This window comes from Mesorhizobium sp. WSM4832, assembly GCF_055811115.1.
Map to the genome: position 1 here is coordinate 1 of NZ_JBVVQH010000031.1, position 57,671 is coordinate 57,671.

At 59.4% G+C, this 57,671-nt stretch carries 35 protein-coding genes and 18 pseudogenes (1 of these 53 running past the window's edge); 24 read left to right on the forward strand and 29 right to left on the reverse strand.

The features are described 5' to 3' along the window. The 7 genes and pseudogenes from AC0L2L_RS31075 to AC0L2L_RS31105 all read left to right on the forward strand — a co-directional run. The coding region (locus AC0L2L_RS31075; protein WP_473583662.1) for a transcriptional regulator domain-containing protein at positions 1 to 321 on the forward strand (321 nt) is incomplete at its 5' end. Between the two features lie 193 nt (positions 322 to 514). Continuing rightward, positions 515 to 2,332, forward strand: a complete 1,818-nt coding sequence (locus AC0L2L_RS31080; RefSeq protein ID WP_473583663.1) for an FAD-dependent oxidoreductase — start codon at positions 515 to 517, stop codon at positions 2,330 to 2,332. Further along, on the forward strand, positions 2,269 to 2,925 hold the full coding sequence (locus AC0L2L_RS31085; protein WP_473583664.1) for a glycine cleavage T C-terminal barrel domain-containing protein: 657 nt from the start codon (positions 2,269 to 2,271) through the stop codon (positions 2,923 to 2,925). Before AC0L2L_RS31080 ends, AC0L2L_RS31085 begins: the two co-directional genes overlap by 64 nt. Before the next feature lie 290 nt (positions 2,926 to 3,215). Then, positions 3,216 to 3,735, forward strand: a pseudogene (locus AC0L2L_RS31090) (CocE/NonD family hydrolase). Beyond that, positions 3,714 to 4,514 (forward strand): CocE/NonD family hydrolase C-terminal non-catalytic domain-containing protein, encoded by an 801-nt coding sequence (locus AC0L2L_RS31095; protein ID WP_473583665.1) that lies wholly within the window; start codon positions 3,714 to 3,716, stop codon positions 4,512 to 4,514. The pseudogene AC0L2L_RS31090 and the gene AC0L2L_RS31095 overlap by 22 nt, the downstream one beginning before the upstream one ends. Further along, on the forward strand, positions 4,483 to 5,145 hold the full coding sequence (locus AC0L2L_RS31100; RefSeq protein WP_473583702.1) for a CocE/NonD family hydrolase C-terminal non-catalytic domain-containing protein: 663 nt from the start codon (positions 4,483 to 4,485) through the stop codon (positions 5,143 to 5,145). The genes AC0L2L_RS31095 and AC0L2L_RS31100 overlap by 32 nt, the downstream gene beginning before the upstream one ends. 226 nt (positions 5,146 to 5,371) lie before the next feature. Continuing rightward, positions 5,372 to 6,370: a M24 family metallopeptidase gene (locus AC0L2L_RS31105; protein ID WP_473583666.1), complete on the forward strand. Its 999-nt coding sequence runs from the start codon at positions 5,372 to 5,374 to the stop codon at positions 6,368 to 6,370. Positions 6,371 to 6,605: 235 nt separating this feature from the next. Here the strand turns inward: AC0L2L_RS31105 and AC0L2L_RS31110 are convergent. Then, positions 6,606 to 7,584: pseudogene (locus tag AC0L2L_RS31110) on the reverse strand (IS110 family RNA-guided transposase). Positions 7,585 to 7,626: 42 nt separating this feature from the next. Here AC0L2L_RS31110 and AC0L2L_RS31115 point away from each other — a divergent pair. Next, positions 7,627 to 7,899: a hypothetical protein gene (locus AC0L2L_RS31115; protein ID WP_473583667.1), complete on the forward strand. Its 273-nt coding sequence runs from the start codon at positions 7,627 to 7,629 to the stop codon at positions 7,897 to 7,899. A 170-nt stretch (positions 7,900 to 8,069) separates the two neighbouring features. Here AC0L2L_RS31115 and AC0L2L_RS31120 read toward each other — a convergent pair whose 3' ends face one another. From AC0L2L_RS31120 to AC0L2L_RS31135, 4 genes and pseudogenes are all read right to left on the reverse strand, one after another. Then, entirely contained in the window at positions 8,070 to 10,334 is a 2,265-nt protein-coding gene (locus AC0L2L_RS31120) for a xanthine dehydrogenase family protein molybdopterin-binding subunit (RefSeq protein ID WP_473583668.1), read from the reverse strand. Between the two features lies 1 nt (position 10,335). Continuing rightward, positions 10,336 to 10,670, reverse strand: a pseudogene (locus AC0L2L_RS31125) ((2Fe-2S)-binding protein); the annotation flags it as partial. Then, positions 10,669 to 10,968, reverse strand: a pseudogene (locus AC0L2L_RS31130) (FAD binding domain-containing protein); the annotation flags it as partial. The pseudogenes AC0L2L_RS31125 and AC0L2L_RS31130, both read right to left, overlap by 2 nt. A gap of 185 nt (positions 10,969 to 11,153) precedes the next feature. Next, positions 11,154 to 11,927 carry an HpcH/HpaI aldolase family protein gene (locus tag AC0L2L_RS31135; protein WP_473583669.1) on the reverse strand — a complete coding sequence of 258 codons (774 nt, stop codon included), beginning with the start codon at positions 11,925 to 11,927 and terminating at the stop codon, positions 11,154 to 11,156. 479 nt (positions 11,928 to 12,406) lie between these two features. Between AC0L2L_RS31135 and AC0L2L_RS31140 the strand changes: the two genes are divergently transcribed. The 7 genes from AC0L2L_RS31140 to AC0L2L_RS31170 all read left to right on the forward strand — a co-directional run bounded on the left by AC0L2L_RS31140 (position 12,407) and on the right by AC0L2L_RS31170 (position 21,634). Further along, the gene (locus AC0L2L_RS31140) at positions 12,407 to 13,549 is read left to right on the forward strand and encodes an amidohydrolase family protein (protein WP_473583670.1); all 1,143 of its coding nucleotides are present in this window, start codon (positions 12,407 to 12,409) and stop codon (positions 13,547 to 13,549) included. A gap of 12 nt (positions 13,550 to 13,561) precedes the next feature. After that, on the forward strand, positions 13,562 to 14,020 hold the full coding sequence (locus AC0L2L_RS31145; protein ID WP_473583671.1) for a Rieske (2Fe-2S) protein: 459 nt from the start codon (positions 13,562 to 13,564) through the stop codon (positions 14,018 to 14,020). Between the two features lie 274 nt (positions 14,021 to 14,294). After that, complete coding sequence (locus tag AC0L2L_RS31150; protein ID WP_473583672.1) at positions 14,295 to 15,881, forward strand: ABC transporter substrate-binding protein; 1,587 nt, start codon at positions 14,295 to 14,297, stop codon at positions 15,879 to 15,881. 8 nt (positions 15,882 to 15,889) lie between these two features. After that, a complete protein-coding gene (locus tag AC0L2L_RS31155; protein WP_473583673.1) occupies positions 15,890 to 16,840 on the forward strand; it encodes an ABC transporter permease in 951 nt (316 codons plus the stop codon). Between the two features lie 10 nt (positions 16,841 to 16,850). Further along, on the forward strand, positions 16,851 to 17,675 hold the full coding sequence (locus AC0L2L_RS31160) for an ABC transporter permease (protein ID WP_473583674.1): 825 nt from the start codon (positions 16,851 to 16,853) through the stop codon (positions 17,673 to 17,675). After that, positions 17,668 to 19,305, forward strand: coding sequence for an ABC transporter ATP-binding protein (locus AC0L2L_RS31165; RefSeq protein WP_473583675.1), 1,638 nt, complete (start codon positions 17,668 to 17,670; stop codon positions 19,303 to 19,305). The genes AC0L2L_RS31160 and AC0L2L_RS31165 overlap by 8 nt, the downstream gene beginning before the upstream one ends. A gap of 895 nt (positions 19,306 to 20,200) precedes the next feature. Further along, positions 20,201 to 21,634 (forward strand): M20 family metallopeptidase, encoded by a 1,434-nt coding sequence (locus AC0L2L_RS31170; protein ID WP_473583703.1) that lies wholly within the window; start codon positions 20,201 to 20,203, stop codon positions 21,632 to 21,634. A 1,327-nt stretch (positions 21,635 to 22,961) separates the two neighbouring features. Here AC0L2L_RS31170 and AC0L2L_RS31175 read toward each other — a convergent pair. The 5 genes and pseudogenes from AC0L2L_RS31175 to tnpB (AC0L2L_RS31195) form a co-directional block, all read right to left on the reverse strand. Further along, complete coding sequence (locus tag AC0L2L_RS31175; RefSeq protein WP_473583676.1) at positions 22,962 to 23,996, reverse strand: IS110 family RNA-guided transposase; 1,035 nt, start codon at positions 23,994 to 23,996, stop codon at positions 22,962 to 22,964. A 94-nt stretch (positions 23,997 to 24,090) separates the two neighbouring features. Further along, complete coding sequence (locus AC0L2L_RS31180; RefSeq protein WP_473583704.1) at positions 24,091 to 24,339, reverse strand: transposase domain-containing protein; 249 nt, start codon at positions 24,337 to 24,339, stop codon at positions 24,091 to 24,093. Beyond that, positions 24,282 to 24,722, reverse strand: a pseudogene (locus AC0L2L_RS31185) (IS66 family transposase); the annotation flags it as partial. The gene AC0L2L_RS31180 and the pseudogene AC0L2L_RS31185, both read right to left, overlap by 58 nt. Next, positions 24,640 to 25,607, reverse strand: a pseudogene (locus AC0L2L_RS31190) (IS66 family transposase). The pseudogenes AC0L2L_RS31185 and AC0L2L_RS31190, both read right to left, overlap by 83 nt. A 72-nt stretch (positions 25,608 to 25,679) precedes the next feature. Beyond that, a pseudogene (gene tnpB, locus AC0L2L_RS31195) lies at positions 25,680 to 25,907 on the reverse strand (IS66 family insertion sequence element accessory protein TnpB); the annotation flags it as partial. Positions 25,908 to 26,087: 180 nt separating this feature from the next. Here tnpB (AC0L2L_RS31195) and AC0L2L_RS31200 point away from each other — a divergent pair. Genes AC0L2L_RS31200 through AC0L2L_RS31210 form a run of 3 tightly spaced genes read left to right on the forward strand, consistent with a single transcriptional unit; the run spans position 26,088 to position 29,259 of the window. Next, positions 26,088 to 27,326, forward strand: coding sequence for a site-specific integrase (locus AC0L2L_RS31200; RefSeq protein ID WP_473583677.1), 1,239 nt, complete (start codon positions 26,088 to 26,090; stop codon positions 27,324 to 27,326). Continuing rightward, positions 27,323 to 28,255, forward strand: coding sequence for a tyrosine-type recombinase/integrase (locus AC0L2L_RS31205; protein WP_473583678.1), 933 nt, complete (start codon positions 27,323 to 27,325; stop codon positions 28,253 to 28,255). The genes AC0L2L_RS31200 and AC0L2L_RS31205 overlap by 4 nt, the downstream gene beginning before the upstream one ends. Beyond that, on the forward strand, positions 28,252 to 29,259 hold the full coding sequence (locus tag AC0L2L_RS31210; RefSeq protein ID WP_473583679.1) for a tyrosine-type recombinase/integrase: 1,008 nt from the start codon (positions 28,252 to 28,254) through the stop codon (positions 29,257 to 29,259). Before AC0L2L_RS31205 ends, AC0L2L_RS31210 begins: the two co-directional genes overlap by 4 nt. Positions 29,260 to 29,335: 76 nt before the next feature. On the opposite strand, the gene tnpB (AC0L2L_RS31215) is transcribed toward AC0L2L_RS31210, so the two are convergent. The 6 genes and pseudogenes from tnpB (AC0L2L_RS31215) to AC0L2L_RS31240 all read right to left on the reverse strand — a co-directional run bounded on the left by tnpB (AC0L2L_RS31215) (position 29,336) and on the right by AC0L2L_RS31240 (position 35,017). Continuing rightward, the gene (tnpB, locus tag AC0L2L_RS31215; RefSeq protein WP_473583680.1) at positions 29,336 to 29,455 is read right to left on the reverse strand and encodes an IS66 family insertion sequence element accessory protein TnpB; all 120 of its coding nucleotides are present in this window, start codon (positions 29,453 to 29,455) and stop codon (positions 29,336 to 29,338) included. Between the two features lie 857 nt (positions 29,456 to 30,312). After that, a pseudogene (locus AC0L2L_RS31220) lies at positions 30,313 to 30,500 on the reverse strand (IS256 family transposase); the annotation flags it as partial. Positions 30,501 to 30,736: 236 nt separating this feature from the next. Beyond that, positions 30,737 to 32,158 (reverse strand): aldehyde dehydrogenase family protein, encoded by a 1,422-nt coding sequence (locus tag AC0L2L_RS31225; protein WP_473583681.1) that lies wholly within the window; start codon positions 32,156 to 32,158, stop codon positions 30,737 to 30,739. 114 nt (positions 32,159 to 32,272) lie between these two features. Further along, positions 32,273 to 33,237 (reverse strand): annotated as a pseudogene (locus AC0L2L_RS31230) (aldo/keto reductase). A 184-nt stretch (positions 33,238 to 33,421) separates the two neighbouring features. After that, entirely contained in the window at positions 33,422 to 33,778 is a 357-nt protein-coding gene (locus AC0L2L_RS31235; RefSeq protein WP_473583682.1) for a non-heme iron oxygenase ferredoxin subunit, read from the reverse strand. Between the two features lie 21 nt (positions 33,779 to 33,799). Then, positions 33,800 to 35,017 carry an NAD(P)/FAD-dependent oxidoreductase gene (locus tag AC0L2L_RS31240; RefSeq protein WP_473583683.1) on the reverse strand — a complete coding sequence of 406 codons (1,218 nt, stop codon included), beginning with the start codon at positions 35,015 to 35,017 and terminating at the stop codon, positions 33,800 to 33,802. A gap of 378 nt (positions 35,018 to 35,395) precedes the next feature. Here AC0L2L_RS31240 and AC0L2L_RS31245 point away from each other — a divergent pair, with 378 nt between their 5' ends. Then, complete coding sequence (locus AC0L2L_RS31245; protein ID WP_473583684.1) at positions 35,396 to 36,811, forward strand: aminotransferase-like domain-containing protein; 1,416 nt, start codon at positions 35,396 to 35,398, stop codon at positions 36,809 to 36,811. A gap of 18 nt (positions 36,812 to 36,829) precedes the next feature. Beyond that, positions 36,830 to 37,197, forward strand: a pseudogene (locus AC0L2L_RS31250) (3-methyl-2-oxobutanoate hydroxymethyltransferase); the annotation flags it as partial. 279 nt (positions 37,198 to 37,476) lie between these two features. Here the strand turns inward: AC0L2L_RS31250 and AC0L2L_RS31255 are convergent. Next, positions 37,477 to 38,203, reverse strand: a pseudogene (locus AC0L2L_RS31255) (Mu transposase domain-containing protein); the annotation flags it as partial. Positions 38,204 to 38,476: 273 nt separating this feature from the next. Continuing rightward, positions 38,477 to 38,719 (reverse strand): annotated as a pseudogene (locus tag AC0L2L_RS31260) (IS5/IS1182 family transposase); the annotation flags it as partial. Positions 38,720 to 39,866: 1,147 nt separating this feature from the next. Between AC0L2L_RS31260 and AC0L2L_RS31265 the strand changes: the two are divergent. Next, the gene (locus AC0L2L_RS31265) at positions 39,867 to 41,435 is read left to right on the forward strand and encodes a carbamoyltransferase C-terminal domain-containing protein (RefSeq protein WP_473583685.1); all 1,569 of its coding nucleotides are present in this window, start codon (positions 39,867 to 39,869) and stop codon (positions 41,433 to 41,435) included. A 57-nt stretch (positions 41,436 to 41,492) separates the two neighbouring features. Here AC0L2L_RS31265 and AC0L2L_RS31270 read toward each other — a convergent pair whose 3' ends face one another. From AC0L2L_RS31270 to AC0L2L_RS31280, 3 genes and pseudogenes are all read right to left on the reverse strand, one after another. Then, entirely contained in the window at positions 41,493 to 42,797 is a 1,305-nt protein-coding gene (locus AC0L2L_RS31270; RefSeq protein ID WP_473583686.1) for an amidohydrolase family protein, read from the reverse strand. 271 nt (positions 42,798 to 43,068) lie between these two features. Beyond that, positions 43,069 to 43,222, reverse strand: a pseudogene (locus AC0L2L_RS31275) (IS630 family transposase); the annotation flags it as partial. 246 nt (positions 43,223 to 43,468) lie between these two features. Continuing rightward, a pseudogene (locus AC0L2L_RS31280) lies at positions 43,469 to 44,460 on the reverse strand (IS110 family RNA-guided transposase). Positions 44,461 to 44,659: 199 nt separating this feature from the next. Between AC0L2L_RS31280 and AC0L2L_RS31285 the strand changes: the two are divergent. Then, positions 44,660 to 44,812, forward strand: a pseudogene (locus AC0L2L_RS31285) (IS110 family transposase); the annotation flags it as partial. Positions 44,813 to 45,877: 1,065 nt separating this feature from the next. On the opposite strand, the gene AC0L2L_RS31290 reads toward AC0L2L_RS31285, so the two are convergent. Next, entirely contained in the window at positions 45,878 to 46,705 is an 828-nt protein-coding gene (locus AC0L2L_RS31290; RefSeq protein WP_473583687.1) for a hypothetical protein, read from the reverse strand. A 426-nt stretch (positions 46,706 to 47,131) separates the two neighbouring features. Further along, positions 47,132 to 47,335: pseudogene (locus AC0L2L_RS31295) on the reverse strand (transposase); the annotation flags it as partial. 252 nt (positions 47,336 to 47,587) lie between these two features. Here AC0L2L_RS31295 and AC0L2L_RS31300 point away from each other — a divergent pair. Next, positions 47,588 to 48,802: an IS110 family RNA-guided transposase gene (locus AC0L2L_RS31300; protein WP_473583705.1), complete on the forward strand. Its 1,215-nt coding sequence runs from the start codon at positions 47,588 to 47,590 to the stop codon at positions 48,800 to 48,802. 320 nt (positions 48,803 to 49,122) lie between these two features. On the opposite strand, the pseudogene AC0L2L_RS31305 reads toward AC0L2L_RS31300, so the two are convergent. The 6 genes and pseudogenes from AC0L2L_RS31305 to AC0L2L_RS31330 form a co-directional block, all read right to left on the reverse strand. Continuing rightward, positions 49,123 to 50,135: pseudogene (locus AC0L2L_RS31305) on the reverse strand (IS256 family transposase); the annotation flags it as partial. 468 nt (positions 50,136 to 50,603) lie between these two features. After that, a pseudogene (purU, locus tag AC0L2L_RS31310) lies at positions 50,604 to 51,492 on the reverse strand (formyltetrahydrofolate deformylase). A 714-nt stretch (positions 51,493 to 52,206) separates the two neighbouring features. Then, positions 52,207 to 52,740: a sarcosine oxidase subunit gamma family protein gene (locus AC0L2L_RS31315; protein ID WP_473583688.1), complete on the reverse strand. Its 534-nt coding sequence runs from the start codon at positions 52,738 to 52,740 to the stop codon at positions 52,207 to 52,209. After that, on the reverse strand, positions 52,733 to 55,702 hold the full coding sequence (locus tag AC0L2L_RS31320; RefSeq protein WP_473583689.1) for a sarcosine oxidase subunit alpha family protein: 2,970 nt from the start codon (positions 55,700 to 55,702) through the stop codon (positions 52,733 to 52,735). The genes AC0L2L_RS31315 and AC0L2L_RS31320 overlap by 8 nt, the downstream gene beginning before the upstream one ends. A 6-nt stretch (positions 55,703 to 55,708) precedes the next feature. Next, positions 55,709 to 55,972, reverse strand: coding sequence for a sarcosine oxidase subunit delta (locus tag AC0L2L_RS31325; protein WP_473583690.1), 264 nt, complete (start codon positions 55,970 to 55,972; stop codon positions 55,709 to 55,711). Positions 55,973 to 55,990: 18 nt separating this feature from the next. Then, on the reverse strand, positions 55,991 to 57,241 hold the full coding sequence (locus AC0L2L_RS31330) for a sarcosine oxidase subunit beta family protein (protein ID WP_473583691.1): 1,251 nt from the start codon (positions 57,239 to 57,241) through the stop codon (positions 55,991 to 55,993). A 97-nt stretch (positions 57,242 to 57,338) separates the two neighbouring features. Here AC0L2L_RS31330 and AC0L2L_RS31335 point away from each other — a divergent pair, with 97 nt between their 5' ends. After that, positions 57,339 to 57,671: the 5' portion of a GlxA family transcriptional regulator gene (locus tag AC0L2L_RS31335; RefSeq protein ID WP_473583692.1), read on the forward strand. Its footprint extends 648 nt past the window's final position; 333 of the gene's 981 nt are visible here — the first part of the coding sequence; its start codon is at positions 57,339 to 57,341; the stop codon falls past the right edge of the window.

A 57,671-nucleotide genomic window follows, 5' to 3' on the forward strand; every position in this document is an offset into this window, starting at 1 on the left:
GCCGACTGGCCCGACTGGCAGAATGAGAAGTCTTATCGCTATACGCGACAACTGACGCGACGCGGCTGGGCCTGGGAGTTTCTGCGGCGCAATCCGGCATTCCAGCGTGACTTGAGGCACGCGCTTGAGCACGCAGAATTTGCAGAAAGGCGCCTCAACGTAGAAGTGGTGAGATCGTCGCTCGATCTCACGCAGTGGGGGCTCCTGTTTCGCAACCTCGTTGAGGCGCGATGCGGCTGTTTTCTGGTGCTCCCGCCAATGCCCTCATGTCCTGCCGGTCTTTGCGGAAAAGGCATTGTTGCCCGGAACGCTTTCGTTTGATCTCGCTGCATTGCCATGTCGGGCGGCAATCGTAATCACAGCGGACGGTCGCCAGCACGTAATGCTGCGAAATGCTCACCGGGACCCGGCTCGAGCCGGTCGATTCAGACGGCTGCCACTCGCATAGAAAACCCACTCGGCCGCTCCCTGAAGCAAAACGCGATCGCCTTCTCCAGCCAAAAAGCGGAGAACCATGACAGCTGAAAAACAATTTCCAACGCACGCCCGCGCGGTCGTCATCGGCGGCGGCGTTGTCGGATGTTCCATCCTTTTCCACCTCGCAAAATTCGGCTGGAAAGACAGTGTGCTCCTTGAGCGAGACGAGCTTACTAGCGGGTCAAGTTGGCACGCGGCCGGTCAGATCCATACCATCAGCTCAGATCCGAACATCAGCCGCCTGCAAGGCTACACAATCAATCTTTACAAAGATATCGAGGAGACTTCCGGCCACTCGGTCGGACTTCATAACACGGGCGGGTTCTATCTCGCATCGAACAAGACCTGGTACGAATACCTGAAACGCGAGCGGTCGAAGGCCCGGTACATGGGGCTCGACCAGGAATTCATCAGCGTTAAAGAAGCGGCCGAGCGGCACCCGCTCATCGATCCGAGCCACTATCTCGCGGCGCTGTGGGACCCGCTCGACGGTGATGTCGATCCCTCGGGGGTCTGCTATGCTTACACGAAGTCTGCTCGCGTGCACGGCGCGCTGTATTACACCCACACCCCTGCTATTGAAACTCGCCAACGGAAGGACGGTACCTGGGATGTGGTCACTCCCAAGGGAACCATCAATGTAGAGCACGTGGTGAATGCCGCCGGGCTCTGGGCGCGAGAGGCTGGGAAGATGGCTGGCGTAACCATGCCGGTTCAGCCTATGGAGCACCACTACCTGATTACGGAGGATATCCCCCAAATCGTGGAAAGAATGGCTTCCGGCAAGCGCCTTCCGGCGGGCATCGACTATGAGGCTAACATCTACTTCCGCCAAGAGCGTAACGGCATGCTGCTGGGCACGTACGAGCCGAAGTCCACGCCTTGGAAGGTGTCAGGTACCCCGATGGACTTCGGCCACGAACTGCTTCTATCCGATCTCGCGCGGATCGCGGACCGGCTCGAACTCGCGTTCGAACGCATTCCGGCCCTTGGCCAGGTGGGCATCAAGACCGTTGTAAACGGGCCTTTTACGTTCGGCCCCGACGGGAACCCGATGATCGGTCCTGTCCCCGGCCTGCAAAACTACTGGGCAGCTGTCGGTGTTATGGCCGGCTTCTGCCAAGGTGGTGGTGTCGGCCGATCGATTGCGGAATGGATGATCGAAGGCGAACCATCCATTGACGTCTGGACGATGGATATCTCCCGGTTCGGTAACTTCGCTACGGCGGACTGGGGCACGGTCAAGTCCTCCGAGAACTATGAACGTCGATTCGTGATGACGTTTCCCAATGAGACACTGCCGAAGGGCCGGAGGCAGAAGACGACAGCCCTTTACGATCGCCTGGTTGCGAAAGGCGCTGTCATGGGGGTCAGTTTCGGGCTGGAGCACGCTCTTTGGTTCGCCGACGGGCCAGAGGACGCGCACGAAGAGCCGACTTTCAAGCGCAACCGGAGCCATGACTACGTTGCTCGGGAAATCGAGAGCGTTCGCACGAACGTGGGCGCCATCGAGATCGCCAACTATTCGAAGCACGAATTTGCCGGACCGGGAGCGAGAGCGTTCCTCGATTACGTCCTCGCCGGAAAGCTTCCCAAGCCTGGTCGGATCGCGTTGACCCCAATGTTGAGACCTCACCGTTGCCTGCCTCTCGGAAGACCGCTTCATGCTGTTCGGATCTGGTGCGGCACAGGAAATGCACCGGCGATGGTTCGAGCGGCATCTGCCGACCGAGGGGGTAACTTATACCAACCGTTCCGAGAAAACTCCTCTCGCGGATTACGCGAGAGGACGTGTCTCACAACGCGTTCAAGTTCCGCGATATCCGGGAATGCGTCGTGGGTGACGTTCCGGTAATCCTCTCGCGCCTGTCGTTCTCGGGTGAACTAGGCTTTGAAATCTATTGCCGTCCGCAGTTCCTCATCCGCTTGTTTGAGGCGGTTGAACACGCAGGTGGCGATCTCGGGTTGCGTTTTTACGGAAGCCGCGCCCTCATGTCGATGCGCCTCGAGAAGAACTGGGGCGTTTGGACAATGGACTTCCGCCCGGATTTCGACGCAAGTGAGAGCGGATTGGCCGCTTTCATCGACTGGAACAAGGACTTTGTCGGCAAGGAAGCCGCCGCGAAGGCGCGCGACGCAGGGCCGGCCCGGAAGCTTGTCGGTCTGACGATCAATGTCGACGACCGTGATGTCGTTGGAGACGAGGCCCTGCTCAAGGATGGGGCGGCGGTTGGTTACATCGCCTCTGGAGGCTATGGGCATCGCGTCAAGAAGTCTCTGGCGGTGGGCTACGTTCCTGTCGAGTTCGCTAGCGACGGCACTGTGCTAGATGTCGAGATCGAACGCAAAAATGTATCCGGCGGTGGTGATAACCCAACCTCTTTACGATGCCAACGGTGCTTTGATGCGATCGTAGTTCGGCGACCCCGAGTACATTCGTGTTGGTAGAAGCTTCGATAAAAATTCTCAACGAAACCGAATTCTTGGTATCGAACCTGGTCTACAGGGGACTACATGGCCCGATGCTCCTGCCGCCCGATTATCCGTACCTGCCCCGGCTGAAGAAGGCATAATCCTGTAGGCCGGCTGCGTAGCGCCGCCGGGCCTATTTCGCCGCACATCCATAGACTCCGGAGATACTGATGTCCCTCGACGCGTCGACCATGCGCAAAGTGCGCGAGAGCGAATTGTGCTGGATTCCGTTGTCAGAGGGCACACGGTTGGCCGCACGCATCTTCATGCCCGAGGACGCCGAGTGTAATCCGGTGCCGGCAATCCTCCAATATATCCCCTATCGGCGGCGTGACGCTACGCGCGCGCGATAATCTCACCCACCCTTACTTTGCTGCGCATGGTTATGCCAGCATTCGGCTGGATATCCGCGGGACCGGCGATTCTGATGGCGTGGTCCTCGATGAGTATCTGAAGCAGGAGCAGGACGATGCCGTCGAGGTGATCGCCTGGATCGCGAAGCAACCCTGGTGCAACGGCGCAGTCGGCATGATGGGGATCTCATGGGGTGGTTTCAACTCGCTGCAGGTGGCGGCGCGCCGCCCGCCGGCGCTGAAGGCGATCATAACCGTCTGCTCTACCGATGATCGCTATGCCGACGACATGCACTACATGGGCGGCTGCGTCATCACGGACATCTTGGCTTGGGGGACTAGTTACTTCGGCTGGATGTCGCGCGCGCCGGACCCGCTGGTGGTGGGTGAGGATCGCGGGCCGACATGTGGATGGAGCGGCTCGATGCCATGACCCCGGTGTTCGCCACTTGGCTCGAGCATCAGCGGCGTGACGAGTACTGGAGACATGGCTCGGTCTGTGAGGACTTCTCCGCTATCGAGGCCGCAGTCTTCGCCGTTGGCGGGTGGGCTGACGGCTATTCCAACGCCATCTTCCGTTTGCTGGCGTTTGAAGGGGCCGCGGCTCGGTCTCGTCGGTCCATGGGGCCACAAATATCCTCACACCGGAGTTCCCGGCCCGCGATTGGGTTTTTGCAGGAAGCGCTGCGCTGGTGGGATCATTGGCTGAAGGGCACCAAAACCGGCATCATGGACGAGCCGATGCTCCGAGCCTATGTGCAGGACAGCGTTCCCCCGGAATCGCACTACGATGTGCGTCCGGGCCACTGGATCGGAGAGCCGTCGTGGCCCAGCGAGAATATTCAAAGCAAGACGTTATGGCTAGCGCCGCATGCCCTCGGTGAAACACCAGACGATCAGACGACGCAGGTGGTGAATTCACCCGAGAACACGGGGATGCACGGGGGCGAATGGTGCCCGTACGGCATGGGCGGGTTGTCACCCGAGTTGCCCCTGGACCAGCGCGAGGAAGATGGCAAGTCGCTCGTGTTCGACACAGGACCACTGACAAAGCCTGTGGAGATTCTAGGTGCACCAATTGCCGTGCTGGAGATATCGGCCGACCAGCCGAACGGCCTCGTCGCTGTGCGGCCTGAACGATGTCGCGCCGGATGGAACCTCCACCCGCGTGACATATGGTGTGCTCAATCTAACGCACCGGGAGAGTCATGAGACGCCAAAGCCGCTTGAGCCGGGGACACGGTATCGAGTCAGGGTCCAGCTCAATGAAATTGGCCACATGTTTCCGCCGGGGCACCGGATCCGGCTGGCCTTGTCTACGGCATATTGGCCGATTGTCTGGCCCTCCCCGCGGTCTGTCACGCTGACCGTCTTCACGGGCGCCAGCAACCTTGTGTTGCCAACCCGGAGCGGGCGCGCCGAGGATGTTGAGATTAGGTTTGCAGAACCCGCGACGGCGCCGCAGACGAAGCATACATTGGTGCGGCAGGGAAAGGTCGAGCGTACTGTCGGGCATGACATCGTTACAGGTGAGACAGTTCACACGGTGATCCGCGACGACGGGAATTGGATGATCGACGCCATCGGCGTGGAGATGGCGTCTAGGAAGGAGGTCCGTTACCGAATCCGGCCGAACGAACCGACAAGCGCCCGCATGGAAGTTTGCGAAACTACGACCTTGCCCATCCTGGATGGCGGACTCGAGTGGAGGTCGAAACTGCGCTTTCCTCGACTCCGGATCATTTTCTCTTCGAGGCCGACCTGCGCGCCTATGACGATGACAGGCGCATATTCTCCCGGTCCTGGAACCGGCAGATTGCGCGCGATCTTGTCTAGTAGGTAACGGCCTCTGGCGCCGCAGCCGGACTTTCGGTAGAGGCGGTCGTTCCTCACAACCGATGGTGTGAACCGCGTCTCGGCAGACGACTTTTCCAAAGTCTGCTCCGCGCTTTGCGTAGACGGCAAAGCCAGATGCGTTGCCTCAACTGTGTGGCGCCGGCGACGGAGTTATTCCCAAACTCATCTTCGCAAGCTGGCGATGGATTCGAAATTTAGAGGAGACAATTTATATGAACGGCAGAAATATTGTGCAGGCGTTTGTGACATCGGAGTTTCGAGCTCGCCTAGACAAAGTGCGTGCTGCGATGTCTAATGCTGAGATGGACGCGCTGATGGTCATCTCGCAGGCCAATCAGTGCTATCTCCTAGGTTATGACTCCTTTTCAGGTTTCGAGTCGCAGACTGTACTCGTGACGTTGAATGACGATCCGTATTTTATTCTGCGCAAGATGGATGCCGACGCTGCGACCGAAGCCGGATGTTGGCTTCCTCAGGACCGTGTTGTTGGATATGCTGAAAGTTACGTGAGCGGCACCGGTAAGCAAAGTGCGTGGGAATTCATCGCGCAGTTCGTCAAGACGAAGGTGAGTGCATCCGCACGCATCGGCGTGGAAGTGTCACAACTGAGCGCGTTGGACTACCCCAAGCTTGTCACCGCGTTGGAAGGCCAGGGGCCGCTGGATGCCAGCGGGCTGGTAACGTCGTGCAGACTGGTCAAGTCTGAGCGCGAACTCCTTTATCTGACTGAGGCCGCGCTGATAGCGGACCAGGCGCTTCTTGCTGGCATCGCCAGAATTTCCGTCGGCGCACGGCATTGCGAAGCAGCCGCTGCGATTATGTCGGCGGTTTGCACCGGGACCGACGGCATTCCCGGCGGCCCGCTGCCTTATCCACCGGTCATTCGTGGTGGCAAGCTCGAGATTGCGCCACACCAGACTTTTGTTGATGCCATCTTCGCCGCAGGTAACCAATACTATCTCGAGTGTGCCGCCAGCCGGCACCGGTACGTGGCTGCAGTGGCGAGAACTGTTCACGTCGGCCAGGCCACACCATGCCGGAAGAACCAACATGAGCGTGCCATGGCTGGTTTCCATGCCGCCGTAGACGCGATGCGACCCGGCGCGACCTGCGCCGATGTCGCGCGCGCGTTTCAAGCGGCTACCCGACCGTACGGCCGCAACCGAGATGCGCGCATAGGCTACTCTGTTGGCATTGACTGGGTCGTCTAATCGCGATCGTTGAGTCAAGCACCTTTATAGTTTCTGAGACGCGTATGCCGGGTGCAGGGTCGTCTTCGCGGTCGACATCGGTCGCCGCATGATGGAGCTTCGCGGGAGGAGCCTTCAAATGTGGACGACGCACTCTGCTGAGCCAGCGGTGCGCCCCATCAAGCGGAATGGCTCTGCCCACGTCCCGGCAGGGACGTCTCAGCGCGCTCGGGGACCGAACGCTATGCCTAGGCTATCACGCTGTGGCGCCGGCGGTCCGATCGAAGAACTCACCGGCCTTCAGCATCGCGTGCATCGTCACGGCCAGTTTGCGGGCTAACAACAGCAGCTCGTTTGAAGCCGATCCGCTCGCGGAGTTTGAGGCCCCATGTCCGCAGGGCGCTGTCGGCCGAGCTGCGGGTCAGGATCACCGTGGCGGCTTCGTAGAGAAGCCCTCGCAAATGACGATCGCCGCGCCGGGATATGTGGCCATCATAATCGACCTCTCCTGATTGGTAGCGGCGGGTCGTCAGACCAAGCCAGGCGCCAACAGAGCGGGACTTCTTGAAGTTGTTGGGATCTTCAATGGCGGTGACGAAAGAGGTCGCGGTGATCGTGCCGACGCCAGGGATCGACATGAGGAGCTGACACGCTTGGTTTTGGCGCGCAGCAGCGACAAGCTGGCGTCCGAGCTCGGTGGCACGGATGCGCATGCTGCGCCAGGCTTCCAGCATCGGCAGCACGATAGGGGCGAGCCCGTCCTGATCGACAAGAAGACTCCGGACATTCTTTTCGAATGTGCTTCCCTTGCCCGCGGGAACGAGCAATCCAAATGTCTTCATGAGCCCCCGGATCTGGTTTGAAAGCTCGGTGGTGATCCTGACCAGCCGGGTGCGTGCCGCCACCAGGGTGCGGGTCAGCATGCTGTCGAACCCTTTCACCCGCACCTCACGAAAGAACCCTACTTCTGCAAGATGGGCCAAACCGTCGGCATCGTTCGCGTCAGTCTTATTCGCGGCCATGTCCAGCGCTGCTTTGGCATGGCGAGCATCGATGCAGATCGCTGGCACCCTTTCCGAGCGTAGCGCGTGATAGAACCAGACGGAAAGGGGCCCAGTCTCGAACACCACGCGTTTGGCGGCTGGCGCCCGCTTACGGATAAGCTCGGCAATGATCTTTGGATCAGAGGCGCACTTCCCGCGCCAGACGCGCTTGCCTTCACGTCGGATCGACACCGCTGTCTCTCTCCATCAGATGCTTGGGCCCGGCGTCAGGTCGTGAGCCCGTATTTCCATCTTATCGGGGAACAGCCACCTTCCAAGGATATGATTGGTTCTCTGGGCGACTCGCTCCCGCGATTACCCCATGTGGACGGTCCAAGCTTGGGGACCAATAACGATACAGAGATCCTGGCTAATATGACCTTTGTCATTAACATCCTGTACGAGCCCGGCGAAAATTACGCGTTTAACGAGACGGTTCGGATCACCGAAGTTGGCGCGGAATTGATGAGCAAAGTTCCGCGCATCCTTTTCGAGCGTCCCGCATAAAACGTGGAGCACCGACAAATTTGCCCCCTCCGGTTTTATTGCAACGGCGGAACGGGGGCGCAGACAGCCTGATGGGAGGTCAACATGGATATCGAACTGTTCGGCCAGGGAGTCGATGTTCTTGCCTCCGGCGATCGCGCGGAGCGATCCCCAGAGCGTTACTTCGACGATCAGCCTTCCCGTTCCGCCTCGAACGCCGCCAGGATGAGCGGCGGCGACATCGGAATATGCGTCATGCGCACGCCGACCGCGTTCGACACCGCGTTGGCGATCGCCGCCAGCGGCGGCACGATCGAGGTTTCGCCCACGCCGCGCACGCCATAGGGGTGGTTGGGGTTAGGGATTTCCAGGATCTGCGTGTCGATCATCGGCAGGTCGGAGCATACCGGGATGCGGTAGTCGAGGAAGCCGGCGTTCTGCAGCCGCCCGTCCTTGCCGCAGATATACTCCTCGTTGAGCGCCCAGCCGATGCCTTGCGCAGCACCCCCCTGGTACTGGCCCTCGACATAGGTCGGGTGCACCGCCTTGCCGGCGTCCTGCACCACCGTGTAGCGGATCACCCTGGTCGAGCCGGTCTCGGGGTCGACCTCGACATCGCAGATATGGGTGGCGAAGGAGACGCCGGCGCCGTCGGCGACGAGCTCGCTATGGCCGGCGATCGGCCCGCCGGTCTTGCCGGAGGCAGCCGCGATGTCCTTCAGCGACAGCGGCGACAGGTTCCCGTATTTCTCGCCCCTGGCGATCGCATGGCCCTTTTCCCAGACCACGTCGTCGACCGGGATATCCCAGGTCTGCGCCGCGCGCTCACGCAGGATCAGAATAGCGTTGCGCGCGGCCGAGATCGTCGCCATCGAGGAGGAGAAGGTGCCGCGGCTGCCGTCGGTCATGTCGTTGTAACCGAGGGAAGACGTGTCGGCGACGATCGCCTTGACCTGGGAATAGTCGATGCCGAGCTCCTCCGCCGCCACCAGCGACAGCGAGGCGCGGGAGCCGCCCACATCCACCGTGCCGACGGCCAGAGACACCGAGCCGTCCATGCCGATGTTGAGGTCGGTGCAGGTCTGGCCGCCGAAATTGAACCAGAAGCCGCAAGCCATGCCGCGCCCCTGGTTCGCTTTCAGCGGCGCCTTCATGTGCGGATGGTGCTTCACCGCCTCCAGCGTCGGCCCGATGCCGATCGGGCCGTAGACCGGGCCGTAGGAGGCGCGCGTGCCTTCCTGCGCGGCGTTCTTGATGCGGAAGTCCACCGCGTCCATGCCGAGCTCCTTGGCGAGCTCGTCGACTACGCTTTCCACCGCGAAGGCCGCCATAGGCGCCGACGGCGCGCGATAGGCCGCCGTCTTCGGCCGGTTGACCAGCACTTCGTAGCCGACGGTCTTGACGTTTTCGAGCTTGTAGCAGGCGAACGCCGTCATCGCGCCGATCTCGGCCCAGGAGCCGGCATAGGGGCCGCAGCTATAGCGCAGCGTCGCTTCCGCGGCGGTGATCGTGCCGTCCTTGCGGGCGCCGATCTTGACGTCGATCGAGGTGGCGCTGGTCGGGCCCGAAGCGCGGAAAACCTCGTCGCGGGTCATGACGAGCTTCACCGGACGCCCGGCTTTTCGCGATAGCGCCAGCGCCACCGGCTCGGCCCAGACATGGGTCTTGCCGCCAAAACCGCCGCCGATCTCGGAGGAGGTGACGCGCAGCTTCGAGGCTTCCATGCCGAGCAGCTGGGCGCAATGCTGGCGGTAGACGAAATGGCCTTGCGTGCAGACCCACAGGTCCGCCGTGCCGTCCGCGTTGACGCTCGCCACGCAGGCATGCGGCTCGATATAGCCCTGATGCGTCTGCTCGGTCTTGAACGAGCGCTCGACGATCATGTCGGCCTGGGCGAAGCCCGAATGGACATCGCCATGGCCGAACTGCGTGCGCTTGGTGATGTTGGAGGGCTTTGCCGGCTTTTCCTCCAACCCCTCGGTATAGATCGTGTCGTCGATCAGCGGCGCGTGGTGCTGCGCCGCCTCGTCGACATCGGTGACATGCGGCAGCACCTCATAATCGACCTCGATCAGCTTCAGCGCCTGCCTGGCGGTGCGAGCGTCGATCGCGGCGACCGCGGCCACCGCATGGCCGTCATAGAGCGCCTTCTTGCGCGCCATCGAATTGTCGAGGATGTCGTACATCGCTGTATCGCCATCTGTGAGGTCGGGCAGGTCCTTCGCCGTGATCACCGCCTTCACGCCGGCGAGCTTTTCCGCCTTCGAGGTGTCGATCTTCTTGATCACCGCATGGGCGTGCGGGCTGCGCAGCACGCGGCCGACCAGCTGGCCGGCCATGTTGAAGTCGGCGCCGTAGCGGGCGCGGCCCGTCACCTTGTCGACACCGTCGGGGCGGATGGGGCGCGTGCCGACGGAAGAGAACTTGCGTCCCGAAAAGCGCGGATCGAAATTCATCTCAGGCTCCCTTCATCACTTCTGCCGCGTCCTGGACGGCGCGTACGATCTTGTCATAACCGGTGCAGCGGCAAAGGTCCCGGCGAGACCAAAGCGGATTTCCTCCGCGGTCGGCGAGGGGTTCTTGGCCAAAAGGTCTTTGGCCGCGATCAGGAAACCGGGCGTGCAAATGCCGCATTGCGGGGCGGCATGCTCCAAGAACTTCTGCTGCAGCGGATGCAGCTGGTCGCCATGTGCCATGCCCTCGATGGTCTCGACCTTGCGCCCTTCCGCCTCCGCGCCCAGCACCAGGCAGGAGCAGACCAGCCTTCCGTCGACGATGACGCTGCAGGCGCCGCTTGGAGCCGATCAGCTTGGCCGCTTCGACGACGCCGGGCCATGCCTTCTTCAGCGCGGCGTTCTCGCCCAGCACGGCGCAAGGCACCGCGGCGCCGATACGGAAACCGTCAGCGGTTTCTGTGATGTCGCTCAGGCCCCCGATCGACTTGATGTCGATGATCAGATCGGGCTCGACAAAGCCGCCCTTCATCCTCACCAGAAGGTCGCTGCCTCCGGCCAGAATAGCCGCCGTACCCGCCGATCCGGCCAATTGGCCAACGGCATCTTCATTTGAAAGCGGACGTATGTAGCGCATCGTCTCCCCTTGGCTATTCGCAAATCTCAGCGACTTAGACATGCGTCGTTTTGACCGTGGACCCGAATAGGCAAACTGGACAGAGCAACGTCCGCCCAATTTAGCTGTATAAAATGAGAAATGTTTCGGGCCAGCAACCACCAGGGTGTCCCAACCTTTCGCAATTTTAGATGGACATAAGCGGCCTATCTAGCGAGAAACGCGTCGTGGAAATCTTTCGCCACAGCGCGGCCGCCGTCCAAGACAAAACCAGGATCCGATCCGTAGGTGAACAAACTGAGGCCCAGCTCTCGGTACTTCAATAGATAATCTATGGACGCCACATCGATACCGGATGCTATGCCGTACTTGTCCGCAGCAGTGGCGACTGCCCGACAGGCATCGAGCAACTCAGGCGTGAGCCTTCCCGGCTCCATGCCCAAAGAAAGGGCAAGGTCTGCCGGGCCGATAAAGAGCGCGTCAACCCCAGGTGTTGAGGCTATGTCGTCCAGATTGTTAAGAGCCTCTCGTGATTCAATCTGTAGTACCACGGCCAAGCTAGAGTTCGCCTCCTTGCGATACTCCGCGTCATTTTGGTAATAGTTCGATGCTCTCCACGCTCCAGATCCCCGCTTTCCCGCAGGCGGATATTTTGCGGACGACACAGCTTCGATGGCTTCAGCACCCGAGTTTACTATTGGCACCATGATGCCGTTCGCACCATGATCTAGCGCGGCCTTGATGAGCTCAATCCTGTTCCAGGCGACTCTGTAGAGTACAGGCATGCCGTACCGTTCAGTTGCTGGAAGAATACCTAAAAGTGCATTGGGTGGAATGGGTGCATGCTCGCCATCGACCACAAGAAAATCTAGATTTGTCTGCGCCAAATTCTCCGCGACCATCACATGTGGTATCTGCATCCAGGCCCCAATTTGCGGGTTTCCCGACCTGATCGTTTCAGCGAACGAATGTTTTGCCATTTCACGAACCTTTGTGCACCCAAGTGAGTTGTTCTCGCGGGGACGATGGCAGGTTTCTCGGTTTGTCAACATATACAGTTTGTCCAGAAGTTGGCTATCACACCAATGCGATGTTCGCTGTTAATACAGGTCGCCCGGCGGAGGGCCGCATAGCCCAATACTGTAGCGCCAGAGCGTCGGTCTCGGTTCATGAAGGCCACGGCACGAGGCGTGTCGGCGCGGCAAGCCCCATTGAAGCGGAAGTAGAGCCAGACAGCACGCCGCTACGATTCGATCGGATAGCGGTGGTTCTTGTAGGTCGGTGCACTCAGCATAAGCGCCCTGCTACCTCAATTTCCTTACCGCTCAATCAATGTGACAGCACCGTGTGATGGCCAACTTAGGGGCAAACTGTATATTTCAATGAGCTGACAAAGCTGCCATCGTCCTCACAAGCACACTCACTTGCGTGCGCTTCATGCTTCCGAATGAGAACACGAATGGAGGAAAAGATGAATTCCGGGCTAGTCAAGAGCAGTCGGAAAAAACTCACAATTGTGGACACCGATGTCCACCACTGCTACCGGGCAAAATCGGAACTGTTTCCTTATCTCAGCAAGTTCAATGCTGAGCGTTTTGCGGAGTGGGGCTTCGGTGGCATTGAAATGGACCCCCATGCCTCTAGCGGAGGATATCACGGAACGCGGGTAGATTTTGAAACGGAAGAGAATGGAGAAATATTAGGTAGTAATGGTGACGCACAGAGTTGCGGTAAGCTGTTGCTAGACGCACATGGTATCGATTTGGGGGTTCTTACTGGCGGTCCTGCGCAAACGGCGAGCGCGCTCGCCGACGTGGACTATGGGAGTGCTCTGTGCCGCGCGTTTAACGACTACTCAATGGAGCATTGGATCGCCAAGGATCCGAGGTTTAGACTTAATCTCGCAATCAACTCGCAGGACCCCTTAGGGGCAGCGGCTGAAATCGATAGGCTCGGCTCACATCCTTCTGTTTGTGGAGTCATGCTCAGTTGTGGCGCACCTAGGCCCTTTGGCCAGCGCTTTTATCATCCGATATACGAAGCATGCGCCCGGTACGGGTTAGCGGTGACGATGCATTTCGGTTCAGAAGGAGCGGGCATCAATCCGCCGCCCTCGCCGGCCGGATGGCCTAGCTACTACATTGAAATGCGTCTGCTGCGTCCGCCATCTTATGCCGTGCACCTAGCAAGCTTTATTTTTGAAGGTGTGTTCGAAAAGTTCCCGACCTTGAAAGTCGGCATGGTGGAAAGCGGATTTGCCTGGGTGGCGCCCCTGATGTGGAAGATGGATCTCGACTGGAAGGGGCTTCGTCGGCTAACCCCATGGGTAAAAAGGCTGCCAAGTGAGTACTTGGTGGACCATGTTCGTTTTGGGACCCAACCATTGGATGAGCCCGCCGATCCGGAAGCGATGAAGCACATCATCAACTGGATTCATGGTTCACGAACACTAATGTTTGCGAGCGACTTCCCGCATTGGGATTCGGATGATCCGATGATGACGTTGTCCGACCAGCCAGAGGATCTGCGCCGACGCATCTTCGCAGAGAATGCCATCGATACATACAAACTGTCGCTACCAGCAATCTCTCAAGCCGCGTAGGGAGAGGTACCGGTGCCTAAGAAATATGAAGTTTGTTACGCAGACGAAATTCCGGTTGGCGGACGACGGATTGTCAATATAGCAGGCCGGAGTGTCGGGATCTTCAACGTCAACAACGAATACTATGCCGTTCGCAACAGTTGCCCGCATAGAGGCGCGCCCCTGTGTAGAGGAATTATTGACGGAATGGTCAACGGCGTAACGCCAGGGCAGTTCGAGTACGAGCAAGAAGGCGAGATAATTCGATGTCCGTGGCATGGCTGGGAGTTTGCGATCAAAACGGGCCAGTCCGTGTTCAATCCACATAAGATTTACGTGCGCGGCTATCCCGTGAGTGTGGAGGTTAAGGCATCAACCTGCGCCGAGGCCGGCGCGGGTAGCATGGAGGAGGATCCATCGGTCGACACCTACCGTGTGTCGGTCGAGGAAACCAACGGTAACCGTCGACCTACTCTCTACATACACCTCTAAGTTAGAATATCAGGCCTGGACGAGCGCAGGTGGGAACGGCCCGACCTCCGGCGGAGGAGCGAAGCGATTTCGCTATTCTGCATCTTATTCGAGGTGGAAAATGCACGGTCACGATCGAAAGGAGCCAATCCAGATGGACGGGATCGCTTCGGACGTTCGATGGTTGGTGATTGGCCGCCTTCAATGATCGTACGACAGCGGCAAACAGCTACTTCGTGCGGGTAACAGAGAATAAACCAACAACGCATGTAGGCATGTAGAAAGGGGAACTACGATGATTGACGAATTGGGTTTTCTCAGTGAGCGCGTCGCGAGAGGTAGGCTGTCCCGACGCGAGTTTCTAGGTCGGGCGGCGGCGCTCGGCGTCAGTGCAGCGTTTGCCAACAACCTACTTGCCACGGCCGCAAGGGCGGAGGGGCCTGTGAAGGGGGGCTTGCTCAAAGCCGGGGTGGCAGGTGGATCAGCCACAGACAGTCTCGATCCAGCGGCAATATTGGGAGCAGTTACTCTAATCTTCAGCCGTCAGTGGGGTGAACAGCTCGTTGAGCGGGACCCAGATGGAGAATTACGACCGCAACTTGCCGAGGAATGGGGCGCCTCGAAAGACGCCAAGGTCTGGACCTTCAAAATTCGCAAGGGCGTGCAGTTCCACAACGGTAAGGAAATGACGCCCGCCGACGTGGCGGCTACCATGGAACGCCACTCCGACGCTAATTCGAAGTCGGCCGTGCTCCCCCTCATGCAGGGCATCGACAAGATTGCCGTCGATGGCCAGAACGTGGTCTTCACGCTCAAGGAAGCGATAGCCGACTTTCCGTTCATAATGAACTCACACCTCCTGGTGATTCAGCCGAATGGCGGCAAGGACAATCCGACTGCAGGCATCGGTACCGGTCCGTACAAGATCACGGTCAACGAACCGGGTGTTCGACATGGTGGCGAAAGATTCGCCAGTTACTGGCGCGACGATCGCGGCTTTGCTGACCAGGTCGAGATCATCATCATGAACGACGCGACGGCCCGCACCTCTGCGTTGCGGAGCGGGCAGGTCCACATCATCGACCAAGTTGATCCGAAGGTGGCTGAACTCCTCAAGCGCGTGCCTGGCATTACGATTCGTAACGTTGGCAGCCGAGGCTTCTATACTTTCTATTGCCATTGCGACACGGCCCCTTTCGACAACAACGACCTGCGGCTTGCACTAAAATACGCCATCGATCGCGAGGAGATGGTTCAGAAAATCCTGGGGGGCTACGGCTCTCTCGGCAATGACACGCCGATCAACAAGGCCTATCCCCTGTTCACCGAAATTGGGCAGCGCTCGTACGATCCGGATAAGGCAGCCTTCCATTACAAAAAGTCCGGGCATTCGGGGTCGGTACTCCTTCACACGGCCGACGTCGGCTTTGCGGGCGCGGTGGACGCTGCTCAGCTCTACCAGCAGAGCGCGGCGAAAGCGGGAATCACTATGGATGTTAAGCGGCACCCGAGCGACGGCTACTGGTCCGACGTTTGGGACAAGGAACCGTTCGCGGCATCCTATTCTGGCGGCCGCGCGACGCAGGACATTACGTATTCCCTCCTGTATCAATCTAAAGCGCCATGGAATGAAACCCGCTTTTCCAACGAGAAGTTCGACCAGATGCTGCTACAGGCACGCGGCGAACTCGATGCCGACAAGCGCAAGAAACTCTATGCCGACATGGGTCAAATCGTCCACGACGAAGGCGGCTCGATTATCCCGGTGTTCAACGACTACATCGATGCTACGGGGCCGCAGGTTGGCGGCTGGGTTGCGGATGGCAGCTTTGAACTTATGGGTGGCGGCTACGCACTCTCCAAGTGCTGGCTGCAGGCCTAAGACGGACCATGATTTCAGCCCTCATTGCCCAGCGCATAGCGCTGGGCATCCTGCTGCTAATGACCGTTTCAGTGCTGATCTTCGCCGGCACGCAGATCCTGCCGGGCGACGTCGCGCAGTCTATCCTCGGCCAGTCGGCCACCCCGGTCGCGCTCGAGAATCTCCGCAAGGAAATGGGCCTCAACGATCCGGCCCATATCAGGTACTTTCACTGGCTCTTTGGCATCCTCCAGGGCGATCTGGGCAACGCGCTCACCAGCAAGCTCGATATCGCCACCTCGATCAAGGCGCGGCTTTGGAATACCTTGTTTCTGGCCTTCTGGGCAGCGATTATCTCGGTCCCGCTTGCCATTATCCTCGGTCTCGCCGCCGTGCGCTACCGCAACGGGCTGATTGACAAGCTGATTTCCGGTTTGGCTCTGGCGTCCACTTCGCTGCCGGAATTCTTCATCGGCTATCTGATGGTCTATTTCTTTGCCGTGAAGTTCCAGATCTTCCCAGGCACTTCGATGGTCTATGAGGGCATGCCGTTCCTCGCCAAGATGCAGGCGATTGCGCTGCCCTGCACGACGCTCACGCTGGGCGTGCTGGCCCATATGATGCGCATGACGCGGGCGGCGATCCTCAACGTCATGCAATCGGCTTATATCGAGACGGCCGAACTGAAAGGGCTCACCGCATTCGAGATCATCCGCAAACATGCGTTTCCAAATGCGGTCGCGCCGATCATCAACGTCGTAGTCCTGAACCTCGCCTACCTCGTGGTCGGCGTCGTCGTCGTCGAGGTGATCTTCGTCTATCCGGGCATGGGGCAGTATCTGGTCGACCATGTCGCCAAGCGCGACGTGCCCGTCGTCCAGGCCGTCGGCCTGATCTTCGCCGCTGTCTATATCTTCCTTAACGTCGTGGCCGACGTGGCGTCCATTCTCGCCAATCCCCGCCTCCGACATCCGAAGTGAGGGCGGCACCATGTTGAGACATATACCCATCGGCGCTCTGATCGGCCTTGTGATCACCACCCTTTTCTTCCTGGTCGCCATCTTCGCCCAGGAAATTGCACCCTACAGCCTCGGAGAGATCGTTGGCGGCGTCTGGGAGCCGATGTCGGCCAAATTTCTATTCGGCACCGACAATCTTGGCCGGGACCTGCTCTCGCGCATGATCTATGGCGCCCAGACAACGATCCTGATCGCTGTGCTGGCGACACTGCTTTCTTTCTCGATGGGCGCAATCTTCGGCTTTACGGCGGCGGTGGTCGGCGGCTGGCTCGATATGTTAATGTCGCGGTTCGTCGACCTGTTGATGGCGATCCCGACGCTGATCTTCGGTCTTGTGGTGCTCTCGGTCCTACCTTCGACGCTGGTCACGTTGATCCTCGTCATGGGCACTCTCGATGCGACCCGCGTCTACCGCCTGTCACGCGCGGTCGCATTGGACTTGAACGTCATGGATTTCGTCGAGGCCGCCAAACTGCGCGGCGAAGGCAAGTGGTGGGTGATCTTCGCCGAAATCCTGCCGAATGCGCTTTCGCCTCTGGTCTCGGAACTCGGACTGCGCTTCATCTATGCGGTGCTTTTCCTGTCGGCCCTCTCCTTCCTCGGCCTCGGCGTGCAGCCGCCGGCAGCGGACTGGGGTGGCATGGTCAAGGAGAACAAAGATGGCATCGTCTTCGGCATCCCGGCGGCACTGATCCCGGCTGCAGCGATCGCCGCGCTCGCCATCTCCGTCAACCTGGTCGCCGACTGGATCCTGAACCGCACGACCGATCACAAGGGGGGGCGCGGCAATGGCTGATGTTCTGCTCAACATCCGCAATCTTCGCATTGAGGCGATCATCTATCCGCCCGGCGAAAAGCCAATGACGATCACCATCGTCGATGATGTGTCGCTGACGCTCGAGAAGGGCAAGGTGCTGGGCCTGATCGGCGAATCCGGCGCCGGCAAATCCACCATCGGCCTCTCGCCGATGGGGTATGGCCGCGGCGGCGTGCGCATCACCGGCGGCGAGGTCATCCTCAACGACCGCGATATCCTCAAGCAGGGTAAGAACGGCATCCGCCGGCTGCGCGGCAAGGAGGTCTGCTATGTCGCGCAATCTGCGGCGGCGGCCTTCAATCCCGCCCAGCGGCTGATGGACCAGGTGGTGGAAAGCTCGCTCAAGCACGGCTTAGCCAACCGCGCCGAGGCCGAACGCCGGGCGGTGGCGCTGTTCCGTAAACTCAGCCTTCCCGACCCGGAAAATATCGGCAAGCGCTATCCGCACCAGGTCTCAGGCGGACAATTGCAACGCGTGATGACGGCCATGGCGCTCTGCCCCGAGCCGGATCTGATCATCTTCGACGAACCGACCACGGCGCTCGACGTGACGACGCAGATCGACGTGCTCGCCGCGATCAAGCAAGCAATCCACGCTACCGGCGTCGCGGCGCTCTATATCACCCATGACCTTGCGGTCGTAGCGCAGGTGGCCGACGACATCATGGTGCTGCGCCATGGGAAGATGGTCGAGACAGGCCCCGCCCATCGGATCATCAAGGAGCCGAAGCAGCCCTATACTCAGGCGTTGGTCTCCGTGCACAATATCGAGCACCCGGAGACGGCGCCGACGCCCAAACCAGTCCTGTCGGTCAAGAACGTCACCGCCGCCTATGGCCGGGGCGTAGTCAAGGTGCTGAAGAACGTTTCCGTCGATATCCACCCCGCTCAGACGCTTGCCGTTGTCGGCGAATCCGGTTCCGGCAAATCGACGCTTGCGCGGGCGATCACCGGCCTGCTGCCGCCGCAGCAAGGCGAAATCACCTTCGAGGGCCGTAAGCTTTCAAACCGACTCGGCGACCGTACCAAGGAAGACCTCCGCCAGCTTCAGATGATCTACCAGATGGCCGATGTGGCGATGAACCCGCGCCACACCGTCGGCACCATCATCGGCCGGCCGCTGACCTTCTATTTCGGTATGAGGGGTGCCGAGCGAGACCGGCGCGTGCAAGAGCTGCTCGACGAAATCGAGATGGGCACCGGCTTCCTCGACCGTTATCCGGCAGAACTTTCGGGTGGGCAAAAGCAGCGCGTCTGCATCGCCCGCGCGCTTGCCGCCAAGCCCAAGCTGATTATCTGCGACGAGGTGACATCCGCGCTCGACCCGCTCGTTGCCAACGGCATCCTGAAGCTGTTGCTCAATCTCCAGCAGATCGAGCAAGTGTCTTATCTGTTCATCACCCACGATCTCGCGACGGTGAAGTCGATCGCCGATTCCATCGCCGTCATGTATCGCGGCGAGGTCGTGCGCTATGGGGCCAAGAGCCAGGTGCTGACGCCGCCGTTCGACGACTATACCGATCTCCTGCTGTCGTCCGTGCCGGAGATGGAGCTCGGCTGGCTGGAGAAGGCGACCGCCGGGCGGAAGATGGCAAGTGCGGGGAATTAGCGCTGTGACTCTTCGCGATACCACCAGTTCAATCAGGCTCCCCTGCGCCGGTGCCTCCCTCCACCCGCGCAACCTTGCCCGGCCTTCGAGCCGGGCCTTTCATTCGAATTCCCACGCGCCAAAACTGCCGTTCCGAGAGGACGCAATGACGCAATGGCAAGCCTGTCGCGCCTGAGAACATGTGGGCGATTACGCAACGGCCGCTCCACGATAGTGACGGGCATTCTCGCGGCGTTGCTCGAACCGCACTACTGGCGTTCCGGCGTTGCCCCTTCGAATGAGTTTCGACTACGGCATCTGCGCGATCTAGGTTTTGCAAGTGTACTGAGTTGGCACTGTCATGTAGGGCCGCGATGATGCAGATTCCGCGTTAGCGTTCCTGGAGCCAATTGGACTCCGGCGATTCGCCTAACAAAAGTAAAGTATCGGATTAGCGCAGACAGACACTCATTATGGGGTCACGCTGCCATCGTTCCGAAGGCACCTATGGCGTTGTACTGATGCAATTTTTTGCTATCTGCATCTACCAACGCCTTGGAGCTTGATGCTTACTTTGCTTGGTGGAAGCGAGTGATCGAAAGAAGCCGGATGTAGACTAGCCGGTCATGGACAATCAGTCAGATCCATCGGCACTATTATTGTTCAATATAATTGGTGTTGGGGGCACTCTCGCTGGTCGCCGTGCCGCCTCCGCAATTCTACGACTACCGCCCGGACTCGATGTCCAATCCCTCGCTCGCAGCAGTAAGGTTGCAAATCTTTCATCCGGTGGAGACCAAAATTACTACAATTATGTCAACCTTGAAAGGTATATCTAAGTATAGAATGGATCGATGAGTGGGATAATACCTACCTGCCGAGAAAGATAGCTATGACCTCAGGGAATGTAGAAACTATGCAAAATGACCCTCTCAGCCTTGACGAAATCGTCCGCCGCGTGAATGCGAAAGCTGCCGACTACTGCGCCTTAAGCGACCGCATATGGGCAATGCCAGAATTAGCATTTGACGAGCATCGCTCGGTTGCAGAGCACATCGCTATGCTCGACCGAGATGGTTTTCGCATCACCAGGAATGTCGGCGGCATCGCAACCGCCTTCATCGCCGAATTCGGCGAGGGCAGCCCCGTCGTTGGCATCCTCGGCGAATACGATGCGCTTCCCGATCTTGCTCAAGTCTCAGGCGCAACTGAACCGAGCTCATCGACCGCGCGTGGGCCAGGTCATGGTTGCGGGCACAATCTTCTGGGCTCGGGCTCCGCGCTTGCAGCAGTTGCATTAAAAGATGCGCTCGCAGCTGAAGGTATTGAAGGTACAGTGCGCTTTTACGGCTGCCCTGCGGAGGAAGCTGGCGGGGGAAAGGCCTTTATGGCCCGAGCCGGCGCTTTTGACGATCTCGACGCTGCCTTATGCTGGCATCCAGCGGTGGTTAACGAAGTGCTGACGAAGTCCTCGAACGCTGCAAAGTGGGCGCGTTTCTCCTTTTCCGGCCGGGCGGCGCACGCGGCGGCGGATCCCCATTTGGGACGCAGCGCGCTTGACGCAGTCGAGTTAATGAATGTTGGGGTCAACTACCTGCGCGAGCACATGCCCTCCAATGCTCGCGTTCACTATGCCATCATCAACGCCGGCGGTGAATTCCCCAACGTAGTGCAGGCGTATGCTGAATCATCTTATTCTATTCGTTCTCCGAGTGTGCAAGACGCTGAGCGGGTGTTCGCGCGCGTGCAAAAGATTGCAGACGGTGCTGCGCTTATGACCGAGACATCGGTTAAGGTGCAAATCACCGGCGGCTACTCCAACCTTTTGCCCAACAAAGCGCTTTATGACGTGATGTATGAAAACATGCGCCGTATCGGCCCGCCCCCGTTTGACACAGCTGACTATGAGTTCGCCAAGGAGCTTCGCAAGAGGGCGCTGACGGACGAAGATGCGCTGGCAAGCGTCGTGGGGCGCGACGTTTCGTTGAAGAACAATATCCTGCACGATAGCCTCCTACCATTGGGGACAGACCCAATCGAGATGGGCTCGACAGACGTGGGCGACGTCAGCTGGATCGTGCCGACTGCACAGTGTCAAACAGCCTGTTTCGCTATTGGCACGCCCTTCCACAGTTGGCAGCTCGTCACCCAAGGCGATTTGCCTGCGGCCCACAAGGGAATGATATTGGCTGCCAAGGTCATGGCTTCCACGGCGGCAGATTGTATACGCAATCCAGAAATCATCGCTCGTGCAAAGGCGGAGTTGAAGCAACAAACGGGGGGGCGGCCATACCGCTGCCCAATACCAACGGACTTATCGCCCAGTGATTTGCGTGGGAAGGCACCATAAAGCCTCGCTCGCAATATTCGCTCACCCGTAAAGCATCGCACGGGCGTACAGAGAAGCTCTGGCTGAACTGCTCCCTAATGTCCACAAGGCTGGCGTGCCTAGTGACGAAGGATCCCGAGACGGAAGACGGAGGTAAGAGTTTGTCTTGAACGCTGTCGAGCCATCATGTGATCACGAAGCCCTAGTCCAGTTGTGTCGCACTGCATTTAACTGCGACGACTTTATCGCGGAGAGCGGTAAACATCGCTTTCCCTCCGAACAAAGCGACGCTGATGGACTACGCTGACCTAACAATACGTATTCGACCCCAAAGAAATTACCGGTCGCGGTTAGTCTCTGGCCGGAGCGGCTGATTGCTGATGATATTCTGAACTGCCCGGCGCGCACGGCCTTGAGCCACAGATCCAGATCTCCGAGCCGTTCAGCCGCACCGTGGCCCATCGCGCTGTAAGGTCTTCACCTACGACGTGCTACATCCGCCCTGCCGGAAGTACCGTAAGCGGTGCGCCAAGGCACCTCGCAAGATCGTCTTATGATGCGTCTATGGTAGGTCAGCCGTTAGTCGGCGCGCCGGCGGCGATCACTGCGGGTTGCCATAGCGGGTGACGTAATGGAGTTCGCGCAGGGCGGGGATGACGAGGGCAATGTCTTTGTACGCCTAACGGCCGTGGGTCGATGCCGCCACCGGGCTTGGTGGTGAAGCGGGGCGCATAATCCTGCGGTCTATCGAACAAGCGTCTGGTTGATCCGGTTGTGGATCCTGGCGACGCTGGCAAACACGGCGTGATCGGTTGCAGAGCCTTTGGCCAGGACGTCGCGCGGCAACCCATGACCGGGCACATCCAGTCTTGCGGGTCCGGGTAGCGCGGCCCGGTGACCGCCGCCGTTACGAAGCCATCCAGCGCCGACATGGTCCGCACCAGCGGGCGGTTGGTCTTGGCAGCCCTCCAGGCCTCGAGCGCCTCGTCCGACAGCGCCATGGCATCGAGCGCGCTCATGCCGCCAACGGGAGCGGCATCTCTTCGCGGCGCGCCCAGTTCCATATGTGGACGGCTCCCACTTGCAAGTGTTTTTTACAGATATTTTTGATCGGATCGCTTGCTTCCATATGTACGGCCTTTGTGTGTGGTCGCACATGACCACCGGCCAAGATGGTTTCCGCAACGCATGTTCCTAACACGGCAACGACCTTAAAAGGCCAATGGAACTGACGGAGTATCACGCGTCTTGGATCGATCGATCGCACCATCTGCTTTTCTCTTGCAAGTTCACAGCATCAGCTCAACACGGTAGCTTTTTTATCGTGCTCGCCGTGGTGGCCAATTTCCTAAATTGCCTGTGTATGTCCTTCCGGTCGCCGGTACGTTTCGCCGCTCACCATAAGCTTCCAGGCAATTCGGGCGATCTTGTTGGCGAGCGCCACCGCCACCAGCTTCGGTTTCTTCCGTTGCAGGAGTTCGATCAGGCATCGGGAAGTATGTCTGCTTCGACCTGTTCTGACATGCTGAAGAAGGGCAGTTGCGCCAACCACCAATATGCTCCTCAGCATTTCGTCGCCAGCACGTGTGATCACCCCCAGTCTGACCTTGCCTGCGGTCGAATGGTCTTTGGGCGTCAGTCCTATCCAAGCGGCAAAATCGCGACCCGACTTGAACGTTCGGGGATCTGGGGTCTTCATCATCAAAAGCGATGCGCCGACCGGCCCGACGCCCGGAATTTCGGCCAGGCGCCTGCTGCATTCATCGGAGCGATGCAACGCGATCAATTTTTCTTCGACGGCTTTCGTTTCGGTAAGCAAGTCTCGATACTCAACGCCGTGCATGGCAAAAAGCTCGCGGGCCAGTTCAGGCAAAGATTTATCAGCCGCTATTCGCTCCAATAACGGTTCGATCCGGCACATGCCGGCGGCCGCGACGATGCCAAATTCCATGGCAAAACCGCGAATGGCGTTGGCGAGCTGCGTCCGATTACGGATGAGTCTCTCTCGCACGCCGACCAGCATCAACGCCGCCTGCTGGTCCGCAGTCTTCACCGGCACGAACCGCATGGTGGGTCGGCTCATCGCCTCACACAAAGCTTCCGCATCCGCCGCGTCGTTCTTGCCGCGTTTCACATAAGGCTTCGCCAACTGAGGCGCGATCAATTTCACCTCGTGACCGAACGAACCTAACAACCTCGCCCAATGATGAGAGCCACCGCAGGCTTCGAGTGCGACGGTGGTCGGTGGTGCTTTCTCGAAGAATTTCACCATCTCCCTACGCGAAAGCTTCTTGCGCAGGATTGGTTGCTCGGCTGCGTTCACGCCATGCAATTGGAAACCGCTCTTTGACGTATCGACACCAATTCGGATAATCTCTTCCACGGACGGTCTCCCTCGATTGAGCTTTCAACGAACTCATTCTGCCACATCGCGATGCCGTTGGGAGCCGTCCACCCCAACATGGCATCAGCTCGTACTAGCGCGAGGCTGGCCAGTCGTTCTGGATGCGCTCAGTGACATCGGCCATGTAGGCTTCGGCATCGACGCCGCAGAGCTTGCAGGTCTCGATGATGCTGAGCACGACCGCTGAGCGCTCGGCCGCGCGAAGCTGCCCGAGAAAAGCCAGTTGCGCCTTCCGACCGTAAATCCACGAATGGCCCGCTCCGCGATCAGGTTGTCGGGCTCGAGCTGGCCATCGTAGAGGAAGCGATTGAACGCTCGCCATCGCTTGGCGCCGTAGGCGAAGGCCTTGGGGATATCGGCATGGCGCGACAAACCCTTGCCCTGGCGCATGAGCTGTCGTCGCAGCGCGCGGACCAGTGGTCGGGTCCGCGTTCGTCGTGCGGGCAATCGTTCGGCGGGCTGGAGCCCCCGTATCTCTTCCTCGATCCGGTAGATCGCCTGGATACCAGCCATCGAAGTCGTGCTGAGCTCGGTCGGCAGGCTGTCGTGAACGTCGAATATCTTGCGACACAGATGGGCCAAGCAGGCAGCTTCTCGAATGGCGCCAACCTTGTAGAGCTGGTTATAGCCGCTGAATCCGTCGGCCTGGAGCGTGCCGGCCAATCCGGCGAGCTCGCTCATCACGCTCTCGCCGGCGCGGCCCATGGTGCGCGATACCAGGCGATCGGCGGCTCCTGCGAACCCGAGTTGCGGTCGTCGGCGACATAAACCCAGAGCGCGCCTTGTGTGTCTTGCCCGTGCTGGGCGCCAGGATCGGAAGCCGCGTGTCGTCGCTGTGAATCTTACTGTGGGTACGGCCGATCTCACGGATGCGATTGTAGATGGGATCGAGCAAGGCGGCGGCGTAGCCGGCGCTGCGCGCAAGCGTGGATCGCTCGATTCGACGCCCTTGGCGGCCATCATCTGGGCCTGACGGTAGAAGGGCAAATGATAACCCCACTTGGCCATCATGATATGGGCGAGCGCGGCATAGCTGAGCTTGCCGCGTGCAATGGCCTTGGCTGGTGCGAGCGCCTGGATGATTCTATCGCAGGTCCGGCAGCTGTACTTGGGTCGAATGGTCTCCATCACCTGCCAGGCCTGGGCGACCAGATCGAGCATCTCGTCGCTATTTTCGCCCATGGCGCGCAGATCGCCGCCGCAGCCCGGGCAGCATGTGCAAGTCAGCTCGCGAACGATCCGATTGCGCGGCAGGTTCGGGTTGAGCTTGCGCACTGGCAACACTCGGACCTTGTCGGTGTCAGCGACGATAGGCAGATCGAGATCGGGCACGCTGGCGGCGAAATCGGTCTCGAGATCTTCGAATTCGAGCCGCATCTGGCCCAGCTTCTCGGACGAGCGGCCGAAGGCCTTGCGGTTGAAGCGATCGATCCGCAGCTGCAGGCGATGGATGCGAAGCGCGGCCTCGGCGCGCTCTCTTCGCAGCTGCTCATCGCGTTCGGCGATGGTGGTGTCACGGGCGGAAACGGCCGCCTCCAGAAAGGCGATCCGGGCGAAGAAATCAGCGATTGAGGGAGCTTGTTCCGACACCCAAATTACATACCCGAAAGACCTCGTCTACGGAAGCAAAACCGACACAAAATCAATGAGAAAGGACCGAATTTAGCCGGCCAGACGCGGTCGATAAATCTTGTTCGGCCGGCGCCAGTCGATCCCCTCCAGAAGCAGCGAAAGCTCCGCCTTGGTCAGCGGCACGGCGGCCTGATCCTTGGTGGTTGGCCACGCAAAACAACCCTCAGAAAGCCGTTTTGTAAAAAGGCAGAACCCCTGGTCGTCATGCGCCAGAATCTTGATGATATGACCCTTGTGTCCACGGAAGCAGAAAATCGCGCCGGTGAACGGTTAGGTGGCGCGCCACCTAACCGTTCTTATGCATCGGGTGAGATTTTGTGGCGGAGCCGTCCTGGCGCCAGCCGGGGTCTGCCAAATCTGGAATCCTCCGCCACATAATATTTCATGCCTCTCTGACGGACGCGGGATCCCCCTGCGCCGCAATGCTGGAGGGGCAATATGCTTGACTTCTATTTTTCGTATCGTGGGGTACTCAAGCGCCTGCGTAGCGGTGCGCTCGGCGGCGAGATGGATCGCCTCGCGGAGCATTTTTTCACGCTCGGTTATAAGCGAGCGTCCGCCAAGATTTACCTGAGCCGGATTGCGCGCTTTAGCCAGTTTGCCGCGACGCGCTCTAGTCCGATGCCGATCCATCAAGATGTCATCGATAGCTATTTGTCCACGTTTATTACGGATACTCCGCGCATTGGTGCAGTATCGGCGCTAGGACACGCACTGCGAGTGGCTCCGGAGCGATTCATTGCTTCCGTTCCCAGTGTAGATGCTGACCCGGATGCTCCGCTTCTGGCTTCCTTTTCGGACTATCTGCGCAAGGTGCGGGGCCTGGAGCCGAAGACCCGCGAAGGCGTTCTTCTGGGCGGCCGCCGCTTTCTGGATTGGTTCCGCCATCAACATCCCGGCCAGGAGCTCGAGGCGTTGACGGCTGAGCAGGTCCTTGCTGCTGTCGAGCATCGGCTGTCACTATCGGCGACCTCCAGCAGCCGCACGGCAGCGACTTCTCACATTCGAACATTTCTTCGGTTTTTGTATTGGGCTGGCCACCATCGCCAAGATCTCGCCCGCGTTGTCCCAAGGACGCCCTCTTGGCGTTTGGCACATTTGCCGCCGCGCCTTGCATGGGATGACGTTCGGCGCGCAATCGATGCGACCGGCGCAACGACGCCGGTCGATATCCGCGATCGAGCCGTCCTGCTGCTGCTCGCCACCACGGGCATTCGCAACGGCGAGCTACGCGCCATTCAGCTGCAGGATATCAACTGGCGAGCTGGCGAGGTTTTTGTCCGGCGCACCAAGGGCAAGCGTGATCGCGTGGCGCCGCTCCTCGAGGAGACCGGCGCTGCGCTCGCCGACTACATCCTGCGCGCTCGACCGAAGGTGGATAGTCCGTATCTGTTCCTGTCCTTCGCGCCGCCGCTGGGGCCATTCAAGTGCGCGTCGCCTGTTTCGAGGATCGTGCGGAAGCGGTTGCGGCATGGCGGGGTCGAACTCGGGCGGGTCGCAGGTGCGCATCTCCTGCGCCACAGCCTTGCCACCCAGCTCGTCAGGCAGCGAAGGCCAATCAACGAGGTCGCCGATCTTCTTGGCCACCGGAGCATCAACACAACGGCGCTGTACGTAAAGGTTGCGGCCTCGCAACTCGCCGAGGTCGCACTCCCCTTTCCGGGAGGCACGGCATGACCGCCTTTACCCGATTCCTCGGCGAGAAGGTCGAGCGTTACATCGAACTGCGCCACTCGCTTGGCTACTCTTTCAGCAAACAAGCTGGCACGTTGCGGGCTTTCGTCCGCTACGTTGAACGCGCTCAGTTCGATGCGCCCGCCACCCGGACGATGGCGCTGGACTTCGTCCTGTCGTTCGGCGGCGCCGCCAACAGCCGTACCACTCGTCACGGCGTGCTCCGCCGATTCTACGAGTATCTCGCCGTCTATGATGCCCAAACGGAGACCTTGGAGCGTAGAGTCTTTCCCAGATCCAGGGCGATTCCGCCGCCGCGGATCCTCAGCGAGTCAGAGTTGGCGTCGCTCATCGACGCGTGTGCGCGCATTTCGCCAGGCATCCCTCTCAGGGGGCGGACGATGGCAACGCTGATCGGATTGTTGGCAAGCTCGGGACTACGATCTGGCGAAGTGGTCAGGCTTGATCGTTCCGACGTCGATCTGACCAGCGGGGTTCTTCTGGTTCGGAAGACGAAGTTCCGCAAGGACCGTCTCGTTCCAGTTCACACGACGACCCAGGCTGCCCTTCGCCACTACGCCCGTGAGCGTGACGCCGCTTTTCCCACGCCCAAGGACCAGGGCTTCTTCCTCAGCTCTCGTGGCAACCGCCTCTCAGCGACCGGCCTACAAAACGGTTTTGCCAAGGTCCGCAAGCTCGCCGGCCTTGATGGCGGTAAGCCCTTAAGGCCGCACGATCTCAGGCACCGGTTCGCCGTGACGCGCCTCAGCTTCTGGCATCAACAGCGTGCAGACGTTCAGGCGTTGCTCCCGTTGCTCGCCACATATCTCGGCCACGCCAGCTACAGCGATACAGCTTACTACCTCACTGGTTCGGCGGATCTTCTCGCCATTGCGGCGGACCGCGCTTTCCTCGATGGAGGTGCAGCATGAGCGAACATCTGCTCCTGGCGCCGCTCCTGGAATCCTACTTTCGCCGGCGCTTGACCAAGCAGCGCAACGCCACTCCCGCGACTGTCGCGAGCTATCGCGACGCCTTGCGCATGCTGATCCTCTTTGCCGCCGCCAGGTTGCGGAAGAGGCCGGCGGCGTTGGTGCTCGAAGATCTCGATCGAGACCTCGTTCTCGCCTTTCTCGACGAACTCGAGGAGAAGCGGAACAACACCGTCGCCACGCGCAATGCCCGACTAGCTGCGATACGATCTTTCTTCCACCATGTGGCAGCGGCCGACCCGGCGTCCTTTGGTGTCGCGCAACGCGTGCTGACTATTCCCACAAAACGGGCGCACATTGAGGTGACGCGCCACCTCACCAACGCAGAAGTGGACGCAATCATTGCGGCGCCCGATCAGAGGACGCCCCGCGGTCGGCGCGACCGCTCGTTTCTGCTGTTCCTGGCGCGGACCGGCGCGCGGGTCTCCGAAGCCATCGGTGTCAATGCTGACGACCTTCAGTTGGAACGCCCGCGTTCGCAGGTGCTGTTGCACGGTAAGGGGCGCAGAGATCGCGTCATCCCCGTTCCTCAGGATCTGGCGAGAGCGCTGGCGGCCTTGTTGCGCGAACGCGGAATCGCCAACCACGAACCACGACCGACCTTTGTCGGCGCCCACAATGAGCGCCTGACGCGCTTCGGGGCGACCCACATCGTACGACGAGCCGCGGCCAAGGCAGTGGCCATAAGGCCGGACTTGGCCGAAAAGCCCATATCGCCACACATCTTCCGGCACTCCCTCGCCATGAAGCTTCTCCAGTCCGGCGTGGATCTTTTGACGATTCAAGCCTGGCTCGGGCACGCACAGGTCGCCACCACCCACCGCTATGCCGCCGCGGATGTCGAGATGATGCGCAACGGACTCGAAAAGGCGGGCATCGAAGGCAATTACGGGGCGCGCTTCCGGCCCACCGATGCCGTTCTGCAACTGCTGAACAGCATCTAAGCTAAAATATTATGTGGCGGAGGATTCCAGATTTGGCAGACCCCGGCTGGCGCCAGGACGGCTCCGCCACAAAATCTCACCCGATGCATAAGTGCGGGTCGAGCGCGAGCACCTGCTGCACCATCCGCGCCAGGCTGTTGATCCCGCGACGCATGTCGGTCGCGCCGCAGCAAAGGTAAATCCGGTCGGTCGGCACACTGTGATCAACTGGTCAACTCCGCCAGGACGATACGCAGCGCCGTCGGATCGACGGTCCCGTCGATCCGCAATCGCGCGCCGTTCGGAAAGGCCACGACGATCCTGCCGGCCGGGTCGGGCGATCGGCGAGGGGACGCTCGACCTCGGGCAGATCGTTCACTTCGATCCCGCGCGAAAGTTGCCATCGCCCGATCGGCCTCGAACTCGCCGCCGGCCATCTGCTTGCGCCAGGCATAGAGCTGTGACGGAGCTACGCCGAACGCTTCCAGCGACCTCGGTCACCGACGACCCGCCGCGTTCGCCAGATCGACCAACTCGCGCTTCTCGGTGCAACTCCACAGCCTTCGTTGCCGCACGCGCCCGGGCACCGTTGCAAGATCTTCGGCCGCCGCGGCACCGCTTAACTCGGCGATCATATCGCCCCTCGCATGTTCCAATGTCGTGGCCCGAAAAGTCCATGTTCATCGGCCTATTGCAAGGTGCCTTGGCGCACCGCTTACGACGGAACTGTCTTCAACGTCGCAGCCAAGACAACGACGGCAGCCGCTTAAGAAAGGGAGAACACGGTTTTGGGGCGGTCACGACACCAGGCCTTCCCGAAGCGAAGTCCCGTCGCCGGGACGATGGATCAGGTCAGACCGCAACTTCGGACGTCGGCATTGCGCCCACGCGGCTTGAGATTGGCTCGGCCTCATCCTCTTCAAACTCCATCAGGTGGCGGCCGTCGCGCCGACCCCGTACAGAAGCGAGACCCCGGCGATTTGGATGACGCGAAAGAGGGATTGACTAATCGAGGCCCGTTACAGAAAGATCGTAGTTGTGCTGTTGCCGGCGGGAGGATGCCGAAAGCGCCATGTCGGTCGTCATCCTCTTCTTGCCGTAGCCGTTGCGCCGGTCGCCGGCCTGTTCATTGCCATAGAGATGGTGATCCATCTCGGCGTTGAGAAACCGCTCTGCGGCCGCCTTCTTCAGATCGGAGAGGAGAAGGCCAGCAGCTCGCCGACAATCGCTTCAGGGGTCCTCGGTTCTTTGCGTCGGGCCATTTTGGGATCAGGACTCATTCTCATTTCTTCCCACTGGCCGCCCTGACACGGAATCTCTGATAGTCACTGGGACGCGGCGGAATGGGAAGATCCCGCGTCAGGCTTCGTGGGGCGGACCTCGTCGCCCATAGCTCGCGCAGTTTCATGCATTCCCTTGTGGTTAGCGACATCGCGACCGGCTGGATGGCAATGCGCGCCGCTAATGGGTTGCGAAGGGACGCTGTTGATCATCCGATTTAGTAGCCTGCGATCGATTTTGTCTCTAAGAAGTCTTCCATCCCGAATCTTCCCCATTCACGGCCGTTTCCCGATCTCTTGTATCCACCGAATGGCGCGGCAAAATCAGGAAACGCCCCTTGAATGTTGATACTGCCCGCTCGAATCTGCCGAGCAACGTTGCGAGCACGCTCGATCGACCCAGACGTAACGTAGCCGGCAAGGCCGTACGGGGTATCATTGGCGATGCGTATCGCGTGCGCCTCATCCTCGGCCCTCATCAGCACCAAAACAGGGCCGAAAATCTCTTCCTGCGCGATTGCCATATCGGACGTTACATCCGCGAAAATGGTTGGTCGAACATAATAGCCTTTATTCAGGCCCTCTGGCAGGCCTGTGCCGCCTGCGACCAACGTCGCGCCGCCCGCAAGACCGCTTTCAATCCACGTTTGAATTCTCTCCCATTGGGTCCGATTGACGACGGGTCCGTGGGTGGTGGCTACCGCTCGCGGATCCCCGACCTTCATCTGCTCCAAAGCCATTTTCGCTATGCGCGCGGCCTCCCGCATCTTGGCTGCCGGGACAATCATTCGACTGGGTGCGTCGCATGACTGGCCAGTATTGAGCATCATGTAGGCGACACCGCTAGCGACAGCCTGCTCAAGATCTGCATCATCCAAAATGATATTGGGCGACTTTCCGCCAAGCTCCTGGCTGACACGCTTGACGGTGGCGGCTGAGCGGATAGCGACATCTACGCCCGCGCGCGTCGAACCAGTGAAGGACATCATGTCGATGTCAGGATGCTCGCTCATTGCAACACCAACCTCAGGCCCTAAGCCATTGACGAGGTTGAATACACCGCGGGGCACGCCAGCCTCATGCAAAATCTCTGCGAAGATCAATGCGCAGCTTGGCGTATACTCAGAAGGCTTCAGGACCATGCTGCAGCCAGCCGCGAGCGCTGGCGCGACTTTGGCCCCGATCTGGTTCATGGGCCAGTTCCATGGCGTGATCATCCCCACTACACCAATCGGTTCTCGCAGGATCAGCGCCGAGCCGATTGTTTCCTCGAAGCTGTACTTCTCAAGAACACTGCGTATCGTTTCAAAATGGGCCAAGCCCGCTGCAGCGTGCTCTCTGTCTGCAAGCCCCAAAGGTGCGCCCATTTCGTCGGAAATGGATGCCGCAATGTCTGCAATCCTTGAACGGTAAAGGTCGATAACTCGCCCCAGGAGTGCGAGGCGCTCGTCGCGTGATGTGTTGGAAAAGTCCTTGAATGACCGTTTGGCTGCATCGACCGCCGCATCTACATCAGCCTTCGACCCGAGAGCTATCTCATACATGGTCTCTTCGTTTGCAGGATTGACTACGGCCATCCGGTTCGGCGACGCGGGCTCCGTCCATATGCCATCGATGTAGAATTTCATGCGCTGAACCATTAACCGCTCCTAAGTTTGATCGAATCTTTTGGGAAAATCAAAGACCGTCCGCGATTGAGATTGATGTGAATGTATCGCGTCGTGTGCTCTCGCTGCCGTCCCCGTCGCCTATAGCTAAAGTCCTGAAACTGGATGTGGCACGTACGGCGCCTCGAGCAATTTGACCTCATCTTCCGATAGCTTCACGCCGCCGGCCGCGAACGCGTCCTTGAGATGTTGCGGCTTCGTCACGCCGACGATGGGTGCAGGCACCGCCGGCTTCGAAAGCAGCCACGCCAAGGCAAGCTGCGCATGAGGGGGGCCCCGCGTTTGCGATAGCGACGTAAGACGGTCGACGACGATCTTGTCCGCTTCTTGCGTTCGGGCGTAATTGCCCGCGCTCAATTCGTCGGTCCGCCCGCGAAGGGTGTCTGGCTCTTCCTGCCAAGGTCCGCGCGAGACGCCCCCCGCAAGCGGACTCCACGGGAAGACGCCAACACCTTCGCTCTCGCACAGAGGGAGCATCTCGCGTTCCTCCTCGCGATAGAGGAGATTGTAGTGCGGTTGCATGGAGACAAAGCGGGTCCAATGATGCTTCCCAGCGAGGTGGAGCGCTTTGCAGAATTGCCATGCGGCCATTGAAGATGCACCAATATACCGGGCCTTCCCGGATTTGACGACGTCGTGTAGTGAGTGGAGCGTCTCTTCGATCGGAGCAGCGTCGTCCCAGCGATGGATTTGGTAAAGGTCGATATGATCGGTGTTGACACGGCGCAGGCCCCCCTCCACCTCCGCCATGATCGCTTTGCGTGACAGGCCATTTGGATCGGCCCGCATCGGGTAGTAGACCTTCGTCGCGATCACTACCTCGTCCCGCCGCGCATAATCATGGACAGCGCGGCCCAGGACCTGCTCACTCGCGCCGGCGCCGTACGTGTTGGCGGTATCGAAGGAATTGATTCCGCCTTCGATCGCGTGCTTGAGGATCGGTCGGCTCTGATCCTCGGTCATACCCCAGCGCCGCTCAAGCCGAAGCTCAAACAGCCAAGACAGATCCGAGAGACCTTGAGGCCGGTCCTTCCAACGTTGACGTAATCCACCCCATCCTCCCTACCTTGAGCTGGTCGATGCAATCCAAGGCTTACACGACCGAAGCGATGTCACAGATCTCCGATGGCACCTGGTGCGAAAGACGATCCCGTATGCCCAAGCGCTGTCATCGGCACTAGAATACGTGCGCGGGCACAATGTACAGCTTGCTTCAAACCCAGTTACGGCGCGACTTCACGCTACGGGAAGACGCACCAGGACCCGGCCGCCTTCCACCTTCGTCTCGAACACGGTGATCGGGCAGTCAGCCGGGCCTTGAACCACTTCACCGGAGGTGATTTCAAATTGGGCACCATGCAAAGGGCACTCGATAAGAGTCCCCTCCAGCCAACCGTCGGAAAGGAGAGCGAACGCGTGTGAACACACGTTGGTGGTCGCATATACTCTGTTGTCGATCAGGTAAATAGCAATCCGATTATCGTCGATTTCGACCGGCGTTACGGTATCCTCTTGAAGATCGGAAAGGGCGCAAAGTATAATCCATTCAGAATTTTCCAGCGCAGTATCTACGTTATTCTCTGTTGTTGTCACAGTTCACTCCGATTGCCGTAATTAACCAGCTGCCAGGTATAGGTCGGACGGATCGACTTCCTCGGCTCGGCTCATAATATCCGGCGATATGGGCCTGGCAGCCTTTGCATCTCGTCGGAGTTGCGTCATGTCACGACCAGGGTTGACCCCCACGGCACTGACAAAACGTCCATGGTCATCGATGCCAATCTCCAGCCACCGTTCGCTCGCGACGTCCCCGATACGATACAGGCGCGTCGCGAGGGCTGGCAGTCCGAGTGACTGGAGGGTTACGCCGCACTGATCGGACCAGAACCAAGGTAGGTCCTGATACTGTGCATCCAGACCGCACATGACTTGTGCGGCCACAACTGCCTGATTGCCGGCCACAGTCCAGCTCTCACTTCGTAGCCGCCGGTCAAACGCGGGCACAGGATAGTTAGTCACTTCTCCGGCAGCATATATTCCCGGAACGGACGTTTCGCAGCGTGCATTCACAACGATCCCGTCGGCGGTGTCGATGCCGGCGTCAGCGGCAATTTCCGCATTTGGCCCGATCCCAATGGCAATAAGGACCATGTCAGCAACGGCCGACCCTCCATCCCAAGTCAGAAGGACCTCGCCCTTTGAATTATTCGACATGCGCAGATTTGCACAGTTCAAGCGGAGCTCACCACCTTCGCTCGCGTGACGCGTCGCGACCCATTCTGACAAAGCGAGCGAGGCGCTGCGCGGCAACAGTCGCGGCGCCAGCTCAAAGACCGTTGTTTGACACCCCAAGCGGCGAGCGATCGCCGATACCTCCAGTCCTATAAAACCGCCGCCGACGACTGCCAGCCGTTTGCCACGCGCAAGAACCCCGCGTAATCGCAACGCGTCTGATTCAGTGCGCAAATAGTGAACTTGTGCCGGGTCCACACTGAAGTTCTCCAACTGCCGGACCCGAGATCCCGTAGCGATCAAAAGCTTGTCGTAGTGTTCCGGAACACCGTTATCAGTATGGACGATGCGTCGAAGGGGGTCGATGAGAGTGGCCTTCGTTCCATCCCGCAAAACGACGCCCTCTGCATATAACTCAGACCCTTTCAGAGTCGGCCTCTTGCCCTCCAAGAGAAAGTCCTTGGACAGCGGCGGTCTGTCATAAGGTGTCCCGCTCTCGCCATGAATCAGGACCGTGCGCTGCTCAGGACACAGCTCGGCGAGCGTTGTGGCAGCACGATGTCCTGCTAGTCCTCCTCCAATGATAACGACCGTTTCCATAAACCTTCCTCAGCGCCCGGCAACTTTGAACGTTACCAACATGACAAAAGAAACAAAAATCTGGAGATGCACCAGTGTCAAATTCCTACGAATTCGTTCAGCACAGACGGTCCACCAACCAAAGCAAAACGTCGAACCGCCTCCTCGCCAGAAACTGTGCTCCGCGGAATAGGTGGCTTTTGTGCATTTTGCCGGTCCAGAAGGATCCATATTGTCCGATCGCCGACTACGGCGGTGCAGAAGGCTCTAGCACCGCAACAGATCGGACTGCCACCCATTGTTCGTTTAGAGGTAAAACAGCTTTCTTGTGCAGACACCGCAGGTGCCCGTTACGACATGAACTCCAATCCTATGACCCAAGTTCCCAAGACGTCGGCTATGCGCCGCTACGAATTTGTCGTTGACCTCATCAAGCGCGGCATTCGCACGGGGACTCTGAGAGTCGGCGATCGCCTGCCGTCTGTCCGGCAGTTAAGCGAAGATACTGGTTATAGCCCGATGACAGTGCATCATGCATACGAGCTCTTGGAGGCTGAGGGGGTTTGCGAGGCACGGCCCCGGTCGGGCTTCTATGTCGTCGGTGTGCCGGCGCCGGCGGAAGATCCAGGGAACAATACCCACGATGTCGGTGGAGAGGCGGTAAGAAATCTGCCTGAGGCTTTGCTCCATATTTGGTATTCAAATCAGCTTGGCGCATTCGGCAGCTTCTACCCAAGTCCGGACCTATTCGACCGCAACGACATAGACCGGCTGTTACGCCAGCTCTTGCGCCAAGGCGAGACCAGGCTTGTTGGGTGCGATTCACCACAAGGCGATGTGCAGTTGCGACATGAAATTTCACGCCGCGCATCAAGGCGGGGAAGCGTCGTAGCACACGGGGAAATCGTTGTCGGCAATACCGGCATGTCGTGCTTCGACATGTGCCTCAATGCATTTACCAAGCCAGGAGACGTCATTCTTGTCGAAAGTCCTTCTTATTTTCCAATGCTGGCCGGATTGAACCGCAAGGGCCTCTCCGTGGTGGAGATTTATTCCCACCCGCGCTCGGGCATCGATCCCGAACATTTCCTGCATCTTGTCCGCTCTAATTCGGTTCGTGTGGCATTGCTTATGGGCTCCAATCACTATCCCACAGGCGTGACCTATTCCGAGCAAACAATGCGCCGTGTCGTGGAAATTGCTCGCCAACACCAAGTCCTGATTCTCGAAAACGACATGTTCAGCGACCTGAACTACGATGGCAGCAGACAGCCTTCGTTCAAACAACACGATCCGTCCGATATCGTGGTGCAATTCGGGAGTTTCATGGCCTCGCTCCCGCCAGCGTATGGATTGGGTTGGATCATTGCTGGCACCCACACACGACGTTTGATGACTCACCAGTATGCACATGGACTGAACGGCGGTGATGGTATTGTCCAGCGCGCGATCGCTACATTTCTGGCTACCCGTAGTCAGGATCGACATTTGAGGCATTTGCGCTGCACACTTGCCGCGAGAATGCGACGGGGCCTCGATTTAATCGCAGAACACTTTCCCAGTGAATGTGTTGTATCGCCTCCCGTCGGCGGGTTTATGTGCTGGGTACGAGGGCCACTCAGCTTCGATGCTACTGGCGCTTTGCTTCAAGCGATAGAATCCGACTTCAGTTTTCTCCCAGGTCCTATCTTCTCGATCGAAGCCTCCTTCCGAAACTTCGTAGCGCTTAACTTCTCGTTCCCATGGACCGCTCAGAACGAAACTTATCTGGCGAAACTGGGTGAGATGATGCACAGGTCGGTCGGTCGGCGATGACCATCAGACCGAAGCGTCCCTGAACAAGCCTTTCGAAACGCAGCTCGCTTGATGACGGAAACGGGTTGCGCGGCAGTCAAGATCGAGGGCGGAGTTCAAATGGCCGAAACGATCGCCTTCCTGACCGCGCGCGGCATCCCTGTAATGGGACATGTCGGCTTGACGCCGCAGGCGGTCAAAATCTTGGGCGGCTATTTGGTCCACGGCAGAGGCAAGGCCGGCGAACATATCGTCAAGGACGCTCTGGTCAAGCCGGCGCGTTTTCCGTCGTTCTGGAAAGGATCCCGGAGCCACTGGCTCGACGCATCACGGACGAACTCGCTGTCCCCACAATCGGCATCGGCGCCTCGGCCGCCTGTGACGGTCAAATCCTTGTCGTCAGCGACGGTTTCCGGCAGCCGAACGTGTGTTTCTACCGTAAGCGGTGCGCCAAGGCACCTCGCAAGATCGTCTTATGATGCGTCTAATGGTAGGTCAGCCGTTAGTCGGCGCGCCGGCGGCGATCACTGCGGGTTGCCATAGCGGGTGACGTAATGGAGTTCGCGCAGGGGGGGATGACGAGGGCAATGTCTTTGTACGCCTCGTGCTCGATGAGCTCGGTCGGCAGGCTGTCGTGAACGTCGAATATCTTGCGCCAGCGACAGGATGCCCATGGCCGAGCGCTATCCCTGTTCCGGATGCGGTCGGTCGCGCATCATGCGCTCGACCAGGATGGCGGCGTTGGGGCCAATCCTGGCCGCCCGGCTGATCAGGCGTAAGACCGTATGTCCGCTTCTGCCGGTGAGGTGTTAGCGAAGCGCTGGTGCGCCTTGGGCATGTGTTCGTTGACGGTGACATGGCCGGAATGCTGCGAGCGACGCACATGGCTGGCGACACGCTGGTGATCGTGGAAGATCTCGACCACTCGATGCGTAAGCCGCACCTCGACGGTGCGCCCGATCAGCCGGTGCGGCACCGAATAGAAGGTCTTGTCGACCTCGACATGGTATTCAGGATGGACCTTCGCCGACTTCCACTCGGCGTATTCGGCAGCCCGCTCGATCTCCTCGAACAGTTCGCGGCGGCTTTGGCCGACATGGCGCACCGGCCGGTTGTTAGATCCTCGAGCAGTTCGGCGATCGCCGCGTCGAGCCCGGCGATCGAGAAGAAGGATAGATTCCTCAGCCGCGCCAGAATCCAGCGCTCGACAATCAGCACCGCGCCTTCGACCTTGGCCTTGTCGCGCGGCTTTCGGCTTCGGGTCGGCAGGATGGTGGTGTCGTAATGCTCGGCCATCGCGGCAAAGGTCGCGTTCAGCGTCGGCTCGAACCACAGCGCCTTGACGACACCGGCCTTCAGGTTGTCGCACACGATCGCTCTGGTGACGCCGCCGAAGAAGGCGAGCGCTCCTACGATTTTCTGTGTCTCGGTCTAATCTAGCAGGCTGTGAAGAAGTGTCGTGTGTGGCCCCGAGAATGGCCTCGTCGCCGTTGTAGTAGGCGAAGGTGATCTCAATCGAACCGTCGTCGAGTAGTTCGGCGTGGCCGTCGCCGCTGATTTCGTTCATCTCGTCGCAACCGCCATCGATGGGTGTAGCTGACATCGAGACCGGCCTGCAGAGCGCCGATGTTGTTGTCCGCACCGATGATGCGCCAGCGGCCGATCAGCTCCCAGCCTGCGAGCCAGTCATCTCGGCACCGCCGTGAGCTTCGGCAGCCGCACCAGATTGTAGGCAGCCGCCCCGAAGCTGAAGCCCCATTCGCCACGATCACGGCCGCGGAACTTGGTCTTGTCCCGGCCGGCGACCGTCTTGATCCAACCGATCGCTTCTTCGATGCGCTTCCTGATGAGCTGACCGGCGGCATAGCCACCGAGCCGCGTCGTGCGCCCCTCGATAGCCGAACTACGGCCGCTGGTGTTCTGCGCCATCGGAAATGCCTTAGTGGTGCTCGACTCCGCACCCGACCGAGTCAATCAGGAGGTCAGACCAACCACGAGGCTATCGTATCCTGTGACATCACAAATTGCAGGATCGTTCACGGAATGATGGTTCACATGATCCGTAAGCAACACCCAAATTCGCCTTCTAACCCGAAGCCGTCCTTGGCCGAGTAGTTCCAAACCCTTGCCGCTTGATTGGCGTCGTGTCGGACCTCTCTGTGCTCCCAAAAAGCGTATTCGAGTGCATCCAAGGGTTGTGCGATGGCGCACAACTTGCCCCGATTTGTATATTGCACGGTTTTCGCAACTATTTAACAAAAACTTACCAATAAATGCTTTTACCAATTGGGACCTCGCCTGATATTCTCAGCTGAGTTGCAACGGCCGTTTGCAAGAAACTTGCGGCAGATATTGGATGTACAGCTTCTAAATGGAACAAAGGAATGCATGCCGACGTGAGAAAAATGATTGCCGAATATGAGGAACGTTGTCGGCGCGCGTCTGACGCGCTGCTTTCTCGCGCGGATTCTCTGCAGGCCGCTTTACTTTCGATTGGACCCGATTCTAGCCATTTCATAAATTCCTTTCTGAAGGGATCAAATGCGCGGTCCATTACTGAGCTGGGGACGTCCTACGGCTATTCAGCAATCTACCTGGCCGAGGCAGCGCGCGCGAATAGCGGGATCGTGACGAGTTGCGGTTTTGATACGGAAAAGCAAATCGGTCGCGAACGACATGCTGGGACGAGCCGGAATCGAGAGTCATCTTGTTTTCGGGAGATGCCATTGAAGTCATCGAAAGCTAAACGGAGGACTCGAGTTCTGTGTCATCCATTTCTGAAACTATTATGTTCCAGCGTTGATTCACTTTATCCAAAGCTCGTTCCGCTAGCCTACGTCATCTACGACCGGATTACTACTCCAGATCCGGTCGCTGGTGGGAGGTACCGCCAAAACATCCGCCTGGGTAAGGGCATCGACTCGATTGCCTACAGGTTTGGCGCTTAGAGCTATCGAGGCGGCTCGCAAGCTGATTTGTTCTATCGCAGAGAAATAGCCTAACTGCCGAGCGGAATTAAGGAAATTTTCGTTCACACAAGCGCATTGCGCCGAGGAGTAATAGAAACATGAGAATAATGTCGCTCAAGCCGGGCCATGATGGCTCAATTGCAGCATTGGACATATCAGCAGGCGAGCTGATATACTCATACGAGGCTGAGAAGGATAGCTTTCCCAGGTATTCGGCCATTAACCCAACGACTATCCTCGAAGCCGCCGGGCGCCTGGATGCTTTTCCGGACATCATTGCCGAAGGTGGGTGGAAAACGGGACATGCGGCAGGCTACTACGGCATAGCTCAGGGATCGGATGTTGTCGGGGAGAGGACCATTTTCGGCCGCAAGGTGCACTTCTATTCCTCGACCCACGAGCGCTCCCATCTCTGGGGCTCCTACGGTATGTCGCCATTCCCGGCCCGGATGCCCTGTTACGCGCTGATCTGGGAAGGACATTGTGGCGATTTCTACGAAGTGGATGAGTATCTGCAGGTGGTGCATCGGGGAAAAGTAATGGCGAATCCGGGTGAGAAATATGCTTTCCTCTATGCGCTGGCCGATCCGAAATTCACCTTGCCCACAGGAACGCGTGACGGAGACCCAGGCAAGGTAATGGCGCTTTGCGCATATGGGCAGGCCGGATCGCCCGACCGGGACGAGCAGGCGCTGATCGATTTCCTGCTTCCTAGCAAAGTGGACCCCTTGCCTAAGGCGGACCTGCAGAATTCGCCCTACTACAACATTGGCGTAACACATCAAAAGTTCACCAACCTCGCTAAGCGAGTTTCAGATGCCATCTTCGATACGTTCCACACTTTCGCGAAGAAGAACCTGACAAAGGGTTACCCACTGCTGATTTCTGGCGGGTGTGGATTGAACTGCGAATGGAATCGACGTTGGCTCGAAACAAATCTCTTTTCCGACGTTTTCATTCCGCCATGTACAAACGATACAGGCTCGGCGATTGGTACCGCAGTCGACGCGATGCGGCATTTCACAGGCAGTGCGAAAATCAAATGGAACGTCTATTCAGGTCAGCCTTTTACACTTGACGAAATTGACTGCACCGGGCTCGAGATATATCCACTCGACTATGGGCAGGTAGCCTCGGCGTTGCTCGGCGACATGGTGATCGGCTGGGTACAGGGGAATTGCGAAATCGGGCCGCGGGCGCTCGGCAACCGGTCAATTCTCGCGGCGCCTTTCGCAAAGGCAACCCATGAGCGCTTGAACCGCATCAAGAACCGGGAGGGTTTCCGCCCGATCGCGCCAGTTTGCCTGGAGGAGGACGTTGGGGTCCACTTCGACTTGGCACGCCCGTCGCCCTACATGCTTCTTTTTCAGAAGGTCCTCGATAGCCGGTTGGAGGCCGTCACACATGTTGACGGCACAGCGCGGGCCCAGACCGTATCGAAGGAGCAAAACCGACGCCTGTTTCAACTGCTTACCTCGTTCAAGGCGAAAAGCGGAGTCGGTGTACTTTGCAACACCTCGCTGAACCTTAACGGCGCCGGCTTCATTAATCGTACAAGCGACTTGCTAGCTTACGCTCGGGCAGCAGGCCTCGACGGATTTGTGATAAACGATGCCTTTTATCTCCTCAAGGAGACCCCCCTCACGCTGTCGAGCGGACAGAAAAAGGCGGCGTAACGAAGGAAATAGCCAAATAGTCACGGCTGCGAACAAGCTCAGCGTGCTGACGCAAAGTCAATTCGGCTTTGCTTTGGAGAACAGTTCTTCGGCATTCAAATGCATGAGACGGCTAATCAACTCGGGCACTGCACCTCGGTCGATCCAACCGCGATCAACTAAGGTCGAAATCGACTCCGCTATACCCCTGCGTGCGATCACGCTGTGGCCTACAATATTCTCCGCAACGGTATAGTCGCCCCCGAAAATGAGAATCTTGTTGGTAGGAACCGACACAAGGAATTCGGCAAGGAAACGAACGCATGCGACCGGGTTGATGATCCAAGCCCAACACAGATCGATATATGCATTGCTGTACTGCTTGCAAAGTGGGATATATTCATCTTGGTAGGGATAGCCAATGTGCATAAGTACAAACCGGATATCTGGATAGGACTGCAGCAATCTGCAGACGTCCTTCGCGTTCTCCCGCACTCTGGCTAGGGGCATGGAATCGTTGCCCGCATGGTATCCGGTGTGAATTTTCACAGGCAATTTGTAGTCCCGGGCTTTTCTTATGCAGTAGTGAAAAAGGTAATCCTCAAGCGCCTGAGCGCCTTCCGGGCCGATGCGTGGCCGGGCCGAGACGAGTGTCAAGAAGTGACGCTCGGCAACATGTCGGTCGACGTGTGCGAAGTTCAAGGCTCTATAATAGGCTCCTACGTACTTTAGTGCAACCGCCTTGTTTCCAAAGCGCTCGAAATAGCGATCGATCGCTGCCAGCCAATCATCGAAGGAATTGATCTCGACGCGAAGTTCTGATTGCACCTTCTCAATGTCTGGAAGGCTACACCGGCTCAGCTGCTCGATGCTGAGATCTTGCCGGAGAAGCGATGGCTGAGCGGTCTCCATGAAAATCCGCTCCACGGAGTTCACTTGGCATTGCGAGATACGACAAACGCCTTTCAAAATATACTCGTAGAAACCAGGCTTCTTTATCTCATGATACTTGCTGGCAAGCTGCTCTATGTTGTCCAGGGCGAAAGATTTGATGCCGTAGAGTTCCCTGATCGTGATTCTCAGCGACTGTGCGTAACCTGTATGTTGCACCCGATCCCAATAGGGCGAAACAATCTTGAACTTGTCAACTGCGGAAACCTCGGGGCAATAAAAGCGCTGCTCGTCGGCTGCGCTCATCCCGGCACAATGAAGATCATCCTGCAGGTAATCTCTGAACAGCAGAGACCAATCATCGCAGGGTAGAAGCCAGTCATTCAGCGGAGCAAGGCGCCTCGATTCTTCGACCAAATGCTCGTGCGTGTCAGCGAGATCAGTCTCTGAAACTTTATCATGAATCCAAGCCATGGTCTCGGTGCCAATCATCCTATATCAGGTCCATCCGTAAAAATCCCCAAATCGGCATCACGCGCGTCTAGCAACAGCTCGCTAAAACTATGCGCGTCACCACTACTCTCTAATGTTGAAGCAAGTCGACTGTTGAAGACGATGGCAGCTTTGTCAGCTCATTGGAATGTACAGTTTGCCCAAAAGTTGGCCATCACACTGATTGCAACCCTCTGCGGCGAAGAACGTCGGTCGTGGTCGTGGGAGCACGACGCGTAGGGTCGCGCCCCCCTCCTAGAGCAGATTCGACTTACTCCGGGTCATAGCCGGCTGCCTCGAAAGTGCCCGCATTCCTCGGCTGTGAAAGCTGCGAGGCAGTTGGCCATGACCGACCAGAGTTCGTCGATGGTTCGGGCTGCAGCCTTTCTGAGGAGAGCCTTGAGCTTCGAGAAAGCCATCTCGATTGATGGTGTTGTCTAATCGCCGCTGGGACGTCAAGCATGTAATTGCGTCGAGACGACGCTGCCGGGTGCATGGTTGTCTTCGCGGTCGACATCAGTCGCCGCATGATGGAGCTCCGCGGACGAGCCTTCAATGTGGACGACGCACTTTGCTGAGACAGCGGTGCAACCCCATCAGCGGAATGGCTCGGCTCACGTCCCGGCAGGGACGTCTCAGGCGCTCAGATCCTGAACGCTATTCGCAAGATTTCATGCTGTGGCGCCTGCATTTCGATCAAAGAACTCACCGGTCTTGAGCATCGAATGCATTATCACCGCCAGTTTGCGCGCCACAGCCACGGCAGCTCGTTTGAAGCCAACCCTCTCCCGGAGCTTGAGGCCCCACGTGCGCAGGCTGCTGTCGATCGAGCTGCGTGTCAGGATGACCGCCGCAGCCTCATAGAGAAGTCCCCGCAAATGTCGATCGCCGCGTCGGGATATATGGCCGTCATAATCGACTTCTCCCGATTGGTAGCGGCGAGTTGTCAAGCCGATCCAAGCGGCAACAGAGCGGGACTTCTTGAAGTTGCGGTAATGGCGCCGATGCCGGGGATCGACATGAGTATGCGGCATGCTTGGCTTTGACGTGCATCTGCGACAAGCTGGCGCCCAAGCTCGGCGGCACGGATGCGAATGCTGCGCCAGGCTTCCAACATCGGTAGCACGACAGGAGCAAGCTCGCTCTGATCGATAAGAAGGCTCCGGACATTCTTTTCGAATGTAGTTCCCTTACCGGCGGGAACGAGCAAGCCGAACGTTTTCATGATCCCTCGGATCTGGTTGGAAAGCTCGACGGTGATCCGAACCAGCCGGGTGCGTGCTGCCACGAGCGTGCGGGTCAACCTACTGTCGAAGCCTTTCACGCGCACCTCGCGAAAGAACCCTGCTTCAGCAAGACGCGCCAAACCATCGGCGTCATTCGCATCCGTCTTGTTCGCCGCCATATCGAGAGCGGCTTTGGCATGGCGCGCATCGATGCAGATGGCTGGCAATCCCTCGGCGCGCAGCGCATGATAGAACCAAACTGACAGCGGGCCGGTTTCGAACACGACGCGCTTTGCGGCCGGCGCCCGCTTGCGGACAAGCTCGGCAATGATCCTGGGATCAGATGCGCACTTCCCGCGCCAGATCCGTTCGCCTTCACGGCGGATCGACACTGCCGTCTCTTTCATCGACACGTCGAGACCGATATGTTCTTCCATGGCTGTTCTCCGTTGATGCTGGGCCCGGCGTCCAGTCGTGAGCCCGTATTTCATCTTATCGGGGAACAGCCACCCTTCAGGAACATGATTTGGCTCTCAGGGCCGCCGCTCCGGCGATTACCCCATGTGGATGGCTCCTGATCTCGGCGTCGCATTGCGCCATAGTCGGGCTGTCATTGTCCCGTTTGGAGGAGCATCCATGTCGGAACTTGCCACAGCCGGTATCGACCTCGCAAAGCGCGTCTTCCAGATTCATGGTGTACACGAGAACGGTCGGGTTCTCGTGCGCCGCCAGCTTCGCCGCAGCCAATTGCTCGCGTTTTTCCAGAAGCCTCCGCGATGCCTAACCGGCGCGCTCGCACATACCGTCTCCTGGTCGACCAGCACGGTGTCGACGAGGCGGCACATCTCAACCGCACCGACCTTGCCGAGGCAGACCTCGGCGACCATACGCTCGAAGCCGGCACGCGCGACGCCGCCGGCGGCAGAACGGCCGAGATCGTCGTCGATCGTCTCGCGAGACCAGCCAAGCGCCGTCAGGCGATCGCGCATCGCATGTTGAAGCATGCTGCTCTCACGATTGTGCAGGACCTGATGGGCTGACGACTGCCGCACATACAGGATCGCTTTACGCTCGAGATGCTGCGGCCCAATCTTCTCATGCATCATGATCAGCGCCCTCCCGTTGTACTGCACCCTCGCCGTCGACGTGCCCGAGGATCAGGCTGACCATCAGCTTCGTCACTGATCGGCGCGTTGCGGCCGGCAGCGCCTGCCATTGCGGCGTCTGCACCGTGTTGGCGTCGTTCGGCTCGAGAACAGATCGAACTGGTATGTCGTGGCTGGCGCGGCATGGACATCTCCCCGATTCGCGTGAGAGCCCAATGCTGCGCCCATCTCCGGCGATTGCGATGGGGCGCCCGTGTCGAGGAGCAGCTTTGCCAGGGTGCCTAGCGCGGCAAGGTCGACGTGCGGAGCAGTCGTGATGCGCCAACTCTTACTGAGGATCCGATCGAACATCCAAGCCGGGACCTCCAACCACCGATCCGAGGCCTGGCCGAAAACGCTACAGCGGAAGATTGCTACGTCATTCCGATCGATCACTTCGTGAATATGGACTTTGCGACCCGCCCAAGGATGCCATGGATAGAGAAGCTCGCGCTCCGGGCCGGTCCCGTGGGTGTTGCGTCGCTGAGTTGTACAACACCGCGCGACCGCACTCCCAAATCGGCCTGGCAGACACCGGCCGAGTTCGCCAGCACCTTCAATCCGCGACGGCCGCTTGCGCTGCGCTCTGCCAAAGGCTCAGCGCCAGCGCCCGTCGCTTTACCCGCCCAGCAGGGCAGAACCCACGCCGGAAACGAACTCAAAAACTGGATAGAAATGGGTAAGGTCAGACCTATTGAAAAGCTCACAGCTAGAGCACTTCGCCGGGCGGTGCGGAGATGTAGCATGATGCGTAGACATAGCCGATCGTGCGCTCCAAGCTATTCTCTATCCCCAGCTCGGCCATAGCAGTCAGGATCGCCTGCCGTTCCGTAATTGTGGAGAAGCGGCGCTGACGTCGTCTGAACCGATCTGCAAGCCTGGTTTCCAATGTATAACCTCGAAGGGCTGCAGCGATGTTGTCATAGCTGAAGGGGTGCATTGCGAAGGCGACGACCCACGGACGTGATGCCACCGAGGCGTCATACACACGTGCAAAGGTTCGGTCCGTGGCGTAACCCACACAGCCTGTGCTGATAATGATGTCTGCGTCCGCCAGGGCGCAACGTTCCTTTACCGTTAAGTCCCGGGTTTCCAGATTAGCCGGGATGCCAGTCTCCAGGAGGCCCTGGTTCTGCGCATAACGAACAGCGCGAAATGATGGGTCCACGCCGACGAACCTGATGTCATCACGAAGGCCGCGATCGCGAAAGAACGCGCGATGCTCGATTTCGTGGCGGCGTGACAGCGATCCGCTGGAGCCTAGATATGCAGCATACAGATCGTCGAGATCGAGATCGGTGCGCAGTAAGGCAGCGTTGACGCCATAGGAGCAACCGACATCGATAATCTTTAACTGGGTCTTGTTTCGAAGGCGTCGATAATTGGCGAAGATCGTTTCGAAGACCGGCTTGGCCTGACTTGGGAGTATATAGTCCAAGGCCATATGCGCGCGAAAATAGGCGTGCGGCCACTTGCGGTTATACGCTCCCGAGAAGTCATGCTTCTCCCACTGAATGCTGTTGCGCACACTTGCCATCTCACTATTGTCCTTCTCACTACCCCTAACTTTTTGGGCTCGCAGGAGACGGTCTTCTGCCCAAGGTCGACAGGCGCGGCGAGCGAATTCGGTCGCGGTTACCCGCGACGAATTACGGTCGGCAGTTGCTGCCGCGTCGCAGAGCTTCAACATTCGTGCCACTTGCACCGAAAAAAGCCTCAGAATTGATTTTTTGCATGTTTTCAAATGACTTACCTGGTGTGCAACAGGAAACCAGGCCGACCATCACCGTGTCGCGGACGCGACTAACCAGACAGTAGGTGTCGGGTGTCCGCGTTGACAAAGGAACGGGCGGACAGGATTCCTCCAGTTGTGTGCGTCAAGTTCTGCAAAATGGCTTGGCAGTGACGTGGTGCGTCCGCCGCGCCGCCCCTGTGTAGCGGAGCGGCGGGCGCACCGGCCGCTTCAGGCGGCCAATGCCCTCAGGCTCTCCTTCTTGTGCTCGCGCAGATGCTCCATGTTGAGGTAGCGGGTCGCCTCGAGCCAGGTCTCATGGATCTCCACCGCCAGCGCCCGCACCAGCCGCAGACAGCTCCGCGGGCTAGGGAAGATGCGCGCGACCAGTGTGCGCCGCTTGATGTCCTGGTTCAGCCGTTCCAGCATGTTCGTAACCGGTATGATCATGACGGTGCCATCCGATCCCCGCTGGAGATGAGCGATTTTCGGCGTATGGTGCGACCATCCGGGACAGGGGCACCGGGAGCAAGCCAAGTGCGGGCAGGCCGATGTATTCGATGCTGCGAGCTCGCGTTAGTAGCTGGCCGCCCCTGCGACCTGCCCGGTTGGGCCGAGAGCGCGGATCCGTCGTCGCCCGCCGGCTCCCGACTGTTTGAGGAGGAGCCGATGAGACGTGTGATTGGAATGGACATCCACCGCACCTTTGCGGAGGTGGTGGTTTGGGAAGACGGCCGGCTGCGCCATCACGGACGGGTCGATATGACCCGCTCGGGACTGGAAGGGTTTGGCCGCAGTTTGCGAAGGACGGATGAGATTGTCGTCGAGGCTACGGGCAACGCCATGGCGGTGGTGCGGCTTCTGTCGCCCTATGTCGGCCGGATGATTGTCGCCAACCCGATGCAGGTGAAGGCGATCGCCCATGCCAGGATCAAGACCGACAAGATCGATGCCGGGGTTCTGGCGCAGCTCCATGCCAGCGGCTTTCTGCCGGAGGTCTGGGTTCCCGATGAGCGGACTGAGCGGCTTCGCCGCCTCGTCGCGCGGCGCAACCAGGTCGTGCGGCACCGCACGCGCGTGAAGAACGAGGTGCATGGCATCCTGCAGGCGCACCTCGTGCCGAAGTGCCCGCATGCCGATCTGTTCAACCGTCGGGGTCGCGCCTGGCTCGAGCAGCAGGTGCTTCCCTACGACGAGCGGACCGCTATCGCCCGCCACATCCGCGAGATCGATCGCCTAGCCGAGGATCTGGCTGACCTCGATCGCGACATCGCACGGGAAGCGGTTGATGATGTGCAAGTCCGGCGGCTTCAGACGATCACCGGCGTCAATGCTATCGTCGCGAGCGGTATCATCGCCGCCGTCGGCGACATCCGGCGGTTCCGCGAGCCGCAGAGGCTGGTGAGCTACTTCGGCCTCAATCCGCGTGTGCGCCAATCCGGTCTTGGCTTGGCGCAATATGGCCGGATCAGCAAACATGGGCGTTCCCATGCCCGCGCTATGCTGGTCGAGGCCGCCTGGGCGGCGGCGAAGGCGCCCGGACCGCTCAGAGCCTTCTTCCTGCGCATCCGCAACAAGCGCGGCCATCAGGTCGCCGCCGTGGCGGTCGCCCGCAAGCTCGCGGTGATCTGGCATCTGCTGACAAAGGAGCAGGACTACTTCTGGGCTCGCCCGGCGCTGGTGGCGGCAAAGCAGAGGCAGCTCGCTCTCAAGGCTGGCGCGCCGGGCGAGCGCGGTGTCGGTCGCCGCGGTTCGGCTTACGCCTACAACGTGAAGGAGTTGCGAAACAGCGAGAAAGCCGCGGCCGAGAATGCCGAGCGTGCCTACGAGCTGATGGTTCGGCATTGGCGGCCACGCGGGCCGAAGCGGCGCACGGACGCCACAAAGGAGGAACGACTATAAGGCTGCGTGGCGGCACTCTCATCCCCTACACCACTCTTTGCCACGTGGTCGTCCGTGCCGGACAAATATAGCATAGGGAAAGTGCCGGCACGACCGGCCGTCTCGGTCCCCTCCAGACTGGCGCCGTGCTCGACGCCGTCAAGGCGTGGCCTTGAAACCTCGCAGCCGGCCGTGCCGCCAATCGCACCGGCCAGCCTTGACTGCTTTCGACTCGCTCGCACGGGAAATCCGTGTGGGCCGCCGGGACGAAGAAACAGGCTCACCTGAAGCCGAACAAAGAAACGAACAGGAGTCGAAAAAGCCAAAAAGCCGAAATCAGGCTTGTCGATGTCATCCGTCGACTTCATGTGCTTGTGGTGGGCAAGCGGCAGCCGATAGAAGCTCAGCGTCTCCTCGATGTTGTCCTCCACCCAGCTCACCAGCCTTGGGTACTTGGCCTGCCATTTGGCGATCCATTGCGCCAGATCGCGCTTGACCTCGGCAAGGTCGCGCCGGTCGTAAAACCATCTGAGTTCCATCAGGCAATCGTCGTCGACCTTGCGCGGCACATAATCGAGCGCGTTCCTGAGGAAATGCACATAGCAGCGCTGCCAGACGGCCTCGGGCAGCACTTCCTGGATCGCTGCCCTGAGCCCCGGATGATCGTCGGAGACGACGAACTCGACGCCGGCGAGCCCGCGCTGCTTGAGCCGGCCACGAATTCGCGCCAGCTCGAATGGCTTTCCCGGTTGGCCAGCTCCACGCCCAGACCTTGGCGCCGGCCCTCCCAGTCCACCCCGATCGCCACCAGAACCGCCTGGCTGGCGATCACGCCGGCCTCGCGAGCCCGCTCGTAGCGCGCGTCCAAAATGAGATACGGATAGCTCTCCTTGAGCGGCTGCTCAAAGAACGCCTTCAGCGCTTCATCCAGCCGCACCGTCGCCGCGCTCACCGTCGCGGCCGAGAAGGCGTGACCGCACAGTTCCTCGGTGATCGCCTTCACCTTGCGCGTCGACACCCCTTGCACATACATCTCGACCAGCGCCGATACCAATGCCTTCTCCGAGCGCTGATAGCGCTCAAACAGCTCCGTCGAGAACCGGCCCGTCCGATCCTGCGGAACCCGCAGTTCCAGCACGCCAACCCGCGTCACAAGCCGGCGTTCGTAGTAGCCGGACCGGTAGCCGACCCGCTCCGCGGTCCGCTCGCCCTTCTCAGCTCCCAGCGCCTCCGTCATCTCGGCTTCCAGAACCTCCTGCACCACACTTTGCAAAACCCGTCGAAAGCCGTCCGCGTCCGACAGCAGCAGCGCTTTCAACTCTGGCCCGTTGAGCTTAACTTCTTGCTTGGTCATGGCACCCTTTCCACGGGATCGGTGAATCGCAACGTCACCAGCGTGCCATGGCCGCCCACTCAGCCGACCGGGCGCTTCTCTTTCTTCAGAGCTTTGCAGAACCTTCAGGACACTATCATTCCTCCGGGTTTTTGCCCTCTTTGAGTAGCCCTTGAACAGGGGGTCTTCGCCTGTCCATCACGCAATCTAGGCAACGGCAACTGCCCTAGGGTAGCAGGGCGTGAATGGTCTTATCGGCATTCAGCTTCTTCGTAGCTATCCGGCGATCGCTTCGCCGGAGGCTACGGTCACCAAACTTGCGAGATCTTCCTGGCTGGTCTCGGCGGCGAGGGTGTGCTGCACCGAGCTTAAGCCGCTCCTTGCCCTTTGCGGCTCCCGAAAGATATAAGTGCGGCTCGCCGGGTCGTCGTCGACGATGTGACGGTCTTCACGCCATTCTGCTCTCAAGCGCCGCAGCCGCGGCCTTCGTTAATTGATCATGATGCGTTCGGAGGCGTAACTTCCCGGGCTCGCGGGAAGACGACAGGCGGCTGCCGTTCAAGAAGACGCGGTGATGGATATGGGCGTGGACTGCCCGTGCAAGGTTTGACTTTCAACGTCCCGGCCTATCGAGACATAGTCTTCGGCGCTTTGGGCGTGGGTAACGCGCACCGCGTCCTGTTCGATAATCGGGCCCTCATCGAGATCGGCTGTGACATGATTCGCCGTAGCCCCGATCAGCTTGACGCCGCGCTCATAAGCCTGCTTGTAGGGATTGGCGCCCTTGAAGCTCGGTAGGAAAGAGTGATGGATGTTGATGATCTTGCCCGACATCTTGTGGCACATGGCATCCGACAGCACCTGCATGTAGCGACCAAGCACGATCAGTTCGGTGCCTGAGCTTTCAACCAACTGTAGGATCTGGGCTTCGGCCTGCGGCTTGTTTTCCTTCGTCACCTTAATGTGGTGAAAGGGAATGTCATGGTTCACCACGACCTTTTGGTAGTCGAAATCGTTTGAGACGACGCCGACGATGTCGATCGGCAGAGCCCCGATCCGCCAACGATCCAGAAGGTCGTTGAGGCAATGGCCAAAGCGCGAGACCATCAATAGCACCTTCATCCTTTGCGTTTGCATGTGAAGCTCTGCTTCCATTTGCAATTTTTCGCCAATTGGTCTTAGCTACTCGGCGAGTGCTTCGGCTCGTTGCCCGCCCTCGGATATGAATGAGACGCGCATTAAGAAGCGGCCAGTGCTAAGATCGTCGGGTCGCGAGCTATCGACGATATTGCAACCCCATTTCGCAAAGAAAACCGGATACGGCAGCTATTATTATTGGCATTGATTCACATGTTGCTGTGAGGACATAAGTAGTCATCCGTTGCCTTTACGGATTGTCGGAAACAAGGTTCGCTTCTTTGTGAGAAGGTGGGCCATAAAAGCGGCTCGAAGCTTTCGGAGCCCGGCCTGTCGTCCAGGGCATGAGGTCACCCGACCAAAACAAACCTTGCAATCCGGCCGCTCAGGAGATAAACCAATGATGCGCCAAACGCTCCAGGTCCACGTTCCGTCCGGATAACTGCAACGACTGTCTTGCTGCTCCACATTTCGCGGTGCGGCAGGACCGCGGCCAATGCGCGGGGCGATGCCGCCGCGAAACGCAACACGTTCCGCCCGACAGGTCGACGTCAATCCCGCAGGCGCCGTCGGCTCGCGCGGCGTTGCCTCGACCTCGACCGGGATGAAACTTGGCAGGCATTCCCTCGCGCGGACAAGGCCAGCGACGCGGCGCAAACCGTCGACAGGACTCGGCTGACGCCACTATGATCACCTCCGAGATGTCGCGCCCGTTTCCGCGCTTCCGCGACAATCCGCACCTTCTCATCGTCCGATCACGCGCGATGCTGCCGGTGGCCAGAAATCAGCTCGATGCTCCGATAGCCGCTGAAGGCTTCAAGCCTGACACCAAGCCTGACCGCATCCGACATCGCAATACTCTCGCCTCAACGCCGACAAGAATATCCGACACTCCGAGGTCACGTGGGGAGCTGATGACGCTTACGATAATGATTGTCATGGAAGCTTTCCGTTTTCAGACGTACTCAGCGCACATGAGGGCAAGATCATCCCACAGGCTTTCGGCAAAGCTGCGCAGAACCATAATTTCGAAAGCGTCGTCGCCCACGCGGGTCAGGTGCGCCGCGATGTGGCCGATCAGCGTGGTCGTCGAGTGACCGACCGGGAACGCGGCAAGCGACAGATCGACCGCGGTGCCCTTAGCCAGCACCCGCTCGACCATGGGGCCTTTCGCCAGCATTCGAACGCGGCCCTGGCTTTGGTCGACGCCAAAGGCGTCCGGCTTTAGCGCTTCGAATAGCGCCGAAAGCTCCGCATGTGATTTCATGCCGTTGCCGACGAGAAACCACTGGCCGGGGCCGGCGGCGCGAACCGCCTGCTCTGAACCGTCGGAGAGCGGCCCAAGACGTGCAGCAAGACCCTCGTCGCCCGGCTTGCCGAGAACATGTATGACATGGCCTTCGGCGAGGGCTTCGAGGGCGATCCGGTCGGAAACAATCGGACGCATGGTGGCCAGAGCGGGCCGTAGGGTGATGCGGAATTCAGACATGAAGCTTCTCATTTTCTGGATCGACGAAAACCGGATGGCAGAGGCGGCCGCGTGTGAACTCATTGCGCAGGCCATTCCAGATTATCACGTCCTCGCCATGCCGTTCGGAACCGCGCTTAACGAGCGCCAGACCGATCGTGGAGCCAACATGCGGCGAGTAGGCTGAAGAGGTGACATAGCCCTGGTCATTTTCGAGTATGGGGGCCGCATCCTTTGCGAGGATATGCGAGCCGTTGCGGAAGGAGTTGTTAGAATCGAGCGGCATGACACCGACGAGCTGCGGCCGGTCAAGCGCAACAAGACCTTCGCGGCCCACCATGGCCTTGCCAATGAAATCCTCCTTGGCGGCGGACACCATCTTGCCGAAGCCGAGATCGCCCGGCACCACGGTCCCGTTGATTTCGTTATGGGTGACGTGGCCCTTCTCGATTCGCATTACGCCGAGCGCTTCGACGCCATAAGGCTGGATGCCGTGCTCGCGGCCCGCCTCCATCAGTGCGTCGGCGACGCCTTCGCCATAGCCGGCTGGAACCGCCACTTCATAAGCCAGCTCGCCGGAGAAGGAGATCCGGAACAGGCGGCCATGGAGCTGACCGCCAAACAGGGACACTTCCTTGGCGGCGAGGAACGGGAAGGCCGCGTTCGAAATATCCTCATCGACGATCTTCTGTAGGATCGTTCGGGATTTCGGCCCGGCGATCGCCATCTGCGCCCACTGGTCAGTTGCCGACGCAAGCCGTACGTCGAGTTCCGGCCACAATGCCTGCGAGCAGAATTCGAGGTGATTCATGACGCCTGCAGCATAAGCCGTAGTGGTGGTCATGAAAAAATGATGGTCGGACAGGCGGCTGGTCGTGCCGTCGTCATAGATCATGCCGTCTTCACGCAACATCAGGCCATAGCGCGCCTTGCCGACCGGCAGTTTCAAAAAGACGTTTGAATAGACGCGGTTGAGGAATTCGGCGGCATCTTTGCCGCAGACCTCGATCTTGCCAAGCATGGACACATCGCAAAGGCCGGCATTGATGCGGGCGTTTTTGACTTCGCGGTCGACACTTTCGCGCCAGGTTGTCTCGCCGTTACGTCGGAACCACGAGGAACGATACCAGAGGCCGGTCTCGACAAAGACCGCGCCGTTTTTCTTGGCCCAGTCATGCAGCGGCGACTTGCGCACCGGCTGAAAGTGGAAACCGTGATAGGCGCCGGTGAGCGCTCCGAAGGAGACCGGCGTATAGAAAGGACGGAAGGTCGTCGTGCCGACATCCGCAGGCGAGATGCCGCGCGCTTCGGCGAGCAGACCGATGGCGTTGACGTTGGAGAGCTTGCCCTGATCGGTCGCCATGCCCAACGTCGTGTACCGCTTGGCCAGCTCCACGTCGCCATAGCCTTCCTGCACGGCGAGGCCGAGATCCTTGCGATGTACGTCGTTCTGGAAGTCGACAAAAGCCTTGCGCTTGACGCCCGGAATAGTCCACAGCGCCTTGGTCGGACGCGTCTGCGCCGCCATATCGCCTTCAACCGTACGGAAATCGGCCGGCGTCGCCGAGAAGCCCATGTCTGAGACCATAACTGAGGCTTTGGCGGCGCCTTTTGCCAGCGAAGCGGCAATGCCCGCCGCGCCTAAGGCCGCGCCTGCCAGCTGCAAACCGTTCAACCTCTCCGGCGCAAGAAATGCAGCCTGCTCGTCGGACCAAACGGGCTTGCCGCCACGATGGCAGGCAAGATGAATGACGGGGCTGAAGCCGCCGGCCACCGCGAGCGCATCCACTTTCAGGGTTTCCTTGGAGCTGCCCTTCAAAATTTCGATGGCCGAGAGGGCCTTGCCGCCCTTGGCATCCGATACTAGCGCACCCTTCAGGACCCGTCCCCTGCCTGCATAGGCCGCACAGCCTTCTGCGCGACTGTCGATGATCGCCACAGGCACGATGCCCCGCGCTTCGAGATCAAGAGCGAGCGCATAGCCGCTGTCGTTCGTGGTAAAGATCGCCACCTCACGGCCGGGCACAACGCCATAGCGGTTAAGATAGGTGCGCATCGCGCCTGCCATCATCACGCCCGGAATGTCGTTGCCGCCGAAGACCAACGGGCGTCCCTCGGCACCGGTCGCCAGAAGCGCCTGTTTCGCGGCGATGCGCCACAGCCGCTCGACCGGGACTTTCGCCTGCGGCAAAGCGACGTGCTTCTGCACTCGCTCGACCGCGCCGAACACGTTGCCGTCATACCAGCCGAACACAGTGGTGCGGTCGAGGATGCGTATGTTCGGGAGCGATTCCAGCTCGGCCGTCGTTTGACGGACGAATTCCACCGCGGTCGCGTCGCCGATCCTGGCTGTTTCCGACAGGAGCGAACCGCCGAGCATCGAATGCTCGTCGGCCAGGATCACCCGCGCGCCGGATCGTCCCGCAGTCAGCGCAGCGGCAAGGCCGGCAGGGCCGGCGCCGATGATCAGAAGGTCGCAATGCGCCCAGCATTTCTCATAGGTATCCGGATCCGCTTCATAGCTTGCCTTGCCGAGACCGGCGGCCTTGCGGATGAAGGGCTCGTAGACCTTTTCCCAGAATTGGGTCGGCCACATGAATGTCTTGTAGTAGAAGCCGGCGCCGAGGAAGGCCGATAGCAGGCTGTTCAGGGAGCCGATGTCGAAATGAAGTGACGGCCACCGGTTCTGGCTCTTCGCTTCCAGCCCCTGAAATAGTTCCTGCATGGTGGCGCGAGTATTCGGCTCGGTGCGGCCGCCCCGACCGATGGTCACCAGCGCATTCGGCTCGGCGGCACCGGCGGTCAGGATACCGCGCGGACGGTGATACTTGAAGCTGCGACCGACCAGAAGCTGTCCGTTGGCGAGCAGCGCCGAGGCGAGGCTGTCGCCGGCAAAGCCGAGCATTCTTTTACCATCAAAGGAAAAAGACAGCCTCGCCTGGCGGTCGATAATGCCGCCATTCTGCAAACGGTACGATGTCATGGGCGCCTATCCTTGCGCGAGCGCCGCATAGCGGCTCGCTTCTATCTCGTGGGTGGCGGTATCGCGGGTCACCACCAGCCAGCGGCGGCAGCCAGAGGTATGGTGCCAGTATTCCTCATAGGCACCACGCGAGTTGTCGCGCAGATAGACGTAGTCCACCCAGGCTTCCTTGCCGGCGTCGGGCGCGGGCCGGGCGAGCGCCGCGCCCTTCACGGTGAATTCTTCCTTCGGCCGGGAGCCGCAGTGGGGGCAGGGGATGAGACTTGCCATCGTGCAATACCTTGAGGGTCAGTGAAGGTTGGGCTGGGCGCCCTGACCCTTTTCGTCGATCAGATAGCCGCGCACGAAACGGTCAAGCCGGAAGGCGCGGGCGAGCTCGTGCGGCGTGCCCCGTGCGAGCAGATGCGAGAAGCAGAAGCCCGATGCCGGCGTCGCTTTGAAGCCACCATAACACCAGCCGGCATTGAGGTAGAGATTGTCGATATGGGTACGGTCGATGATCGGCGAGCCGTCCATCGACATGTCCATGACGCCGCCCCAGGAGCGCAGCACGCGCACACGGGAAATGCCTGGGATCATCGCCTTGCCCGCCTCGGCGACATGCTCGACGGTGGCGAGATTGCCGCGTTGGGCGTAGGAATTATAGCCGTCGATATCGCCACCGAAGACCAGGCCGCCCTTGTCGGATTGCGAGACGTAGAAGTGGCCCGCACCGAAGGTGACCACGCAGTCGATGAAGGGCTTCAGGCCTTCCGACACGAACGCCTGGAGCACATGGCTCTCGATCGGCAGCTTGATGTCGGCCATTTCGGCAACGCGTGAAGAATTGCCGGCGGCTGTGAGCCCCAGTCTGCCGCAGCCGATAAAACCGCGGGTTGTCTCGACGCCGACGACCTTGCCGTTTTCCCGGCGGATGCCGGTCACCTCGCAATGTTGGATGATGTCGACGCCGCGGCTGTCGGCGCCCCGGGCATAGCCCCAGGCCACTGCATCATGCCGCACCGTGCCGCCACGCCGCTGAAGAAGGCCGCCCTGGATGGGAAAGCGGGCATTGTCAAAATCGAGGAAGGGCAGTTTGGCGCGCACCGCCTCGCGGTCGAGCAGCTCGGCATCGACGCCATGCAGCAGCATGGCGTTGCCGCGTCGCGTATAGGCGTCGCGCTGCGCATCGGAATGGTAGAGATTCAGTACGCCGCGCTGGGAGACCATGGCATTGAAATTGAAGTCCTGCTCCAGGCCTTCCCAGAGCTTCATCGACAGTTCGTAGAAGGGATTATTGCCCGGCAGCAGGTAGTTCGAACGGATAATCGTAGTGTTGCGGCCGACGTTACCGTTGCCGATATGGCCTTTTTCCAGCACGGCGACATTGGTGATCCCGAATTTCTTGGCGAGATAATAGGCGGTCGCCAGGCCGTGGCCACCGCCACCGACGATGATCACGTCGTAGCGGGACTTCGGCTCCGGCTGGCGCCAGGCCCGCACCCAAGCCTTGTTGCCGCAAAGCCCGTTGAGAAATAGAGATAGAGCCGAATATCGCATGTAATGCCAATGCCCGCTGGAGGTGATGCCTGATAGCCTAGGCCGAGTTTCACGATCTGAATTGCACAGATAGGACGTCGTGAAGTAAAATTGGGCCATGGTGTCGATTGAAACAAAGGCCCTCCACCGCATTGGCTTTCTGCTCGTGCCAAATTTCGCGCTGATGTCCTATGCGTCCGCCAGCGAGCCCTTGCGCGCTGCGAACCTAATCGCCGGCGTACCGCTCTATGATGCGGTGCCGCTTTCTTCCTCTGGCGACCCGGTGCGAAGCTCGTCGGGCCTCAATGTCGAATGCGGCGACCTGCTGCTCCAAGGCAGCGCTTGCCATACGCTCTTCGTCTGTGCCGGCGGCAGCCGCCGCGATTGGATGGATCGGGACGGGCTTTATGGCACGCTGCGCAAGCTCTCGCGGCAAGGAATCAGGATCGGC

Coding starts and splice junctions, on each gene's coding strand:
- AC0L2L_RS31080 (WP_473583663.1), top strand. CDS start 515: ATGACAGCTGAAAAACAATTTCCAACGCACGCCCGCGCGGTCGTCATC.
- AC0L2L_RS31095 (WP_473583665.1), top strand. CDS start 3,714: ATGGAGCGGCTCGATGCCATGACCCCGGTGTTCGCCACTTGGCTCGAG.
- AC0L2L_RS31105 (WP_473583666.1), top strand. CDS start 5,372: ATGAACGGCAGAAATATTGTGCAGGCGTTTGTGACATCGGAGTTTCGA.
- AC0L2L_RS31120 (WP_473583668.1), bottom strand. CDS start 10,334: ATGAATTTCGATCCGCGCTTTTCGGGACGCAAGTTCTCTTCCGTCGGC.
- AC0L2L_RS31135 (WP_473583669.1), bottom strand. CDS start 11,927: ATGGCAAAACATTCGTTCGCTGAAACGATCAGGTCGGGAAACCCGCAA.
- AC0L2L_RS31140 (WP_473583670.1), top strand. CDS start 12,407: ATGGAGGAAAAGATGAATTCCGGGCTAGTCAAGAGCAGTCGGAAAAAA.
- AC0L2L_RS31150 (WP_473583672.1), top strand. CDS start 14,295: ATGATTGACGAATTGGGTTTTCTCAGTGAGCGCGTCGCGAGAGGTAGG.
- AC0L2L_RS31155 (WP_473583673.1), top strand. CDS start 15,890: ATGATTTCAGCCCTCATTGCCCAGCGCATAGCGCTGGGCATCCTGCTG.
- AC0L2L_RS31160 (WP_473583674.1), top strand. CDS start 16,851: ATGTTGAGACATATACCCATCGGCGCTCTGATCGGCCTTGTGATCACC.
- AC0L2L_RS31165 (WP_473583675.1), top strand. CDS start 17,668: ATGGCTGATGTTCTGCTCAACATCCGCAATCTTCGCATTGAGGCGATC.
- AC0L2L_RS31170 (WP_473583703.1), top strand. CDS start 20,201: ATGCAAAATGACCCTCTCAGCCTTGACGAAATCGTCCGCCGCGTGAAT.
- AC0L2L_RS31180 (WP_473583704.1), bottom strand. CDS start 24,339: ATGGCGAGCGTTCAATCGCTTCCTCTACGATGGCCAGCTCGAGCCCGA.
- AC0L2L_RS31200 (WP_473583677.1), top strand. CDS start 26,088: ATGCTTGACTTCTATTTTTCGTATCGTGGGGTACTCAAGCGCCTGCGT.
- AC0L2L_RS31205 (WP_473583678.1), top strand. CDS start 27,323: ATGACCGCCTTTACCCGATTCCTCGGCGAGAAGGTCGAGCGTTACATC.
- AC0L2L_RS31210 (WP_473583679.1), top strand. CDS start 28,252: ATGAGCGAACATCTGCTCCTGGCGCCGCTCCTGGAATCCTACTTTCGC.
- AC0L2L_RS31225 (WP_473583681.1), bottom strand. CDS start 32,158: ATGGTTCAGCGCATGAAATTCTACATCGATGGCATATGGACGGAGCCC.
- AC0L2L_RS31240 (WP_473583683.1), bottom strand. CDS start 35,017: ATGGAAACGGTCGTTATCATTGGAGGAGGACTAGCAGGACATCGTGCT.
- AC0L2L_RS31245 (WP_473583684.1), top strand. CDS start 35,396: ATGCGCCGCTACGAATTTGTCGTTGACCTCATCAAGCGCGGCATTCGC.
- AC0L2L_RS31265 (WP_473583685.1), top strand. CDS start 39,867: ATGTCGCTCAAGCCGGGCCATGATGGCTCAATTGCAGCATTGGACATA.
- AC0L2L_RS31270 (WP_473583686.1), bottom strand. CDS start 42,797: ATGATTGGCACCGAGACCATGGCTTGGATTCATGATAAAGTTTCAGAG.
- AC0L2L_RS31290 (WP_473583687.1), bottom strand. CDS start 46,705: ATGGCAAGTGTGCGCAACAGCATTCAGTGGGAGAAGCATGACTTCTCG.
- AC0L2L_RS31300 (WP_473583705.1), top strand. CDS start 47,588: ATGGACATCCACCGCACCTTTGCGGAGGTGGTGGTTTGGGAAGACGGC.
- AC0L2L_RS31315 (WP_473583688.1), bottom strand. CDS start 52,740: ATGTCTGAATTCCGCATCACCCTACGGCCCGCTCTGGCCACCATGCGT.
- AC0L2L_RS31320 (WP_473583689.1), bottom strand. CDS start 55,702: ATGACATCGTACCGTTTGCAGAATGGCGGCATTATCGACCGCCAGGCG.
- AC0L2L_RS31325 (WP_473583690.1), bottom strand. CDS start 55,972: ATGGCAAGTCTCATCCCCTGCCCCCACTGCGGCTCCCGGCCGAAGGAA.
- AC0L2L_RS31330 (WP_473583691.1), bottom strand. CDS start 57,241: ATGCGATATTCGGCTCTATCTCTATTTCTCAACGGGCTTTGCGGCAAC.